The 43442-nt window shown below is 38.6% G+C and carries 40 protein-coding genes and 4 pseudogenes; 13 read left to right on the top strand and 31 right to left on the bottom strand.

What is annotated here, in order from left to right; all coding sequences use genetic code 11:
* The 6 genes and pseudogenes from B4237_RS07085 to ispH form a co-directional block, all read right to left on the bottom strand.
* Positions 1 to 663, bottom strand: a pseudogene (locus tag B4237_RS07085) (hypothetical protein); the annotation flags it as partial.
* 9 nt (positions 664 to 672) lie between these two features.
* On the bottom strand, positions 673 to 1428 hold the full coding sequence (locus B4237_RS07080; RefSeq protein ID WP_286942442.1) for a pilus assembly PilX family protein: 756 nt from the start codon (positions 1426 to 1428) through the stop codon (positions 673 to 675).
* 10 nt (positions 1429 to 1438) lie between these two features.
* Positions 1439 to 2437: a PilW family protein gene (locus B4237_RS07075; RefSeq protein WP_286942440.1), complete on the bottom strand. Its 999-nt coding sequence runs from the start codon at positions 2435 to 2437 to the stop codon at positions 1439 to 1441.
* Between the two features lies 1 nt (position 2438).
* Complete coding sequence (pilV, locus tag B4237_RS07070; RefSeq protein WP_104473457.1) at positions 2439 to 2942, bottom strand: type IV pilus modification protein PilV; 504 nt, start codon at positions 2940 to 2942, stop codon at positions 2439 to 2441.
* Positions 2939 to 3475: a pilus assembly FimT family protein gene (locus B4237_RS07065; RefSeq protein ID WP_286942437.1), complete on the bottom strand. Its 537-nt coding sequence runs from the start codon at positions 3473 to 3475 to the stop codon at positions 2939 to 2941. The genes pilV and B4237_RS07065 overlap by 4 nt, the downstream gene beginning before the upstream one ends.
* Positions 3476 to 3615: 140 nt before the next feature.
* Positions 3616 to 4566, bottom strand: coding sequence for a 4-hydroxy-3-methylbut-2-enyl diphosphate reductase (ispH, locus tag B4237_RS07060; protein ID WP_286942435.1), 951 nt, complete (start codon positions 4564 to 4566; stop codon positions 3616 to 3618).
* A gap of 102 nt (positions 4567 to 4668) precedes the next feature.
* Here ispH and gmk point away from each other — a divergent pair, with 102 nt between their 5' ends.
* From gmk to bfr, 6 genes are all read left to right on the top strand, one after another.
* Positions 4669 to 5292, top strand: coding sequence for a guanylate kinase (gene gmk, locus B4237_RS07055; RefSeq protein ID WP_004877791.1), 624 nt, complete (start codon positions 4669 to 4671; stop codon positions 5290 to 5292).
* 69 nt (positions 5293 to 5361) lie between these two features.
* Positions 5362 to 5640, top strand: a complete 279-nt coding sequence (rpoZ, locus tag B4237_RS07050) for a DNA-directed RNA polymerase subunit omega (RefSeq protein ID WP_004877793.1) — start codon at positions 5362 to 5364, stop codon at positions 5638 to 5640.
* 209 nt (positions 5641 to 5849) lie between these two features.
* Positions 5850 to 7955, top strand: a complete 2106-nt coding sequence (locus tag B4237_RS07045) for a RelA/SpoT family protein (RefSeq protein WP_286942433.1) — start codon at positions 5850 to 5852, stop codon at positions 7953 to 7955.
* Positions 7956 to 8119: 164 nt separating this feature from the next.
* On the top strand, positions 8120 to 8500 hold the full coding sequence (locus B4237_RS07040; protein WP_004641286.1) for a RidA family protein: 381 nt from the start codon (positions 8120 to 8122) through the stop codon (positions 8498 to 8500).
* A gap of 220 nt (positions 8501 to 8720) precedes the next feature.
* The gene (locus tag B4237_RS07035) at positions 8721 to 8915 is read left to right on the top strand and encodes a bacterioferritin-associated ferredoxin (RefSeq protein ID WP_286942428.1); all 195 of its coding nucleotides are present in this window, start codon (positions 8721 to 8723) and stop codon (positions 8913 to 8915) included.
* Positions 8916 to 9157: 242 nt separating this feature from the next.
* Positions 9158 to 9622: a heteropolymeric bacterioferritin subunit Bfr gene (bfr, locus tag B4237_RS07030; RefSeq protein ID WP_004877797.1), complete on the top strand. Its 465-nt coding sequence runs from the start codon at positions 9158 to 9160 to the stop codon at positions 9620 to 9622.
* A 34-nt stretch (positions 9623 to 9656) separates the two neighbouring features.
* Here bfr and B4237_RS07025 read toward each other — a convergent pair whose 3' ends face one another.
* The 3 genes from B4237_RS07025 to B4237_RS07015 all read right to left on the bottom strand — a co-directional run bounded on the left by B4237_RS07025 (position 9657) and on the right by B4237_RS07015 (position 12763).
* Positions 9657 to 11291 carry a PglL family O-oligosaccharyltransferase gene (locus B4237_RS07025; RefSeq protein ID WP_286942424.1) on the bottom strand — a complete coding sequence of 545 codons (1635 nt, stop codon included), beginning with the start codon at positions 11289 to 11291 and terminating at the stop codon, positions 9657 to 9659.
* A gap of 77 nt (positions 11292 to 11368) precedes the next feature.
* The gene (gene tfpZ, locus B4237_RS07020) at positions 11369 to 12103 is read right to left on the bottom strand and encodes a TfpX/TfpZ family type IV pilin accessory protein (RefSeq protein WP_136456927.1); all 735 of its coding nucleotides are present in this window, start codon (positions 12101 to 12103) and stop codon (positions 11369 to 11371) included.
* Between the two features lie 147 nt (positions 12104 to 12250).
* The gene (locus tag B4237_RS07015) at positions 12251 to 12763 is read right to left on the bottom strand and encodes a pilin (protein WP_286942422.1); all 513 of its coding nucleotides are present in this window, start codon (positions 12761 to 12763) and stop codon (positions 12251 to 12253) included.
* Positions 12764 to 13222: 459 nt separating this feature from the next.
* Here B4237_RS07015 and B4237_RS07010 point away from each other — a divergent pair, with 459 nt between their 5' ends.
* From B4237_RS07010 to tfpZ (B4237_RS07000), 3 genes are all read left to right on the top strand, one after another.
* Entirely contained in the window at positions 13223 to 13750 is a 528-nt protein-coding gene (locus B4237_RS07010; protein ID WP_286942419.1) for a pilin, read from the top strand.
* 80 nt (positions 13751 to 13830) lie between these two features.
* Positions 13831 to 14214 carry a hypothetical protein gene (locus B4237_RS07005; RefSeq protein WP_042891213.1) on the top strand — a complete coding sequence of 128 codons (384 nt, stop codon included), beginning with the start codon at positions 13831 to 13833 and terminating at the stop codon, positions 14212 to 14214.
* A gap of 4 nt (positions 14215 to 14218) precedes the next feature.
* On the top strand, positions 14219 to 14953 hold the full coding sequence (gene tfpZ, locus B4237_RS07000) for a TfpX/TfpZ family type IV pilin accessory protein (protein WP_178895789.1): 735 nt from the start codon (positions 14219 to 14221) through the stop codon (positions 14951 to 14953).
* Between the two features lie 71 nt (positions 14954 to 15024).
* On the opposite strand, the gene B4237_RS06995 is transcribed toward tfpZ (B4237_RS07000), so the two are convergent.
* The 5 genes from B4237_RS06995 to B4237_RS06975 all read right to left on the bottom strand — a co-directional run bounded on the left by B4237_RS06995 (position 15025) and on the right by B4237_RS06975 (position 21184).
* Complete coding sequence (locus tag B4237_RS06995) at positions 15025 to 15384, bottom strand: hypothetical protein (protein ID WP_241287609.1); 360 nt, start codon at positions 15382 to 15384, stop codon at positions 15025 to 15027.
* Positions 15385 to 15387: 3 nt separating this feature from the next.
* On the bottom strand, positions 15388 to 17445 hold the full coding sequence (locus B4237_RS06990; RefSeq protein WP_241287611.1) for a hypothetical protein: 2058 nt from the start codon (positions 17443 to 17445) through the stop codon (positions 15388 to 15390).
* Entirely contained in the window at positions 17442 to 19379 is a 1938-nt protein-coding gene (locus tag B4237_RS06985; RefSeq protein WP_286942412.1) for a hypothetical protein, read from the bottom strand. Before B4237_RS06985 ends, B4237_RS06990 begins: the two co-directional genes overlap by 4 nt.
* Positions 19376 to 20803, bottom strand: a complete 1428-nt coding sequence (locus tag B4237_RS06980; RefSeq protein WP_286942410.1) for a tyrosine-type recombinase/integrase — start codon at positions 20801 to 20803, stop codon at positions 19376 to 19378. Before B4237_RS06980 ends, B4237_RS06985 begins: the two co-directional genes overlap by 4 nt.
* A 192-nt stretch (positions 20804 to 20995) precedes the next feature.
* Positions 20996 to 21184, bottom strand: a complete 189-nt coding sequence (locus tag B4237_RS06975) for a hypothetical protein (protein ID WP_286942408.1) — start codon at positions 21182 to 21184, stop codon at positions 20996 to 20998.
* A gap of 116 nt (positions 21185 to 21300) precedes the next feature.
* On the opposite strand from B4237_RS06975, the gene B4237_RS06970 reads away from it, so the two are divergent.
* Complete coding sequence (locus B4237_RS06970) at positions 21301 to 21684, top strand: helix-turn-helix domain-containing protein (RefSeq protein ID WP_286942406.1); 384 nt, start codon at positions 21301 to 21303, stop codon at positions 21682 to 21684.
* 15 nt (positions 21685 to 21699) lie between these two features.
* A complete protein-coding gene (locus B4237_RS06965; RefSeq protein WP_286942404.1) occupies positions 21700 to 22125 on the top strand; it encodes a hypothetical protein in 426 nt (141 codons plus the stop codon).
* 70 nt (positions 22126 to 22195) lie between these two features.
* On the opposite strand, the gene B4237_RS06960 is transcribed toward B4237_RS06965, so the two are convergent.
* Positions 22196 to 22405, bottom strand: coding sequence for a helix-turn-helix domain-containing protein (locus B4237_RS06960; RefSeq protein WP_286942402.1), 210 nt, complete (start codon positions 22403 to 22405; stop codon positions 22196 to 22198).
* A gap of 160 nt (positions 22406 to 22565) precedes the next feature.
* On the opposite strand from B4237_RS06960, the gene B4237_RS06955 reads away from it, so the two are divergent.
* Positions 22566 to 22832, top strand: a complete 267-nt coding sequence (locus tag B4237_RS06955; protein WP_286942399.1) for a hypothetical protein — start codon at positions 22566 to 22568, stop codon at positions 22830 to 22832.
* Between the two features lie 97 nt (positions 22833 to 22929).
* Here the strand turns inward: B4237_RS06955 and B4237_RS06950 are convergent.
* From B4237_RS06950 to B4237_RS06875, 16 genes and pseudogenes are all read right to left on the bottom strand, one after another.
* Positions 22930 to 24004: pseudogene (locus B4237_RS06950) on the bottom strand (IS3 family transposase).
* A gap of 67 nt (positions 24005 to 24071) precedes the next feature.
* Positions 24072 to 24344 (bottom strand): annotated as a pseudogene (locus B4237_RS06945) (hypothetical protein); the annotation flags it as partial.
* Positions 24345 to 24876: 532 nt separating this feature from the next.
* Complete coding sequence (locus B4237_RS06940; protein ID WP_286942396.1) at positions 24877 to 25437, bottom strand: TPM domain-containing protein; 561 nt, start codon at positions 25435 to 25437, stop codon at positions 24877 to 24879.
* Positions 25431 to 26435, bottom strand: coding sequence for a TPM domain-containing protein (locus B4237_RS06935; protein WP_414632342.1), 1005 nt, complete (start codon positions 26433 to 26435; stop codon positions 25431 to 25433). The genes B4237_RS06940 and B4237_RS06935 overlap by 7 nt, the downstream gene beginning before the upstream one ends.
* Before the next feature lie 88 nt (positions 26436 to 26523).
* Positions 26524 to 27114 carry a LemA family protein gene (locus B4237_RS06930; RefSeq protein ID WP_004877820.1) on the bottom strand — a complete coding sequence of 197 codons (591 nt, stop codon included), beginning with the start codon at positions 27112 to 27114 and terminating at the stop codon, positions 26524 to 26526.
* Between the two features lie 175 nt (positions 27115 to 27289).
* Entirely contained in the window at positions 27290 to 28180 is an 891-nt protein-coding gene (locus B4237_RS06925; protein WP_061393195.1) for a metal-dependent hydrolase, read from the bottom strand.
* Between the two features lie 173 nt (positions 28181 to 28353).
* Positions 28354 to 29775 (bottom strand): FAD-dependent oxidoreductase, encoded by a 1422-nt coding sequence (locus tag B4237_RS06920; RefSeq protein WP_007480728.1) that lies wholly within the window; start codon positions 29773 to 29775, stop codon positions 28354 to 28356.
* A gap of 71 nt (positions 29776 to 29846) precedes the next feature.
* Positions 29847 to 34325: a glutamate synthase large subunit gene (gltB, locus tag B4237_RS06915; RefSeq protein WP_286942444.1), complete on the bottom strand. Its 4479-nt coding sequence runs from the start codon at positions 34323 to 34325 to the stop codon at positions 29847 to 29849.
* A gap of 462 nt (positions 34326 to 34787) precedes the next feature.
* A complete protein-coding gene (locus B4237_RS06910) occupies positions 34788 to 35666 on the bottom strand; it encodes a hypothetical protein (protein WP_286942390.1) in 879 nt (292 codons plus the stop codon).
* Between the two features lie 16 nt (positions 35667 to 35682).
* Positions 35683 to 36765, bottom strand: a complete 1083-nt coding sequence (gene aroB, locus B4237_RS06905) for a 3-dehydroquinate synthase (RefSeq protein ID WP_286942387.1) — start codon at positions 36763 to 36765, stop codon at positions 35683 to 35685.
* A gap of 21 nt (positions 36766 to 36786) precedes the next feature.
* Positions 36787 to 37347, bottom strand: coding sequence for a shikimate kinase AroK (aroK, locus tag B4237_RS06900; RefSeq protein WP_061519892.1), 561 nt, complete (start codon positions 37345 to 37347; stop codon positions 36787 to 36789).
* Positions 37348 to 37367: 20 nt separating this feature from the next.
* Complete coding sequence (gene pilQ / locus B4237_RS06895; RefSeq protein WP_286942382.1) at positions 37368 to 39545, bottom strand: type IV pilus secretin PilQ family protein; 2178 nt, start codon at positions 39543 to 39545, stop codon at positions 37368 to 37370.
* Between the two features lie 16 nt (positions 39546 to 39561).
* Entirely contained in the window at positions 39562 to 40089 is a 528-nt protein-coding gene (locus B4237_RS06890; protein ID WP_004877829.1) for a pilus assembly protein PilP, read from the bottom strand.
* A gap of 2 nt (positions 40090 to 40091) precedes the next feature.
* On the bottom strand, positions 40092 to 40826 hold the full coding sequence (locus B4237_RS06885; RefSeq protein ID WP_061517676.1) for a type 4a pilus biogenesis protein PilO: 735 nt from the start codon (positions 40824 to 40826) through the stop codon (positions 40092 to 40094).
* The gene (locus tag B4237_RS06880) at positions 40823 to 41467 is read right to left on the bottom strand and encodes a PilN domain-containing protein (protein WP_023013847.1); all 645 of its coding nucleotides are present in this window, start codon (positions 41465 to 41467) and stop codon (positions 40823 to 40825) included. Before B4237_RS06880 ends, B4237_RS06885 begins: the two co-directional genes overlap by 4 nt.
* Positions 41467 to 42525 (bottom strand): pilus assembly protein PilM, encoded by a 1059-nt coding sequence (locus B4237_RS06875; protein ID WP_019385519.1) that lies wholly within the window; start codon positions 42523 to 42525, stop codon positions 41467 to 41469. The genes B4237_RS06880 and B4237_RS06875 overlap by 1 nt, the downstream gene beginning before the upstream one ends.
* 162 nt (positions 42526 to 42687) lie before the next feature.
* Between B4237_RS06875 and ponA the strand changes: the two are divergent.
* Positions 42688 to 43442 (top strand): annotated as a pseudogene (gene ponA / locus B4237_RS06870) (penicillin-binding protein PBP1a); the annotation flags it as partial.

Below are 43442 nucleotides of genomic sequence, written 5' to 3'. Positions count from 1 at the left end.
ATAAGGGAAAGTTCCAATTCCGATTTTTACATCAGACTTAATCCCTTCTCCCGTGTCTTTATTATAAACAGGCATAGTTGCTAAAGTATACAAAGCATCTTTTAAGCGGCTCATTCGATCATAAAACTTATCATTACGAGTTAAGGTTTTATAAAAGTACTGAGACCCTCCTTGCCATCCACCCGTAAAACCAGTTATATCTGGTAAACCATCAATTTTAACAAAACAACTATCTGACACTGAAACTGTACCAATAGGACATTTATACCATTGTGAACCAGTTTTTTTATAATAATAAGCTTCTATAGAGCTATTCGAATTGAAGTAACAGTATTCACGAGTATATCCTCCAGATGTATTTTCTGTATTTCTATACATAGTTCTATAATCTGTTAACCCTTTAGGCAAATCACAAGCTGAGGCACCTGCTGCTGTTACAGACATACTCCCCGACGTATCCAGCATCATTACCACCACACCAGAACCTGCATTCGAGTTTGGTTTAGTATAAATTTCAATATCACTGGCGTAACTGGTACTGCTTTGAGCAATAAGCAAGGTCATTGCACCTGCCAAAGTACTTAACTTGAACTTATGCCCAAATTCTTTAGCTCGTGCCTTCACATCTAGCACATTAGCCTGATGATTTTTTAAAGTTTTCATATTCATCTCCTAAGAGGCTTTCAGTGAACGCAAACTGTATTCCATATCTTGAGTACTATATGGAACATTATTTCTTGCCAAACAATCGGTCACGGTATCGTTTTCAACCAAAGGATCAACAAAACTGGTGTGATTTTTCAAACAATTATTGACTTGTTGAACACTGGCTGAACTTAAATTTGGAAGTAAAGAGGTTGCAGTAATCACCACACGCTGAATTCCCGTACCCTTTGAGCTTTCTTTGTCATCGCCTTCCATCATGTGTTCCCAATCTCGATCCGTATCTGCCGCACGCACAGTAACCTGAGTCATTACAGCTTGGCGACCACTGATAAAATCACCACGAGTTGTTTGACAAAAACCATTTTGTCCTAACTCGGTATTTACAATTTTCTTATTCTGCCAATACACAGAACTTGCAATACGACTCCCAGAAAAGTTATCTGCCACACTGCCCCGCACACAAAATACTAACTCTTTACCTTTATTTTCGGGACGTAGCGCATAAGCCAACATGCCATCACCAATACGCATTTGAGCAAATTGCAAAGCATTACTGGTTTTATTTTCTAAAGTAAAAAATACCGAATCACTGTTTTGAACTAACAATGAGCTTGCTTGAGCATTGGTCGAAATATTCAAAGAGGTAATACTGGAGCGAATTGCCCATGTACCCGCAATTGCAATCACAATCAGCATCACCAATACAACAATAAGTACTGAACCATTTTGGGAGTGTCTATGATTTACTTTTGGTAGATTCATTCTCAACTCCTTACTTCTCGATACCGAAACCATTACGTATCGCAATGGTTTGTGTAACTACATTTCGCATATACAACTTATTTTTGTCATGTGGAATTAATTTCGCCCCTGTATCCCCAGTATTTAAAACTTGATATTCTTTATCAGCATTAAATAAGTCATTATTTCCCACGGTATTATTAGAACGAACTAACAGCCCTACTTTGACTGCGACAATCTGCGGTTTCACGGCACCCGTAAGCTTTTTATAATCATCAATTGAAATTTGACCAAAACAATCTAACTGCCCATCTGCATCTGCAGCTGCCGAACAAGTGCTGTTCATTCCATCTCTGGCAACAACCAATTGCACACTTAAATGATCGACTCTAGGAATCATAATTTGGCCATCACCAGATAAATCAATTTCTGCAGGCTCATCCCCCATATAGCTAAAAGCTTTACACGCTAAAGCCAATGGTTTATTTGGGTCATTTCTATTGGTATCACTTCTTAAAAAATAACGCTGTACCACATACGCATCTCTCACAATTTCGCGACCCTCACAGTCAAACCGATTACCCATAGAGTTTTTATATTGAATCACCAATTGGTCACTTGCTTGCCCCACTAAGTTAGATGAATCACTTACCGCACCCTCAGACAAAGCATTTTTAAGTGTAATGTCTAAAGTTGTAGTAGGTTTTCCATCCTCATCAGTCTTAAATTTTTGGGTGTAGTTGCGTGCGTCCAACACGATTCCCCCATGAAGAACCGTATCGTTAATTATCGGTTCAACCGCATTTAAATTAGCCAAGCGTATTTCACGAACAAATGTTTCCAAGCCAAACAATGAATCATTATGCAAATCAGAAAGTGCCTGTTGAGTAGATACACCTTTTTGCCCTGTTAAAGCCAACTGAATCGCAATTGCACTAACAATCAGCCCTAGGCTAAGCGCAATCATAAGTTCTAAAAGAGTGAAGCCGCTTTGTTTGGAAAATGAAAAAAGCTTTTTATTCAAACTCATTTTAAAAAGCCTCCATAACCAAGCATTTAGAATTCGCTACATATGCTCCAGTCGAAGCATCAATACAAGCATCTAAGTTACTGTCTATATTGGTATCGCCCCAAGCGACATAAATACAGTTCAAACTACTACCAACACAATTATTGATTTTTACAGTATGGCCAACTTCAGCTGCTTTCTCAGTAATCTGACTAGAATCAACCTCTGCCATTTCTTCACTAGAACAATTCGGCAAATAACCTTGCTCACTTCCTACACAGCCACTTTTTTCAGTTTTGGCATTGATTGCTACTTTATACTCAGGTAAGGCCAACCTATTTACCCTCATACGTTCAGCTAAATCACGCGCTATATTAATTGCAATGGTCCGATCTGTTGCCTCATTTGCTGCATCCATAGCTCTCAACTGCAAACCAACAAAGCCTAAAATACCAATAGCTAACAAAAGCAAGGCAACCAAGACCTCTATTAAACCAACCCCTTTTTGCGTATTCATGTTATTCATGAGCACACCCCTGATTCGATTTTTTCTACAGTGCCATTCATTGAAAGTGTAATCGTTCGACTTTGATTTATTTTTGAATTACATAACTCAAATTTAAGCGGTAATAAAACTTCCACTGTTGGAGGATTAGTAGGCGGTGTAGTGGTTAGATCTGTGGTTTGATGTTCATCATAATTTTCATTATCAATTGTTTTTGTTCTCTGCCGCGGAATACCTACTGAACTATAAGTAACATCAGAAAAGTCAACATCATTGGCATTCGAGTTCAGAGCCACATCGTCATATTTGGGTATCCAGTAACGAACTTCTGCTGTGTTTGTTCCACTTTCAAATTTTACCGTCACATTTTTTCTTAAAGTTGTAGCTTGCGCTCGTGCATCACTTAGCACCAAAGACAGCTCACGAATTGAGGTATCTAAATGTCGTTTTGCAATCAAATCCCCAAACGAAGGAGCCGCCATCATCGCGATAATCGCCAACACCGCAATTGTCACCAACAACTCAATTAAGGTGAATCCCCGATTTTCCCCCATCGCTTACACCCAACTCTTTTAAAATTCCTTACTCTATATTAAATTGTATTTTTACAGAACCAATACAAAGCAGATAAGCACCCAAAAAAAACGGATGGAGTGTTATCCATCCGTTTTGAGTTCACATTTTTCTATACAAATTAGGCCTGTATCACCTGTATACGCAACTCTTTTGGTAGACTAAACGTAATATTTTCCTCGCGACCTTGTAACTCTTTTGGAGGAGTTGCCCCCCAATCTTGTAAACGCTGAATTACTTGTTTAATTAGTATTTCAGGCGCTGATGCTCCAGCAGTCACACCAATCTTACTATCCTGCTGAAACCACACTTTTTCAAGCTGATCAGCATTGTCTACTAAATATGCAGATTTCCCCATCCGCTCAGCAAGTTCGCGCAAACGATTTGAATTAGATGAGTTTGGAGAGCCTACGACAAGCACTACATCACATTGTTCAGCCAAATCACGCACGGCATCTTGGCGATTCTGAGTGGCATAGCAAATATCATCTTTGCGTGGCCCTTGAATCTTGGGAAACTTAGCTCTTAACGCATCAATAACTTTTGCAGTATCATCGATTGAAAGCGTTGTTTGAGTAACAAAAGCCACCTTTTCGGGGTGTCTAATCACCAACTCATCAACATCTTGCTCATCTTCAACCAAATAAATCTGACCACCTTGAGACTTATCATACTGCCCCATCGTACCTTCAACTTCTGGATGGCCTTCATGTCCAATCAAAATCGCCTCAGTCCCTTCACGTGCATATTTAGTCACTTCGATATGAACTTTGGTGACCAAAGGACAGGTTGCATCAAATACTTTTAAGCCACGACGCTCAGCTTCTTGCTGTACTGCTTTAGAAACACCATGTGCGCTAAAAATCACAATAGAGTCATCTGGTACTTGATCTAATTCATCAACGAAAACTGCACCACGCTGACGTAAGTCATCAACTACAAACTTATTATGAACCACCTCATGCCGAACATAAATCGGTGGATTAAAACATTCCAATGCCCGATTGACGATCGCTATAGCACGGTCAACACCAGCACAAAAACCTCGTGGATTGGCCAACACGATTTCCATAACATCCTCTCTCATGATCTGAATATTTACACCAAACTATTTCGTTTAATGGTGCGCTACACTACAATAGCCAAGATATTTTATCATATCAGGAAAAATATCATGTCGGGTCTATTGTTTGTCGTTTCTGCTGCCTCAGGAACAGGCAAAACATCTTTGGTTAAAGCCCTACTCGATCGAGTCAGCAATTTACACGTTTCTGTCTCACACACAACACGCGATCAACGTCCTGGTGAACTCGATGGTGTTCATTATCATTTTACCAGCAAAGAAACATTTTTAGCTCAAGTTGAACAAGGTGGTTTTATCGAATACGCAGAAGTATTTGGAAATTACTACGGCACATCACAAGCTAAAGTTAAAGAACAGCTGCAACAAGGTCATGATGTTTTATTAGAGATTGACTGGCAAGGTGCAGAACAGGTTCGCAGACTTTTTCCTGAATCAAAACAAATCTTTATCCTTCCACCAACACAATATGACTTAAGACAACGTCTGTCTAATCGTGGCACAGATTCAGTGGATGTAATTGAACACCGTCTTAGTTGCGCAGTGGAAGATATGCGTCATTTTTCCAATTTTGATTATGTCATCATCAATGATGATTTCAACAAAGCAGTACATGATCTAGAAGCAATCATCACCGCAAACCGTTTAGTTACCTTGCAACAAAGCACTCGCCATCAACAGTTGATCGAAAACTTAATTACCCTCAATCGCGAATAACTTGAGTCTTGGATAAAAGCCTTTTATACTATTTAGTCTTTCAAATGTGATGTTCAAACGAGACAACTTATGGCACGTGTAACCGTTGAAGATTGTTTAGACCATGTAGATAACCGCTTCGAGTTAGTACTGGTAGCGAGTAAACGTGCACGTCAATTAGCACGTCAAGGTATGGAACCAACTGTTGAGTGGGATAATGACAAACCAACCGTGGTTGCATTACGTGAAATCGCAGTGGGTCATGTCACTAAAGATATTTTGAAACAACGTGATCAAGACTACCAAACTTCAAATCTTGATATGGTACTGTCTACAAACTCATTAAATTTAGAAGGTTTTACTTTTTAAGTAAAACAACCTTTGCTTAGAAGCCCATTGTGAAGACACTGGGCTTTTTTGTTTATTGAAAAATTCGGGCTTATATTGGTAAAAACAATATACTTCATTGAAAAAATTTACGATTTTTCATAACGAACAAATTGACAAGTTTATCAATATGCTTTTCATTAGAAGCTAAGCTACTCATTACTGAATTCATGTTATAAAAGGTGTTTTTTATGCCAGGCGAAGAGGTCAGCCAAGCCAAGCAACAACTTAAAGTTATCGTTGATGCCTATCTACAAGATAGTGACGTTCAACAAGTGCTTGCTGCCTGCGATTTCGCTGATTTGGCACATAGCGGCATTACCCGTAAGAGTGGGGAACCCTATGTATTACACCCTATTGCTGTCAGTTGTATATTAGCTCATATGCGTCTCGACGCAGATACACTTATGGCAGCTTTATTACATGATGTGATCGAAGATACCGAATTTACCAAAGATGAAATTGGGCAAAAATTTGGAATTGTCGTTGCTGAACTTGTTGATGGTGTAACTAAACTTAGCCATTCAAGTGATAAGGAATATAACAAAGCAGCTTCATTTCGAAAAATTCTTCAAGCGACCTTACAAGATCCGCGTGTCATTATTATTAAATTAGCAGATCGCTATCACAACATGACGACGCTTGATGCATTGCGCCCAGACAAACGTGCACGTATCGCCCAAGAAACCTTTGATATTTTTGTGCCAATGGCTCGTCTCGTTGGTATGAATGAGATGGCCGACAATTTAGAACATCTTTGCTATCAGAATCTTGATTTAGATATGTTTAATGATGTTCAGTCAGCATTGTTAGAAACTAAACCTAAACGCTGTGAGTACCAAGCTGTTTGGGAGCAGAAACTCTCAGACTTACTCGATACTTACGACATTAAAGGCCGCATTAAAAAGAAAAATAACAATATTGAATTGCTGCGCCACTTTGTGAAAAATGAAATTGATTTAAACGAACTCAGCCATAGTCATGCTTTCGAAATTATTCTGCAAAGCATTGCTGACTGTGACCGTTTAGTTGAAGCACTTAAAGCTAATTTTCAAGTATTACAATATAAAGATTATATTCGCCGCCCTCTACCCGGTGGTAATCAATCATTAATGATCAAATTAAAAGGTGAGAAAACCACACTTTCTCTCACTATCCAAACAGAGCTGATGCGTAAAGCTGCCCGTTTTGGCGTGGTACTTGGTGAAAATGCACCTCAAGCTTGTCGATCAGCGATTCAAGCCTCTATGCAGAATTTAAACACTTTAATTGATAGTGATTGTGCAAAAACCACCTTTAGTGATCTATTAGATTATTTACACCAAGAGAAGATTTGGGTGTATACGCCACACGGTCAACTTCATGAGTTACCCCAAGGTGCAACCGTTGTAGATTTCGCATATTCGGCAAGCTTATTTTTAGGCAACCACGCTGTCGGTGCTAAAATTGATGGTGAAATTCGCCCTCTCTCAACGCCATTGCATAGTGGACAAGTAGTTGAGATTATTACAGATGTTCTGGCCACACCAAATCCAGACTGGCTGAGCTTTATCAATACGCAAAAAGCACGACGTGCATTACAAAATATGCTGCGAGATCAAGATATTGAAGAGCAACGTTTAGTCGGCCAACAAGCATTGAATCGAGCTTTAAAATTATTTAATCGCTCCATTAATGATCTCTCACCAAATGACTGGATCAATGTCCTTGAATGGCGTCATTTAAGTAGTAAAGATACTTTATTCGAGCAAATTGCAGTGGGTGATTTATTACCTCAACTCGTTGCTAACCATCTGTTTGCACAAGATTATCATTCAAATCATCACGAGACATCTGAGCGTTTGATTTTAGGTACAGATGGTGTAGATGTAAAATATGCACATTGTTGTAATCCAGTCTTAGGTGATCCAATCCAAGGACATCTTTCTCGTCGTGGATTAATTGTACATCGCTCACGTTGCCGCAACTTATTGCATGAACAACACCTTCACCCTGAAAATATAATGCCACTACACTGGCAAGCAGAAGAAATAGATGATGTCCGTTTCAGCGCTTATCTCTGTATCCATATGGCAATGAATGATGAACAAATATCAGATTTGATTTATCAGTGCCGTAAAGCAAAAACTGGGGTCGAAATGGTCGAATCCCAAGATCAAAAAACCTATGTCAACATCGTTGTAAGTAATCGAAATCAAATCGCCCAAATCATTCGTGATTTACGTATGCATTTTGGTTTTCCACGAATCGAACGTCTCAATATGCCCATTGTGCAAGCAGATGTCGCTAAAGTCTGATCACACTTTCCTTAGTTAAAATATTTATCACTTTTATATCAAAAGTATAATTTTTCAAACTGAACCTGAATCAAAAGCGACTAAACAGTATTCGACAGTTTCGTGATGGCACTTTTGTGTTAAAGTCTCTTTGTTTCGAGATAAAAAGGACATAGGAGAGCTTAATGTCACGTCAAGTCATTCATACTGAACACGCCCCTGCTGCTATTGGAACTTATTCACAAGCAATTTTAGTTGGCAACACGCTCTACCTTTCTGGCCAAATTGGCTTAGATCCTTATAGTATGGAACTTGTAGATGGGATTGAAGCACAGATTCGTCGCGTATTTGACAACCTCAAAGCCGTATGTACTGCCGCAGGTGGAAGCCTAGCGGACATTGCTAAGCTCAATATTTTTCTTACAGATTTATCTCATTTCCAACTTGTTAACCAAATTATGGGCGAATACTTTGCACAGCCTTACCCTGCTCGAGCTGCTCTTGGTGTTGCAAGCTTGCCTAAAGGCGCTTTGGTAGAAATGGATGGTATCGTCATCATTCCATAATTTATCATTTAAAACCAAATATATAAATTTAAAATCCATTTATAAAAGACTAGTGCCTCCTGAACAAAAATCCAACGATAACTCGGATTTCCACTCAAGAGGTATTTTTTTATCCAAATTCTCAATAAGAATAAATCAGCTATTGGAATGAAATTCATTGACAAACGATAACAATTATCAATAATATCAATTATCGCATTTATATTTGTAGATCACTCCCATGTACGTGTGTTTATTGTGTGGAATTACAGATCAAGATATCAAAGACGCTGTTGCAAATGGCGCTGAGAGCTATCGTGAAATTCGCGACTTACTCGACTTAGGAACATGCTGTGGTCGTTGCGCTCCAGAAGCACGCGCAATTATTAGCGATGAATTAGCTGAAATTGCTGCTCGCATATCAATCGCAGCTTAAGCGAATATTTCTCTACACTGTTACGACTCCACCGCTTTCAATAGATCTTAGGTTCTACAGTGAAGCGGTTTTTTTATGATCATTAAAACTAATCCATCAATTACCGTCCAGTCTTCATCTTTCTGATTGTGATTTTCATTTGCCGTTCTATAAATTACTCGCAAGATTATAATTTGTTGATTAAGATAATATAAATTGTCTTAGTCAATAAGGCATCATTTGGTGGATATGGAGTAAGTGTAATGAAAGGCAATCGTGAAGTTATTAATCAACTGAATCAGGTGCTTTATCACCATTTAACTGCAATTAACCAATACTTCTTACACTCACGCATGTTTAATGACTGGGGAATTGAACAATTAGGTTCAGCTGAATACAAAGAGTCTATTCGCCAAATGAAACACGCGGATAAAATTATTGAACGTATTCTCTTCTTAGAAGGACTACCAAACCTACAGCATTTAGGTAAGCTCTATATCGGACAACACACCGAAGAAGTTTTAAATTGTGATATTCGCAAAGTAAAAGAGAATATCGAGGCATTAAAGCAAGCTGTTGAACTATCAGAAACACAACAAGACTATGTAACTCGCGATTTAGTTCAAGAAATTCTAGAGAAAGAAGAAGAATACTGGGATTGGTTAGACACTCAATTAGATCTTATTGAGAATGTTGGTATTGAAAACTACATCCAAAGCCAAATCTAATAAAAAGCCCTTTTTTTAAAGGGCTTTTTTATTTCTAGCGATTATTTAATTCAACAATTTCCGCTAAACTAATTTTCTGCTTATATAACCGCTGCAAGACCAATAAATATCGCTCAGCCTCTTTAGATTTTTGATTATATACAAGGAGTTGAGTATACTTTTTCAAATTGTATGGAGTCGCTTTATTTTTTACCATTTCACCCAATAGACTCAAGTCATGTTCCGACATTTTAGTTTTAGGATTTAAAGCAATCCAATCTAATCGTTTTTGAAACTGTGTCAGAATCAAGATTTTTGAACTACCCAAAATTTCTTCTGTTGGTTGCTTACCTTTAAAGACCAGTCGACTGTTGTCTTGGAAAAGCTTGTAGTCCCTCCAAATCAAAAGAAAAACAATCAGCGCCATCAACCCAATACAACGGATCACATTTTTATTGAGTACAATACTTTTTAGATTTGGTGTTTGAGCTTGCACCAAACCTAATAGAAAACCTAAAGGTAATAAAAAATAAGCATAACGCTGAGGAAACTCGAGTAGGGCATGAATTAAGATTGCACTTACCATGAGTAATGCAATCATAGACGTCATATCTTTTGCATTTTTACTCAGCCAAAACAACCACAATGCCACATATGTAATGATCAAAAGACCAAGCGGCACTCCATTCCAAACCAGTAGATCTAATAAAACATTATGTGCACTATTGAACCAAACTTGAACAGTATTGAATTGAATACTTTCGACGACCGCTATACTTGTTTGGTTCCAACCATAGCCCAACAAAGGCCTCTCAGCAATCGCATGCAGAATTTGCATCCACATCCCTAAACGTTCATGCCCAGAACCAGCGCGTTGAGCAATTGATGCTGTTTGTGTAACACCTGTATCAATACTTGAAGTCAAAATCTGTGTGAATAAAGGCAATACATATGCAGCCAACACAAAGTAAAAAGCTGTCCATAGCAATAATTTAGGAAAATTAAATCGTGGTGAATTTCGATATTGTTTATAAATCCAATAGAAGAAGAAGAAAATACATACGATCCAAGATGTTCTAGATTGAGTAAGAACAGTTGCAAAAAGAATAGTGCTACTTATTGGAATGAGTAACCATAATGTCAGTTTTCTCTTTTCATATAAGTACAAGGCCCCCATTAAGCCTACAATTAAAAAAGTAGCCAAATTATTAGGCTGGCCAAAATTTGCATAAGGGCGACTTCCCCTCAACCCCATTACGACATCGAAATGATTTTCAAGGTTTAGCCATTGTAAGATTGCCATAATGGAACTTATCAAAGATATGCTAAACAATAAATAGCTTGCACCTAGCATAATTCTTTCACGCTGTTCTGATTGCAAAGATAAGTTATATCCAATAACAATCATCAGCCAAAACATAAACAGATATGAAAAGCTTAAGAATGCAACACTAAAATCAGTAATTAACCCGAAGCCACATTGAACTAAAGGAATAAAAGTAAGTACCAGCATCAGAATTTGAGGGCGAGCAATTTTTATATTTTTATTAAGAAAAATAGCAATCAGTATCAAACTAGCACCGAAACTCGTTAACTCACTCGAGAACGTCACCCAAGGATAAGTGTGGAATGGCGAGAGCCAAGCAAAACTAAGCAGCAGCGCTGCGAGTAATAGACACAAAATTTGCATAACTAAACATAAAAAAGAGCTTCGCTGCATTATACATTGAAGCTCAATAAAACTGGTTTTATAGCTTGGTGTTTCTGTTAATTCCAAGGTCTCAAATCAACAATTTTAACCACCTCACCTTTTTCTTTATTTATGAGAACGGTCATGTCAACGGCATTTGCTTTTAGAGGTACAAAAGCAGTCGCTTGTGGGTATTGAGTAAGTGTATTTTCTACAAGTTTGGGATCATTATATTGGTTTAATTTATCTAATGGTTCAGCACGTTTTTGCATTTGTGGCTTAACTTTTGATAAATCAACATAACGTTCTGGTTTTTGAGCGATGGAAATCCCGCCCATCACTTCTACAAACATATCATCATTGCGAGTTTGAGCATTTTTAGCAAATTTTACACCAACATACTGAGGTTTAAGCCAAGAAGCTTGCTGATATTGCGGCAAAGCCTTATCAATACCCTCATCAATAACTTCATTTTTGCGCACCAATTGGAAACGATCTACGTAATAAGCCAACCATGCTGGACGTCCTTGAGCAATGCTATAAATGCCATATCCTAAAGCAAGAACCTGAATCAGGATAATAATACTCAAATCTATTTTTAAGGTCTTTTTTCCTTCTTTATAGACCAACAATCCTAATAAAGGCCCAACAATGACATCAATGGCTAACATCATTAAAAAGATATGTGTCACTCCTACGGCCTTTGCTAAAGGGTATGGATACCAAACGAAAAATACAACCCCGACTATAATTAAAGCAATAAAGAAAGAAATTGCTAAATGACCAAGAAAAAATTTAAGGCGTTTAGACATTATTAAAATCCAGACAAACATCTCAGTATTATTAGCGAGTATTATCATTAATCTATATTATGAGTATTGATATAACACTCCACTAAATTTTCATTCCTTTATATAAATAAAAAGACTGGCGAACCAGTCTTTTTTTATTTTATTTAATTAGTTACCACGACAAGAACCTGGTAAGAATTTAGGGCTAATAGCTTCACTTCCACCAGGACCACATCTCCATGAGTTTACAGTCGTTCCTAGATCATTTGCTTCCGTCATTGGATTACCACCTGCATTAAGAGGCACTAATTGGAATGTTTTTTCTTTCGCATCACCCAAATCTGCGGCATCAGTAGTCGTAACGGTAATTACACCAGCATCAGAAGTTTCAACCAACGCTGTATATTTAGTTGATGGTACCGCAGGTAAAGTAGTCGGGTTACCTGAAGCATCAGGTTCTCCTGCTCGTTCAGGTAAGCCAACTTCACATCCCCACTGATTCGCCCCAGGTAAACCTGAAGATGATTGGTACACTTCAGTTACTGTTGTACGGCACACAGAACCTGCTAAAACTGGTTCAGCCATTTTTGCACGCACTGTATAGTCTTGATAAGCAGGTAAAGCTACTGCCGCCAAAATACCGATAATCGCGACTACGATCATTAATGTTATACATTCCATAAGTCACTTTATATAGACATGCATCAAACCATTGAATTATCTTGTTTTACTTCATTATTTATTTTGTCCATATGGACATACTTTTCAATGGACAAAAATTTAAGTTTTGTCCATTGAAAAGTATAAATCTCTACTTTAAACAAATATTCTCATAGCATCCGACGAACGGTCAATAAAAATCCAATCATTTTTTCTGTGATCAATATCGCTTAATTTTTAGACTTTTTGGGAGGAATCAAATTTAAGGGCAATGAAATGTAGCAAAAACTCACAGATAGTGTCATTAATTGTCATTTTTTAACCTAAACAGTATTTATTTGATTAATTTCATGCAGAAAAATATTCATTTAAATCATTGTTTTTTTAAGTTAAAATTATCGAGGCTAAGGATTGGCATAGAATATGCTAAATACAAATTAGCTGTAAAAGCTTATAATAATTTATACATTGGAGAATGTTATGAATACAATACAGAAGGGCTTTACGCTCATCGAACTCATGATTGTAGTCGCTATTATTGGTGTACTAGCAGCAGTCGCTTTACCTGCATATCAGGATTATACAGTTAAGGCAAAAGTTTCAGAAGTACTGTTAGCTGCATCTGCTTGTCGTACTAATGTGTCTGAAGTATATCAAAGTGCTAGTTCTTTACCTGCAGCAGGTAAATGGGGCTGTGAAACTACTAATCCGACTAAATATGTAAAATCGGTTGCAACAAATGGTAAAGGAACGATTGTAGTGACTTCATCGTCTGCTTTGCCTGCTGCAGCAGCTGAGAAAACAATTGCAATGGTACCTTTACAAGCAGATTCGTCATCAGGTGCAGCAGCAGGTGCACAAGCTACAGCTACAGGACCTGGGACTGTAACTGGTTGGAAATGCGGCCCTGGTTCTGTAGCTGGAACAGCTATGCCTAAAAAATATTTACCAGGTACATGTCAGGAAGTTATTGACACTGCTGACGATGCAACTCCTGCAACTTCATAATTGAAGGAATTCTAAAAGACTGGTTCGCCAGTCTTTTTTATGGATGAAAGTTAGCAACTATTGGATAAATAAAAAAGATCATGATTAAAGAGTATGAGTTTCAAGCATTGGGTGAAGAAAATAATTATCAACAATTTCCAGATGAAATTGAAACTAATAATCATATTCTCTTTCACGGAACTGCAGAAGTAAACTTTGAAAATATTAAAAAGCAAGGTTTTCAACCAAAAGCTGATGGTAAATTAAGTAGTATCTCCTTCGCTAAAAAAAGCTCATTGGCATTGAGTTACGCTTGTGCAGCTAGAAATAATCTTTCTCCAAAAGGTATAATTATTATGGTAGATATTTCAAATATAAAACAAGAATGTATAGTGGATCAAAACTTCGGTATTCATTTATCACCTAAATTTCAACCTAAAATTATTGGCTACTGTTTAGTTCCTGAAAATTATAAGTTTAAGTAAAAATATGTCAAAACGCCTAAAGTTTTTTCTAAGCCATTTATCTATTTCATTTCTGATTGCTCTACTTGTTGTCGGGCTTGTATTTTTCATTTGGTATCCATCCCCTTTAGCGCAAGCTGTTGGAGTGACTCATATCTTTTTAATGATGTTAGCGATTGATGTGATTGTGGGACCAGTCTTGGGTTTATTGGTCTATAAAGAAGGCAAAAAAACACTTAAATTTGACCTTAGTGTGATTATTCTCATTCAAATCGCGGCTTTATGTTATGGGGTATTTAGCATTGAACAAGGTCGCCCAGCATGGTTAGTATTCCATGTGGATCGTTTTGAGTTAGTGCGAAAAAATGACCTTATTCTAGAAAATATTGACCAAGTACAACCTCAATTTCAACAGGTATCATGGACTGGTCCACAATTTGTTGCAGTGAAATCAGCCGTTAGTACTCAGCAACGCCAAAATGATATGTTTACCGAGGTATTAGGCGGCATTTCCCTTGCTCAACAGCCTGATCGTTATATTGAACTCACTCAAGCTAAAAACCAAATTCAAAAACCTGCATTGCCGCTTGTAGAACTGCAACAGTACAACCAAAAAACAAAAGTTGAAAAAACTTTAGCCAAATATCCAAAAGCAGATGCGTGGCTACCGTTAAAAGCCAATGCAGTCGATATGGTGGTTTTAGTCAATAAAGAATCTGCGAGCATCATCAAAATAGTAGACTTAAGACCGTGGGAATAATTTTAACGGCATATTTTTTAACTCCGTTTATTAAAAAGCCACTAAGTTCATAAACTGAGTGACTATATCAATCAAATAGTCCGAGTACTTTGCCTCAACTCAAAATTTTCTAGCAACAGCGAATTGCACTTTTCCAGCAGTATTTCATAATCTTCTTTCAGCTGCTCATAATCACTTTTCACCGCTTTGGTCTTAGTTTTCGCTTGCTCAATTTGCTGGGCAGGCGAAAGAATATTTTGCCCTGCTGCCTGTGCAGCTTGCTCAATTGCCTCAATTAATGCTGCATGACGGCTTTTTTTAATCGAGCCTCGTTTACGTCCAGCCTCCATTGCAACCGTATCGTTATTAATGGCAGAGCCTTTCGGTAGAACAATCGGTTTGTTGGCTTTTAATCGCTCTAAAGCAGCGTAATAATCATTAAGTGCACTCATATTTTACACCTCAATATTAATCGTTTTAATTTTTTGAATCATTTTGTTTAAAGCCAAAATCTCACTGTCCATTTGCCCGTATAGCAGACTGTTCTGTACTTGCATATCTCGCTGCCGTTGTAGTCGATGAACCGCTTTTTGCATTTTTTCAGCACTTGTTGCATCAAACACAGCATGGGCACAACTCAAACAACTGGTAATCGCAGTAAATGAAATTTTTTCGCAAGAATCAGGATTAGTACAAGCACCAAACAGGCTAGTCTTGCAAGCAATTTCCCCTTTTTTCATGCGATTAATCGTTTCATCACGGTTTGGAAATACTGTGAGTAATTGCTCACGATCTTTTTGTAGCTGCAAATAGGTTCCTGCCCCACCGAGTAAACGGCTAGCACTATTAATTACACCATCTTCAAATTGTGCATAAGAATGCACCAAACGTTGATATTCAAGCTCTTGAAGAAACTCTTTTTGACTATCACTCACTAAAATATTCGGCGCAAATACCGCATTGTTTCGGTAATATAAAGTCATCGCTTCGGTTAAATGCTTATATTGAACGGATAAAGCTCCTAATCCAATAATCCCTGAACGCGCACCATACACAGCTAATGAGCGCCTAAATTGATGCGTACAGATATTCCAGTATTTACCCAGTTGACAGTCCTTTTCTTCACGCCAATTGCGAAAACCATCAAAGGCTTCCAGTTCAGCCAAGTCACTTTCACAGATGCGCAACTCATCACCAAGTAATGCCGAAATATGGTTCAAATACTCGTTAAAATTGGACTGTGTTCTAGTCGGAGCACCTGAGAAATTGGAAATAAAATCCGTTTCACTTTCAATATTTCGATTATTTTTATGCCGATGTTTTTGTGAATATCGTGTTGGAAATAAGGGATATTCACGAGGGTTAGCAAAATCGTAGTGCGGATTAAATAACGCATAGATTTCACCAATACTTTGTGCTGCGTGTACGCCTATTTGAATGTCTTTAAACGTGATCCAATACGTCGATTTATTTCCACCACCATGCAACTTGGAGGTATAACCCATAATGACATGCACAAGATGCTCGTTACTTTGAACCGTTTGATAGCAATCAGAAGACAGCTGATTCACTTCATTGTCCCTCATTCCTGTAAATAGATGAATCCAAAGTTTGGCCATTCCTTGTATCAACGTCATGTAGCGAGTCAAATTCGCATGTTTGCTAATCTGATTATTTTCAAACAGTGCCGTTAAACCAAATAAATCACGAGCATCGACAAAACTCACTGCATTTTTATAATCTTTAAACTCGCGGGGCATACGCGCAAAAGATGGCTCTTGTTGAATGCGCTGAAACCACTGATGTAAAGCAGGCGCATACTGATTAAACTCATTAAGCTTCTCCGATAAACCATTAATTAGAATCATATAAATACGTGATGGGATCAACTTAGTTTGCGGACCTACTTTGCCCGACTGCAAGCGTATTCGTGCAGCGAGCCTTGCTAAATGCTCTATTGGCTTATATGTACTAAACGCAGGAATGAGCAATGGGTATTGCTGTTGTAAGACAAAACAATCAACTAAAAATGCTTTGATATGGATTGCTTTTTGATAGCTCACACCAGCATAAGCATCTCGAACTTTTGACATATAAGCAACATCGCCAAATAACTGCTGCAATGTACAGCCATTGCGGTATGCGATAGCAGCAAACTGGCGCAAAATAGTATGCCGCTTCTCAATACTTTTAATAATCGATTTACCAGATTTTATATAAAGCAAAGCAAAACTGATTTTTTTCATTTCTGCCCGAATTTGGCAGAAGAGAAAGTCATCTTCACGGGAATTCTCAAGCCAGCTATCAAAATTCAGGCGGCAGTTACACTTCGGTGAATATGGAGAAAGATCCCAAATATTGTCTGAATAAACTGACAATATCTCACCACTCTTCATTCGCGATAATACAAAAGTACTTGGGACAGTCAGCTGATTATTCTGTAGATTGTACTCATCAGGTAAAAACTGCTCAGCAATACCCAATGAATATAGATATGAATTAAATGAACTCATGATATCCACCCCAAATCAATTAGCAATTCAAAATGATTGAGCCAATAGGCATCTAAATCACCGCTTTCCACTTCTTCTTGAATTGAAAAAATTCGATCACGTAAATTTTCATAAGTATCTAATAGTTCGTTGATTACTTCGTCAATTCGATGTAGCACAACTCCAAACTGCTGTTCCCACTTGATTAAGTCCGTGGCTTTTTGTTTAACGTAGCCGAGTAGGCTTTTCAGTGATAAAAGCTTACGTACATCTTCGTCATCAGCATGAACTGCATAGTGTTGGCAGAATAAGCAATGCTCAAATTGTTGGCAGTTAGGCGATGGAGCTTGTGCAGCAAAACCCGTTGCTTTTTCAGGCTGTAGATTTGTTGTCATACAAGCCCCGACTGGCAAGGTCTTAACATCAACAGGCTCATCTAGCGTTTGCACAGGAATACGCTCAACGGTTCGAGTTTGTGACACTGCAACTTCTCGCAGTTCATAAAAGAATTGTGAAATCTGTTGGCTTGCATCTTTAAATGAAGTTCGACTGTAGTTTTTCTTCGCAGTATCGAGTGAGTGTCCCATTTTTTCGACTTCAAGCAATAAATCACCATCGCTTAGTTCGACATACTGACTACTGACGTGCTTACGCCACTGTTGTGGCGTAATCCAAACCATTTTCGGGAAAATCCGTTGTAAAAATTTTTTTATTAATTGTAATCTGCCGTTGCTTACAGGTCCCAATTGCAGAATTTCGTTGCGCAATGGAAAGACAAAATCACATTCTTCACCTTGTACATACCATTCTCGAAGTTCCAGAATCTTCCTAAAAACTGGCTCAAATTTTACTCCAAATTCTGGTCGTACTGTCTTGTTTCCTGCACGGCTTTTCGTTCCTGAAAAGCGTCGGCCTTGTGTTGATGGCAGGACTTCCATGCTGTCTAGTTGTAATTGTTGAGCAGTGTCTAGATTTGCTCCAGTTTGTGCAATAAATAACAGCATGCCGATGGCAAGACCGTAGGAGGTAAGTCTTTCACGCTCTAAATGTCGCTTGTCTTTATTACGTTCTTCAAGTTTACGAATCGCTTGATTGCGATTTTCACGTACACGTTTTCGATGCTCACTATCTTCTTCTAACTCAAAATCAGCCAGCATTTTGGAAAGGGCCGGAATAATTGGATATTTGGCTAAATAATTCTGCATATCAAACTGGATATGCTGTTTTTCAGTTTGATGATGAAAGCCCGAGTAAAAATAAAAATCTTCCTGATCCACGGATTGAAAATGTGCTGGAAAATCTGCGCCTTGCATCACAATACGATAAATTTCAAGAAAGACATTCAACAAAGTTGCATACGTCTTCTGATGATCTTCTTTAGCGATTGGAAAAACAGGAAGATCGTAACGCTGAGACTGTACTTGCATCGCTTGACTAACAATATCAATTTCATGGCAGTCAAATACATATGCTATCAACTTCGCCGCATTACGCTGATATTGCTTTGCTGTATGTGCAGCTAGGTTTTCTTCATCAGTATCTGCAAGCAAAGTGCGATCAACTAAATATTTGCTGTAACGACGATACGCATCTATCACACTGTCTTGATTTGATAAATCAAAATTTTTCTTTTGGCTATCCACCCAATCTAAAAAAATTTTACTAGTGTAATAAAATAGTGCTTTTGACAAATCTGATTTGCTCATTTGCAACAAATAGTCCGTTAAACACTGCAAAAAATAACGTCTTTTTTCATCAAAAGATGCAGATAACTGCTGTTCTGACAAAACCCCGCCAGATACTCTTTTACGATAAAACAGAGTTCCAATGTCAAATGTCTTAAAAGCAAAAGAAGCTGTCTTATCTTTGCAGACGAGAACAAGTCGCTCATGCTCATTAATTTGTTTGTTGATATCTGAGATATGCACAAAAATCGGAGAGCGTCTAAAATTCATGACAATTCTCCCGCTAAATTGACAGAAGACATCACGTATTTCATTAAGCTTGATTCATACTCATGCTGAATTTTACTGCGCCATTGCAATCGTGATTTATAATTCAAATACTGTAAAGTCGTGCTGATGTTACGATGTCCCATACGAGCTTGCACATACTCAACAGCGGCCATATGATTATGCCCATCTGGCAAATGCTTTAACTGACTTTCGAGCAAATTCATACCAAAACTAGCACGTAAATCATGAAATTTAAAATTTTGAAATTGAGGATCAATCAAGCGGATTTCAGGCAATAATACACCTTTTAAATAGCTGCGTACCGCTTCGCCTACATACAGTTTCAGCCTAGACCCAAATAAGTCAGAAGCTTTAATCCTCTCGGTCAGCTCTTGTTGCTCTACTTTACTTGTATAAAATGGAGTCCCCAGTTTGGTGAGAAATACATAGTTTTCATCCGAATTACCGTAATCAGACTTCTGTCTACGCTGACGTGCTTGCTCACTATTGATATAAATTTTAAGATCATGCGCTAACCAATGCGGAATTAGCAGCGTCATTGGCTTTTGAAATTTAGTATCAATGCCTGTCCCTGCCCCAACAGGCAGACGAATAAAGCCATGACTATCAGGCTCACAACCAATTAAGTTTTTGATTCGTAAAGTACAAATCGTTTGTAAACGCGCACCTGTGAATAATGCTAGATAGAACATCAACTGATATTCTCGTGATGATTTTTGCAATGCTTTTAATATGACAGTTTGCGATTCAACGCTGAGAGGGCTTAATTCACCACCATCCACAATCGCTTCAGAATTTGGCACTTTGGCTGGAACATGAATCGCAAGATCATGCGACTTAATTGCCATTTTTCTACGTGCGCCAAACTCATTATCCACGGCAATATATTTGTAGACATCTTTAAACGGTATGCCATAGTGCTGATGATCAACCAAGTCTTCTGTAACGAGAAATCGATAAAAATTCACTACCGCATTAATTCGATTACTTGCAGAGCGAGCTGAAATTAGACCTGCATTCGCTTGCTCAATAAGACGAGTGCGATATTTAAAAATCGCATTTGACTGTTTTAGTTTGTGGAACTTTAAACAGTCTAGTTGCTCATCTTCTAAAAAACGCTGAAAATCAACCAACTGATTGGCAATAGATGCAAATGTTTTAAAATCATACTGTATTGTTTGCTCGAGTTTTTTCAGCAAATACAGATTAAAAATTTCAGAAGGGTTGCCATCTCCCTGAATAATCACAGGGAATTCAAGGTAAGCATCACCATGTTTTTCAAACGCTGCATCATTTAAACGATCAGTTGCCTTAACCAACGTCAATAACTGAAATTTTTTAATGGTCACGACTTTGGCTTTTGATTGGTAGCGTGACTGACCATTTTTAAGTTTAGTGCTCATTTTGAGCCTCCTGTTTATTAAAAAACAGGCAAAAAGTGATCTTGAGATAGGATTGACAAAAATGCCCCTATTCATCAAAATAAAAATGTCTGATCAGCAATGAAGACATTCATAAGAGCTCATGTTCCCGCATGGGCTTTTATACTTTTTGCCGAATGAAAATTATTACTTTTAAAATTTAGCCCACAGCATCTATCTCTTTTGTAGCGTTTTTTGATTTATACTTGACAAATTATTCAAATAGCCTTGGATTTTAAGTTCTCTCATAATCAGTACTGAAGACTGTGCATCAAGACTTCTTAAATGATCTGAACAATATCGTTGATAAGCCTCACGAATTTCAGGATTCGGTAGTCGAACCAAGAATGGCTTTCCTTTCATATCGTTTATCCTTGCGTGTTAGTTCATGATTTTCTCGAGCGTGTTACACTATGTTAGTATCGCTAACAAATTAATATTAATCGTTTGATTAACTAAAATAAATAGGATTTATTCAAGTGAATAAGATTTTTTTAACAGAAGAACGTAATAGGTTGAATTTAAAAGCAAAAGATGTAGCTGAATTTGTTGGTGTAGCAATTCCTACACAGTCTAATTATGAAAATGGCAAACGCTCTCCAGATGCAGAGTATCTTGCTAAACTTACGGAATTAGGCTTTGATATTAATTACGTTTTAACAGGAAAAAGAGAGTCTTTAAGTCTGGCAACACAAGAAAAAATGCTGATTGAATTATTTCGGCAAGCACCAGAAACTGTACAAAGACATATCTTGGCTGGGTTATTAACTCAAAATACTCCAGAACCACCTAAGGGTAATATTGTTACGGTCGGTGACTCAAATACTGGGAATGTTGCAGGAACAGATATAACTCTTAAATAAATAGCTAGGATTCTTATGACAAATAATTCTGTTTCTGTCGGTCATTCAAATACAGGCAATGTATGTGGCGGCAATTTAACAATTAATCACTCATTACCATGTAAAAATGGTGATGGGATGCTTTCTTATGAAGACTATCAGAGGTTTCCTTATTGTAATCAATGTATCTCATCATTCCGTAATCAGACATTTTTTCGCTATCAAAAAAATGCTATCGCGATTTGTTGGGTAATCTTTGCCTTAGTCATTGGTGGATTCTATTTCATTATGGGACGTTTACCAAATTTTGCGGGTATTATGTTTCAGAAACATAATTTAATGGAGCCTTTGATCCCATTAATTTCAACATTAATTTTATGTCTTGTAATTTTTTGTCTAGGTAGAGTTTATGCTATATTTTTAGCAAAAAAATATATCAATCAAAATTTAAGCTATCACTAACATAAAACTTTACTGACTCTATATTATTTTTAAATTTATCAATAAATTGTGAACCACTTAGTTCCCTGCTTTACGAGTCTTGACTGTATTCAAATAAATCTTGCATATTACAATTAAAATATTCACATAAGGTATTTGCGACTGAAAGTTCAATTCGTACTGCACGATCATAGTAAAGACTTGTTAGCGTATTACGATTAATACCAGTCGCTTGAGCTACCTCACTTAACTTTAAAATTTTTCGCTCACCCATTAAATTTGACAACCTACATCTAATCATAACAACCTTCAAATTGAAAAATTAACCTACTACAGGTTAATTTAACTTGATAAATAACTTTCATCGTGCTAATTTAACCTGCAGTAGGTTATATTGTTTTGTTAAAAACCAAATTAGCCGTTCTAAATTTCATTATATAGTTTTTTAAGGAAGTTCAGCTATGAATAACTACTTTTCTCCAAAATTCTCTGTTTCAGAGGAAGTTCGTTCAACTGCTGTTGCACTAATCAAAGAGTTTAATATTGACCGTACGTTTGATTTAGCTTTGTTTCTGAATATTAACCCTAATTTAAATGACCAAGATGCCACTTTAGCCTGGGTGAATTATTTTGAAAAAAATCAACATGATCTCAGTGACTTCAATCATGTTAGACGCCACTTTATGAAAAATTTTCCTAAAATTATGTTTGCAAATTTCAGTGAATAAAATAATCAAAGGGAGATATCAAATATCTCCCTTAATTTTTATAGCAATGCTCTTATGGGGTAATCCTCCCATAAATAACTGAAGTTAAAAGTAGAGGTTAAGCAGCCATTAGAGGTGGCTTTCCTTTGTTAGCTTGATGTGGTCTTTCATGGTTGTAATACCACAACCAGTTTGTTGCATAATCTTGTACTTCATCCAAAGTATCAAATAAATGCTTGCTCAGCCAACTATAACGTATGGTCCGATTATAACGTTCAATATACGCATTCTGCTGTGGCTTACCTGGTTGAATATATTCAATACGAATACCTTGTTCAGTTGCCCAGCGTACAAATTCATGACTGATAAACTCCGGGCCATTGTCACACCGAATAACTAACGGCTTTTCTCGCCACTCCAGCAACTGATTCAACGTACGAATAACCCTGATTGTCGGTAATGAGAATCCTGCTTCAATGGCTAAACCTTCTCGACGGTAATCATCAATTACATTCAATAATCGAAACTTGCGACCATCGGAAAGTTGATCATGCATAAAATCTAATGACCAAACCTGATTTTCTCGGATTGGTTCTTTCAATGGTTCAGGCGCGTGCCGTTTTAGTCTTCTTCTCGGTTTAATACGCAGATTTAGTGCCAACTCACAGTAAATGCGGTAAACCCGCTTGTGATTCCAGCAGTGATTCTCAACATGTCGTAAATATGAGAAGCACAGACCAAATCCCCAATCGGAATTTTCCTCAGTGAGTTCAATGAGCTGTTCAGCAATTAATGCATTGTCATCGCTAAGTTTAGCCTGATAACGGTAGCAGGTTTCACTAATGCCAAATGCAGAGCAAGCTAAACGGATACTAACCGCATGCAGGGCAACGGCTTGTTGAGCCATCTGACGTCGGCAAGATGGCTTCACCACTTTTTTGACATTGCTTCCTGAATAATCTCTGCCTTTAATCGCTCTTCAGCATACATTTTTTTAGTCTGGTATTTTCTACTTCCAACTCTCTGAGTCGAACCATTAATGAGGTATCCATACCGCCATATTTAGCACGCCATTTATAGAATGTAGCATTGCTCATGCCATGTTCACGGCAAAGAGTAGCTACAGGTGTACCAGATTCCGCCTGTTTCAAAATGGACATGATCTGACTGTCAGTAAATTTAGATGTTTTCATGCAGAATCTCCTGCTTGTATCTTAAGAGAAAATTCTATTTTTAGATCCTTTTATTTTTAGGGGGGATTACCGAAGCAAACAATCGCCCATCTTTAAACACAATCGCGGATGAAGCATCTAAACTGTTTCCAGACCGACCTTCATAATACAGAGCCTCATCTGTTTTCAGTAAATAGGGCGCTGAGCAATTGTCGAAATTAGATTGAAATTTTAGATAATCATGCTTTAACAATGTTTGAAGTTCTGTTTGGATTTTTGGATTCAAAACAATTTGAGGAATAGATGAAATATCTGAATATTGAATGAAGTCTAGTTCTTGAGCATGAGTAAAAACGGAGATTGAAAAAAGTAGAAAAAGTTAATAGTGATTCTTCATATCAATTTTATTATTTTTATGTCCATATTGACTTACTTATGGATTGTTCATTTTATATGGACACTTATGGAGTATCGATAAGAGTAAAACCCTTTTGCATTGTGTTCATAACATTTCTCCAATGTATAAATTTTTATAAGCTTTTATTAGCTACTTGTATTCAGCACGTTTCATGCCAGTCCTTAGCTTAGCTAATTTTAACTCAAAAAAACAGGGACTTAAAAAAAATTCATCTTGAGTAAAATGAGAGCATTTTAGACGTTTTATGAAAAAAAATGACAATTAATGTCATATTTACCACTTTATTATTCAAAACTCATAACTTTGAACTTGATGATGCTCTAATAGTATTAAATTTGAGCGACATAAATCACAGAAAATATTTTTTAATTTTTTTTGCCATCCATCGGAAGATAAATAAATGCAATACAGACTTTTCTATACATTAAGTTTTCTTTTTAATTAAAGCAAGCATTTAATCTATGCTCTCTAACACTCAATTCAGAATAATAGGTGCATTTGGCAGCTCATTTTGATCAGCAGAATCATTCTTAATGTAATATTGGTCTAGAACTCGCCCGATCTCTTCTACGCCACTTTTAACTGCAAACAGGTATTGCTCTTTAGCCAACAGGCTCACGATACTTTGACAGATTTCGCACCACATCTCTGGCTGAGTTGCATTTTTGAGGCCTCTATCAATCACAATTTCAACCTTACGCTCGCACAGATTTAAGTAGAGTAAAACACCACTATTCAGCTCAGTGTCCCATACACCCAGCTCAGCAAATAGCTGTTGCGCACGTAGACGCGTATTTTGATAGTACGCTTGCGAGCAAGGAATATGCCCTTCAATCACCACCTGAATTTCCCCCACATGACCTTTTTCAGCTTGCTGTACAGCATTTGCAATTTCTATTTGGTCTTGTTTATTGAAATATCGATGTGCAGAAGAGACATAGAGAAAATGCTTAAACCAACGTTTTAAGCTATGTTGTACCTGATCACCCAACTTAGGTTGAGTAATGATTTGAGTTGTATCTGTCTTTGTTACCATGAGCCTGATGCTCCTCCGCCACCAAAACTGCCTCCGCCGCCACTATAACCACCGCCGCTACCTCCACCAAAACCACCTCCACTGCCACCACGCCCACCTCCAGAGAGAAATGCTTGAAAAATCAATTGTGCAATAGAAGTAATTAATAGAAAGAAAATACCAATGCCCAGCAACAGACTCATCACTAAACCTGCACCATTGACCAATCCAGCAACGGTCGCAGCCACTGCAGCAGTAGAAGCGCTCAGCCGCTTACCCACAATAAACGATCCAACAACGCCAGCAATTAAGATAAACAATGCCATCGTTAAAGTATTATCTTTTGCTTGCTGTGCTTGCAATGCTTGATCGTGACGTTCTTTGAGTTCTTGAGCTGCCTGCTGAGCAATCTCAGGATCTAAATTCACAATGCGGGTAATCTCATCTAAGCCAGCTGAAATACCCTGTGCATATTGTCCTTGTTTGAAATACGGCGTAATTTGATTTCTGATAATACGACTTAAAACCACATCAGGCAGCACACCCTCTAAGCCATAGCCAGTGAGTATTTGGATTTTCCGATCATTAATCGCAACTGCCATCAATAAGCCATTATCTCGCCTCGCTGAACCTAACTGCCATTTTTCGCCTGTACGCAAAGCAAAATCAAAAATGGCTTCTTGTCCTGTGGTTGGGACAATAATCACACCGATCTGTGCTTTACCTTGTTGATATAGGTTAAGTATTTTCTGATCTAACTGCTGAATTTCAGCATCACTTAATACCTTAGCTTGATCAATGACAGGTTGGTTTAATGTCGGTAATCCACGTATAGATTCACCATCTGCCATATCATCGGCGACTTTCGGTAATACAGGTGTCTCAGTATTGGGTGTACTCGATGATGCTGCTTTATTTTCCTGTTGTTCCTGAATAATTTTGCCCGCAACCACTAAATCACTTTGATCAGTGGCTGTGGCAACCTCAGCCAAAGCTGTATGTTGAAAGCAAAGCATCATAAAAATGATGATTAAAATAGATTTCCATTTTTGCTTTAACACATTCAACATCAGCTTTCTCCTCCGCATTTAACTCAACAATCAGTAATTAGTTAAATGAAACTGTTGGAGCTTGCTGAGCAGATTGTTCAGCCTTAAAGTTTTCCTTAGTTTTCATGCCAATTACTTTAGCGGTCATTGCTTGTGGGAATTGACGTACATAAGAATTGTAATCTTGTACTGTCGTAATATAACGATTACGTGCAACAGCAATTCTATTTTCTGTACCTTCGAGCTGTGCTTGAAGATCACGGAATTGTTCATTGGCTTTTAAATCTGGATAGTTTTCAGAGACGGCAATTAAGCGCGATAATGCTCCTGTGAGCTGACTTTGCGCTTGCTGGTATTTTTCGAATAGTGCTGGATCTTCTAATACTTCTTTATCCACTTTCAAGCCAGCTACGTTTGAACGTGCTTGAGTCACTTCAGTGAGCACTTGCTCCTCATGTTTTGCATAACCTTTTACGACATTGACTAAATTCGGAACGAGGTCTGCTCGACGCTGGTATTGGTTTTGTACTTCTGACCACGATGCATTGACTGCTTCATCTTTCACTTGCAAAGTATTATAGCCACACCCTGTAAATAAGAGTGTACTCGCTAATACTGTAGCAATTGCGGTTTGTTTAATTACTTTCATCAAAATTTATCCTCAGGTTTTTCTTTATATTTTTGCGATAATTCATTGTAATGTGATTTTTTACTTGCTGTGTAACATTTATTAAAGTTGATTTAGTCTGTTCAAATAAAAATGGCATTACTCGAAATCTCAAAGTAATGCCACGCTAAGCAAATATTTATTGTTTTTATAATTGTTAACTATAAATTTTTGATGCTGTTTCTTCTTGAAAGCTAATCATGCCATATTCATCGGCCATCCTTGCTTTCCAATACTCAACCAATTTGCTGTAATCATGTTTAGCTGGATGGAAGTCTGCATGGTAATAAGAAAGATATTCTGGAATGAGTTGAATTAGCATTTTTCCAAGTAAATACATTCCAAATACGTTACCACCGACTTTGGGTAAGCTTTTCCATTTGTCTTGCCAAATTAAACGCGTTGTTGCATAGAACGTGAGGCTTGCAAAGCCTGTAGTCACACTTCGCATCAATAAACGACGAATTCGATCATCACCATAAACCTCTTGATACACATCAAAAGCGACCGATCGATGCTCGATTTCCTCAATTGCATGCCAAACCCAAAGTTTCATCGCATCATCATCTAATGTGCTTAAAATTTCTGGATGCTTCAAAATATAACCACCTAACATCGCAGTAAAATGCTCAAAAGCACAGGTCAATGCGAGTTGTAATTTAGGATGAATTTTGCGAAGGACATCATCTCGCTTTGCTAACCAAGCTTGAAAGCGGTCAAGATTATAATCATCGCTACGCCAAGCATCATTAAACTCTGTATGTGCTTTAGAATGCATTGCCTCCTGACCAATAAAAGCTGCAATTTGAGCTTGTAATTGCGGGTCTTGTACTTTCTCACGGACATTACGAACACTATTTACAAAATATTGCTCGCCTATCGGAAAGGTTGAGGAGAGTGCAGTCAGTAAATGCGACATTAATGGAGAATTAGCAAAATAATGCCGTTTAATTTTTTCAGGATTAAATTGCAAACGTCGCACAGTAATGCCAAGTGCTTTAGGGCGATTTAAATAGTTTTTTTCTGCATTCGCATGTGCAAGCGCCATCTTGATTGCCTTTACAATTTCCCAACTGGTCTTCGAGTATTGCGCTAGCAAATAAGCAAAGACAGGGCAAAAAAGCTTATAAAGTTTGCTAAAACTACCAAACTGACAAGATGAAAATCATAAAGCCTGCATGATGCAGGCTTTATTTCAATGTGATTTACAGGATTGGAAGATTAAACCCCAAGGTAATCTAAAATACCTTCAGCAGCTTGACGACCTTCCCAAATTGCAGTCACAACTAGATCAGAACCACGGACCATATCTCCGCCAGCGAAGATTTTTGGATTCGAGGTTTGGAATTTAAATTCTTGTTGTTCAGCAGCAATCACTCGACCTGAACCATCTAAACCTACTTTAGCATTGGCAAACCAATCAGCAGGGCTTGGACGGAAACCAAAAGCTAGCAACACTGCATCAGCTGCTAATACTTCTTCAGAACCCGGAATTGGCTCAGGGCTACGACGACCACGACTATCTGGCTCACCCATTTGCGTTGTCACAACTTTAACACCTGTGACTTTGCCATTCTCACCCACGATTTCAATTGGCTGACGGTTGAATAGGAATTTTACACCCTCTTCATACGCATTCTTCACTTCACGCGCAGAACCCGGCATGTTGCTTTCGTCACGACGATAAGCACAAGTTACTTCGTGCGCGCCTTGACGCAATGAAGTACGGTTACAGTCCATTGCAGTGTCGCCACCACCTAGAACAATCACTTTCTTGCCGTCTACACTGATGTATTCGCTAGGATCTTTTTCCCAACCTTGGCAACGATTGACGTTGGCAATGAGGAAATCTAAAGCATCATAAACACCATTTAGGTCTTCGCCAGGGAAACCACCTTTCATGTAGGTGTAAGTTCCCATTCCCATAAACACAGCATCATATTCAGCAAGTAATTGCTCAATGGTAACATCAACACCAATTTCGGTATTTAAACGGAATTCGATTCCCATGCCTGTGAAGATTTCACGGCGACGTTTCATCACATCTTTTTCCATCTTAAATTCTGGAATACCGAATGTGAGTAGACCGCCAATTTCAGGACGTTTATCAAATACAACTGGTTTTACACCACCACGCGCTAGAATATCTGCACAGCCTAAACCTGCTGGGCCAGCACCAATAATCGCAACTTTTTTGTTGGTCCACTTAACGCCAGACATATCTGGACGCCAACCTAAAGCAAAGGCCGTATCGTTGATATATTTCTCAGCATTACCGATAGTTACAGCACCAAAGCCATCATTGAGTGTACATGCACCTTCACACAAGCGGTCTTGCGGACATACACGACCACATACTTCTGGCAAAGTATTGGTTTGATGACAAAGTTCCGCTGCTTGGAAAATTTGACCTTCAGCAATCAACTTTAACCAGTTTGGAATGTAGTTATGTACTGGACATTTCCATTCACAATAAGGGTTACCACAACCTAAACAACGATGGGTCTGGTTTGCAGCCACATCCGCAGTAAAAGGTTTATAAATTTCCACAAACTCTGCCTTGCGGACAGTAATATCTTTTTTCTCTGGATCTTGGCGTGCTACATCCAGAAATTGAAAGTCATTATTAAGGCGTTCTGCCATGTCTCTCTCCGTGGGTAGGCGCAAGGATATCTTTCATCTTTGCACCTGCCTATGTCTTTGCAGTCGTGGAATTATTGTGGGTCAGCTTGAGTTGTTTTCAAAAGCGTTTGCAAATTAGCAGCTTTTGGTTTTACAAGCCAGAACTTACGACTATAGAAGTCGAACTCATTACGGATTTTGTATGCCCAAGCACTTCCTGTCTCTTGGATGTGCTCATCTAAAATTCGTAGTAAGTATTCTTTGTGATCTTCCATAGACTCAGTTGAGATACGGTTAAGATCAATTAGTTCATGGTTGTAGTAATCAACAAAGTCATTATCAAGGTCAAGTACATAAGCAAAGCCACCTGTCATACCCGCACCGAAATTATGACCGACTTTACCCAATACGGTTACCACGCCACCTGTCATGTATTCACAGCAGTGATCGCCAGCACCTTCAATAACCGCAAATGCGCCTGAGTTACGAACCGCAAAACGCTCGCCCGCAGTACCTGCAGCAAACAACTTACCGCCTGTTGCACCATATAAACAAGTGTTACCAATAATCGCGGTATTTTGTGTTTGGAATGGTGAACCTTTTGGTGGGAAAATCGATACACGACCACCCGCCATACCTTTACCGACATAGTCGTTGGCATCACCTTCTAGTTTGATATGCAAACCACCTGCATTCCAAACACCAAGCGATTGACCAGCAGTACCCTCAAGATTCATAACAACTGGGCTGCTTTCCATACCCAAGTTACCATAGCGACGCGCGATTTCACCTGAGATACGAGCACCAATCGAACGGTCACAGTTACCTACTGTGAAGTTGAATGAACCGCCTACACCTGATTCAATTGCTGGTAGCATTTCAGCAACCATTTTCTCAGCCAATACACCTTTATCAAATGGCGCATTACCTTGAACTTGGCAATACTGAGCTTTACCTTCAGCTGATGGATGTGAAGTCAATAAAGCACTAAGATCTAGATGAGCATGTTTTTCAGTTTCACCTGGTAAAACTTCAAGTAAATCAACGCGACCAATCAAATCTTTCAATGACGCAACACCAAGTGCTGCTAACCATTCACGTGTTTCTTCAGCAATAAACTTGAAGAAATTAATGAGCATTTGTGGCTCACCAATATAATGTTCTTGACGTAAATGATCTTGTTGAGTTGCAACACCCGTTGCACAGTTATTTAAATGGCAAATACGGAGATATTTACAACCTAACGCGATCATTGGTGTAGAACCGAAGCCAAAACTTTCCGCACCCAAGATTGCTGCTTTAATCACATCTAAACCAGTTTTCAAACCACCATCTGTTTGAACACGCACTTTGCCACGTAAGTCATTTACACGTAATGCTTGATGCGCTTCACTCAAACCAAGTTCCCATGGAGAACCCGCGTGGTGAATTGAAGAAAGTGGCGATGCAGCCGTACCACCGTCATAACCAGAAATCGTAATAAAGTCAGCATATGCCTTCGCAACACCTGCCGCGATCGTACCTACACCTGGCTCAGATACCAATTTTACTGAAACCATCGCTTGTGGGTTGACTTGTTTCAAGTCAAAAATCAACTGCGATAAATCTTCAATCGAATAAATATCGTGATGCGGTGGCGGAGAAATGAGTGTGACACCCGGTACTGAATATCGTAAACGCGCAATTAAGCCATTCACTTTACCACCTGGTAACTGACCACCCTCACCCGGTTTCGCACCTTGTGCTACTTTAATCTGAAGAACTTCAGCAGAAGTTAAATATGCTGGCGTAACACCGAAACGACCTGATGCAATTTGCTTGATTTTCGAGTTACGAATCGTGCCATAACGCGCTGGATCTTCGCCGCCCTCACCTGAGTTCGAACGACCACCAATCGTGTTCATCGCAATTGCAATCGCTTCATGTGCTTCTGGCGATAATGCACCTAGAGACATACCCGCAGAGTCAAAGCGTGGCAGAATCTCTTCAATACTTTCAACTTGATCAATGCCAATTGAATCCGTTGTTTTTAACTTAAATAAATCACGGATTGTCGCGATTGGACGGTTATTTACAAGCTCAGCATACTCTTTAAAATCTTGATATTGACCAGATCGTACTGACTTATGTAAAGCATTGATCACATCAGGATTGAACGCATGGTACTCTTTGCCAAATACGAATTTGAGCAAACCACCTTGATCAATCGGCTTACGATTTTGCCAAGCAGTTGTTGCCAATTTTTTCTGATCATTTTCCAAATCAGCAAACGTTGCACCTTGGATACGACTCGGTACACCAAGGAAACATTGATCAACGACCTCAGAAGATAAACCAACTGCTTCAAACAACTGACCGCCACGATATGATGCAACGGTAGAGATACCCATTTTAGAAAGAACTTTTAATAGACCTTTCTCAATCCCTTTGCGGAAGTTTGCTTGAGCATGAATTGGATCACCCAATAACTCGCCTTTAGCAACCAAATCATTGATCACATCATAAGCCAAGTATGGATAAATCGCTGTTGCACCGAAACCAAGTAACACTGCAAATTGATGTGGATCACGTGCAAAACCCGTTTCCACTAGAATGTTTGCATCGGTACGTAAACCCGTTTTAATCAAGTGATGATGTACAGCACCTGTTGCCAAAACAGCATTTGCAGGTAAGAAGCCTTCACGGAAGTTTTTATCCGTGAGTACGATCAACGTTTTTCCATCACGAACCGCTTGAGCAGCTTCTTCATAGATACGTGTAATTGCAGCCTGTAAACCTTCTGTTTCAGCGTAGTTCAATTCAATATCAGCTACGCCATAGCCTTGGCGATCTTTTTCAACATCACGAAGCTGCTGCATTTTCGAATTCGACAATACAGGGCTTGCAATAATGATACGATCCGCATGTTCTGGGCCTTGCTCAAATACGTTTTGCTCACGTCCGATACAAGTTTCAAGTGACATCACGATTGATTCACGTAATGGATCAATTGGTGGGTTTGTCACCTGCGCAAACTGTTGGCGGAAATAATCTGAGATGTGACGTACTTGACGAGACAATACAGCCATTGGCGTATCATCACCCATCGAGCCAACCGCTTCTTGACCACTTTCTGCAATAGGACGAAGAATCTGATCACGCTCTTCAAATGTCACCATAAACATTTTTTGAGCTGATTTAAGTGCATCACCTGTGAGACCTTGATCAACAAGCTGCTCTTCAAGTTGCGGATTTGCTTTTAAACGGATCGCATGGTCACGTAACCACTCACGGTATGGACGCATGTTTTTAAGATGGTTACTGACATCTTTGGTATCTAATACCTTACCAGTCAAAGTGTCTACAACTAAGATTTGACCTGGACCAACACGGCCTTTAGACACAACGTCTTCAGGTTCATAACCCCACACCCCAATTTCAGAAGCAAGTGTGATGTAATCGTTTTTAGTAATTACCCAACGTGCTGGACGCAAGCCATTACGATCAAGCATACAAATCGCATGACGACCATCTTGAATTACAAGACCCGCTGGGCCATCCCAAGCTTCCATATGTTTAGAGTTAAATTCGTAGAACGCACGTAAGTCGGCATCTAGAGTTTCAACGTTTTGCCATGCTGGCGGAACAAGCATACGCAAGGCACGGAATAAATCCATACCACCACCCACAAGAATCTCGAGCATATTATCTAAGCTTGAAGAGTCCGAACCAGTACGGTTTACGATTGGATTTAACTCAGTTAATCCTGGTAGTAATGGGTTTGCAAATTTTGGTGTACGTGCCAATGCCCAGTTGCGGTTCGCAGTAATGGTATTAATTTCACCATTATGTGCAAGATAACGGAACGGCTGAGCCAATGGCCAACGCGGTAAAGTATTTGTAGAAAAACGCTGATGGAATACAACGATGTGAGATTTTAAACGCTCATCAGCTAAGTCCGTATAGAAGTCAGCAATTGCTGCTGGCATCATCAAACCTTTATAACTAATCACAGTCGTTGCTAATGTCGTTACATAAAATAATGAATCATTGTGTAACGATTGTTCAGCACGACGACGCGCTAAGAATAACTTACGATTAAACTCAACTTCAGTTAAGCCCATCGGACAGTTCACAAGAATTTGTTCGAACACAGGTAGAGATTGTATTGCAATTTCACCCAATGCATCATTATTTGTTGGTACAACACGCCATGCTGCAACCGTTAAACCTTCAGCTTCAATTTCTTTATTCAGAATATTTTTTGCATTATGCGCTAAAGCAGGATCAGTATTTAAAAATACGGTACCAGCAGCGAAGATTTCAGTTAAATTCGCACCAAGTTTTTGAGCTTCGTCACGGAAAAATTGCTTAGGCATAGCCAATAACAATCCGCATCCATCTCCAGTTTTACCATCTGCGGCAATACCACCACGGTGCGTCATGCAACTTAGACTGTGAATCGCTGTTTCGACCAGATGATGACTTGATTCACCCTTCATATGGGCAATCAAACCGAAACCACAGTTATCCTTAAACTCATCAGGCTGATATAAACCTTGAGCGGGAGCTACAGTATTTGGCGATGGCATGTGCATAGCGTACCCTTCTTTCAACATGGCTCTTTCGAGCAACAAACAATCAATTTATTTTCTGCGATATTGCCGATCAACTCATATAAAGTTCAATGCTTCGCGAAAACATTTTTACTGGCGAATTTGCAAATATACGCCTTTCTTGTTTCAGAAACAGCGCATTTCACCATATAAAGTGTTTTTAGTTATTACACCTTAACTAGCCTTTGTAAAGCACAAAAACTTTCCATTTCACCAAAATAATGAATCATTTAGCACTAAAAAGAGCAATGAGCAGATAAATTAGCACCACAAGAAAGCAAAAAATATGCCATATAGTTATAAATTTACTAAATCATTAAAAAAGTTAAAATAACGTGTAGTTATAATTATAGAAGAATTATAATTTACGATTAAAATTGCACCAAAATATATCCAAATGCCACATAATAGCCCATAAATGCACTATTAATGTGCATTTTAATTAAATGGATCAGTTACTTCTTTCCGAGAAGAATCTGAATTTTCCTTTAATTTTTCAGTATTTATTGTTTGCTTAGGTGCTGATTGAGTTTGTTTAACATTAACCACATTCCCATCCGCATCACGTTGAGTCACGATAGTCTTCACAGTCGTCGATGTCTCCACAGACTTTTTAACATCAGAGCCCATCCCACTTTGTGATGAACTACCATTCATTAATAAGGTTTCATCAACACGTGGCAGTGCAGCTGGCCTTAAATTAATTGCATACAGCTGACTCGTTGATGATTTAAGCTCATCAGAACCTAAATCATTTACATATGTCGCATAGCTTGATATGGACTGAGGTTGAGGCTGAATAGATTGAGGTAGAGTCAAATTTAGTTGCGCAAATTTCTGCTTAGCTTCTTCAGCATTTGCAAATAACCCATACGCCAAAACATATTGCTCAACTTGGTCATCACTATTCAAACGAAAATAAACGAAGTTTTTTCTATCTGGCCGATTTAATAAAAAGTTTTTAATAATTGTTTCATCTGAACTACGAAAAATCTCCATCACCCATTGACGTTGATTTTCCTTAATATATTTAGTCCCTCTAAATTCAGGCGCATGCTCATTAGATACAACCACGCGAGTTGTTAAATCTAATGGTCGCACCTCATCAGACAATGCCCCCAAATGAGATGTAGCTGCGACTTTTTCTGGTTGAATCTGAACTTGCACTTCATCTTTAGTTTGATGCTCAACAGCAACCACTTCCTGCTTATCACCTGTGATTCCCCAAAAAATCAATGCCGCAATTAAACAAGCCAATGCGAGAACAAGCCAACTATATTGTTGTATGTTTTGCCAAATTGATCGGGACACAGTCATGTTTTCCTAGAATTAACTACACAGATTGATTTGCAAGAATAGATTGCTTCATAAGCTCAACATCAAAGTCTTTGGTAATTACAGCCTGACCTAATTTTTTCAACAATACCAAGCGCAGTTGACCATTTAACACTTTTTTATCATGTGACATATAAGCTAAAAATTCATCTAAAGGAATTTTTGGACATGATATCGGTAAATTTGCACGTTGAATGATTTTTTTTGTACGCTGTACATCATCCTCAGAAATCCACCCTAACCGATGAGATAAATCAGCAGCCATGACCATGCCTGTTGCAACCGCCTCACCATGTAACCAAACGCCATATCCTAAATAAGATTCAATAGCATGACCGAAGGTATGACCAAGATTTAACAATGCTCGCTCGCCCTGCTCTTTTTCATCATTTGCCACAATACGCGCTTTATGTGCACATGAACGATATACTGCTTCTGCGAGTAAATTTGCATCCCGCGCAACTAAAGCATCTATGTTTTGTTCCAACCAGACCAAAAAATCAACATCAGCAAGTAAAGCGTATTTAATCACTTCTGCTAAACCTGCTGACAACTCTCGATCTGGCAAGGTATCTATTTGAGCCATATCAGCCAATACAACTTGCGGTTGCTGAAAAGCACCCAACATATTCTTGCCTAAAGGATGATTAATACCTGTCTTTCCACCGACACTCGAATCAACTTGCGACAATAATGTTGTAGGAACCTGTACGAAATTAACTCCACGCTGAAAACATGCCGATGCAAACCCAGCCATATCTCCAATTACACCACCACCTAAAGCTAAAACTGTACAATCGCGGTTAAATCCCGATTCTAAAAGTGCATCAAAAATTAAGTTCAGATGCTGTATATCTTTAAATTGCTCACCATCAGGCAATATACATTGCGCAACTTGCTTATCTAATTCAGTTAAAGCTTGCACATAATGTTGTAAATATAAGGGTGCCACAGTGGTGTTTGAAACCACCATAACTTGCCGACCATGTAAATATGAATCTAGCAATTCTTTTGGATTTAAACGACTCCCAATAAAAATTGGGTAACGACGATCACCTAACTCAACATGTAACGTTTGCATAACATTAAAACCAAAAATGAATTACTTAACTTGTTTCGATAATATTAACTGAAGAATACGCTGCGCTAAATCCCTAGCCGCTCCTTGATTTGTCTCAATAACATGGTGTGCTATTTCCCGATATAAGGGATCTCTGGTTGCTAACAAATCTCGTAGCTTTTGTTCTGGGTTTTCAACTTGTAATAAAGGGCGATTTTTATCGCGATAGGTTCGCTGTAATTGAAGCTCTACAGGAGTATAAAGATAAACTACTATGCCGCGCTGTTTTAAGAATTCTCGATTTGCTAATTGTGTTACTGCACCACCACCAGTGGCCAAAACAAGAGAAGTTCGATGCGTTAGATCATTTAATACATTGGTCTCACGCAAACGAAAACCAACTTCTCCCTCTTTTTCAAAGATCCATGGAATTGTAGCGCCAGTCTTACGTTCGATTTCATGATCACTATCAATAAAATCTCGACCCAACAATTCCGCTAGATGTCGCCCAACTGTTGTTTTTCCTGCCCCCATTGGCCCTACCAAATATATATTTGGTAGGGTTTCAAACGCTTTGCTTGGCAACGCGCCACCTATATTCATTTGCAATTATTGAAAATATATTAATGATTTCTTGTCAAAGTGTCATTAACAATTCTCGGTGTCACAAAAATTAGCAGTTCACGCTTATTATCCGTTTTAAGATCACGACGGAATAATCGACCAATGTAAGGAATATCGCCTAAGAAAGGTACTTTTGTTTGAGAGCTAATATTTTCCTGCTCAAAAATCCCACCTAAAACAACGGTTTCGCCATTATCCACTAATACATTGGTATCAATAGAGTTTTTGCTAATCGTTAATTGACCAGTAGGTGTTGGCGTACTAGGTGCATCCTTAGTGATATTCAACTTCATCATTACTTTACCATCAGGTGTAATGCTAGGAGTTACATCCAAACTTAAGGTTGCGTCAATAAATTCAGTTTTAGGAACTGCATTTGCTCCGCCGCCAGACGAAGAGGTATATGGGATTTTTGTACCTGACTCAATTTTTGCCGCTTGTTTATCAGCAGTCATCACTTTCGGTGTAGAAATTACCTCACCATAACCATCAGCCTGTACTGCTGAAAGCTCTAAATCCAACATAAAGTCAGATAAACTGATTAGACCAAAGGCAATTCTACTGGCACCTGGTGTAACAGCCCCCAAATCAACATTCAGATTATCTGGCCGTTCAATTTCATACGTCCAACCACCAGTATCTGAATTCTTTGTTGGTTCTCGCAAATTCCATAAAGTTGTATCACTACCACCAACCAATAAATCATTATTACTCGTAATGCCTTGTGATAAAATACCCCACTTCACACCCATCTCTTTTGTGAAATCGGTACTTGCTCGTACAATGCGCGCTTCAATCATCACTTGCTTAACCGAAACATCCAGTAAATCAATCATTTTACGTATTTTATCAATATTAACTGCCGTATCATTGACAATTAAAGTATTCGTTCGTGTATCAGCTACAACACTCCCCCTTGAACTCAACAAACTTTCTAAAGCAAGAGAATCAGAATTCGCTGTACGATTTGCAACAGCGCCCTTCCCATCTCTTGAGTCTTCTATTAACTTTAAAATATCTGCAGCTTTTGCATAACTTAATTTAATATATTCAGACTGAATAGGCGCTAATTTAATGCTTTGAGCAATCGCTTTCGCCTCATCTTCCTCAGATTTAATCAACTCAGGAATAGGCGCAATCCAAATCACATTACCATTGCGACGCTTATCTAAATTTTTAGTTTTCAGTACAATATCTAGCGCCTGATCCCATGGAACATCCTTTAAACGCAAAGTAATGTTTCCTTGCACCGTATCCGCAGCAACCATATTGATTCCAGTAAAGTCTGCCAACAGCTGTAATACTCGACGGACCTCAATATCTTGGAAGTCCAAAGAAATTTTATTACCCGTATAGGTCTGAGCTTTGGCTTTTTGCGGTGTGTTATCTTGAGGGCGCTTAAGACTAATCGTCAGCTTATTTTCTGCTTGATATGCCATATACTCATAGCTACCTGCAGACTGGATATTAATAATTCCATTACCTTTATCATTATATGCGTCAATACTGGCAACTGGTGTCGCAAAATCATTGGTATTTAAGCGGCGCGCTAAATGAGTCGGGATTTTACTTCCCATTGTCCGAACAACGATCTTACTTCCTTGTTGTTGAACATCAACTGGCGTATTACTTCCCAGCAGATCAATAACAACTAAACCTTCACCATCTTTACCACGCTGAAAACCAATATTTGATACACCTTGCTGTACCTGATTCACTGAAGATTTCATTACAGCACTAGTCTGAGGTTGTACAGAATTAATTTTCAGTACAAAAGTATTACCTTCAACACGAGTCGTAAATGCACCAGCATCTTTTAGATTTACAATTACACGAGAACGCTGATCATCAGAAGCTACATCAATCGAATTTGCTTCATTCGTAGACACTGGAATAGAGGTTCTTTTCAATGTTTGTTGAGCTTTATCGAAATCTAGAATTAATCGACCTGGCTGCTCAAGTTGATATGCTTGTGGCTGAGGTGGTAAACCATTAAACATGATTCGAATCTCAGTACCTTGCTCAGCCAAACTCATCGGTACAATGTTCGTCATCGCTACCTGAGCTGAAGCAGCCTGCATTACCGCTATAGTAATAGCAGCCATAGAAAATTGTCGGAATGCACGATTCATGGTCTTCGCTTCCCCAAATAAAGAATCTTTAAACTGTTTTTTCATTTTTATTCCCTTAATCTTACGGTGCTAGCCCAATTAAAACGAGAGTTCTAGGTCTTTCAACATACCCTTCTCGCCCATCAGGTACAATTTCCACCAAATCAATCTGTGTCGGGCTGATTTTAACAATTCGTCCTTGATTTACACCCAAGTAACTTCCAACTTGCACACGCTCTACCTGCCCATCTGGTGTTTGAATCAAAGCAATCGTCTCATTACTTTTCCCACGCATACTACCTTTCATATTCAGAGACTCTAGTGCATAGCTCTCTAAAGGTTGTGGTTGACGATTAAAGTTTGGATAAACACGTTTACCCGCCATGATTCTTAATTCCGCAGCCAAAGAACTTGGCATAAATGGACTTTTTAATTGGTGTGCTGAATAATTAAATAAAGGTACTGGTGTAAAAATAGGTGCTGGTTCAATCGGTAGTGGAGCTTCATTACGAATAGCAGCCATCTGTTGATTTACAGCGTCAATACGAGAATCACAACCAGACAAACCAAGCAGCGATAATACGCCGAGTAATAATGTTGTTTTATTCATTATTACTTCCCTCCTTGAGCATTAGCAGCTGGTTGAGTTGCTGGAGAAACCGTGTCCGTACCAGCTTGATCATCTGCCCCAATATAACGATATGTTTTTGCTTTAACTGAGTAATTAATCACAGGAATATCTGATTTCTTTTGTGTATCAGGTTTAGCTTCTACAACAAAATCATGTAGCGTTACGATTCGAGGTAACGCAGCAATCCCCGTAACGAACGCGCCAAATGCATGATAATCACCCGTTGCCTCAATGCTTATTGGTTGCTCAATAAAGAATTCTTGCTTAACTTCACTCTCTAAACGGATATTTTTAAATTTCAGACCAGAATTCACGCCTGTTAAGTTAATATCTTCAACCAAACTTGGAATTTCTGTTTCTTTTGGAAGCTGTTCAAGCTGTTGATTAAAATTCGCTTCCATTTCTTGTAATTGTGCTTGGTATTGCTGCAAGTTTCTTAACTTCGAGTCCTTCTCTCTAAACTCGTTTAATAAGCTTTGCTCTTTAGCTTGCGCATTTGCAATCGATTCAAGCTGAGATTTAATGACGACGAAATAACCAAGCGCCACCACCGCCAAGAAAACAAAAATCCAGCATGTAATTTTAACTGACAGAGGCCAACTGCCGTAGTTGTTCATATCCAACGTGTTAAATTGTTGGAAGAACTGCTCTACTGTCATTTTCTTTTTCTTGACTACAACATCTTGATTGAGGTCATTTAGTTCTTCTTGACTCATTGTGCACCTCCAGCCGTTGCAGAAGCAGCTGTTTCCGCTGATGGGTCAACTTCAGTCACCGCCCCAATCTCCCCTAAATCAACTGTTACAACAAAGCTTCCATAGTTTTCCTCGACTCGAGGAACTAAAGAACTAGCAGCTTTATCTTTTTTCTCTTCGGCCGCTAAGAACGAATTCATAAATGCATTTCGATACCAAGGGGATGCTTCCAAATTACGCAGCAATTCAGCAACTGTATTTGGACTTTCCGCTTTTCCTTCAATCGTGAATTTATCACCCGTTCTTGTGAACTTGGTTAAATACATCGTAGGTGGCGTAACCCGAACCAGTTCATCTACCAATCGCACAGTTACAGGACGCTGACCTTGCAATCCTTGAATCAGCTTCATACGTTCAATAATTGCATTACGTCGTTCTTGCAAACCTTCTAATGATTTTAACTGAGTATCTAGATTTTGATTGGTACTTACAATTAATTGATTCGCTTGCTCTTGATCATCCAGTTTTTGATCAAAGTAAACCCAACCTGAAAATATTGATGCCACACCTAAAGCAGCAACACCAACACACAAAGCGACAAACTGTTTCTTTCTTTGTTCTCTTAGCTCATCACGCCAAGGGAGTAAGTTAATCTTTGCCATTAATCAAAACTCCTCAATGCTAGACCACATGCCACCATCAAAGAGGAAGCATCATTTTCTATTTTTTTAATGTCAATTTGGGGAGAAAAGCCCATTTGTAGGAATGGGTTAGCAATCGTAACGCGATAACCTAGTTTTTGTTGCAATAGCTTCGCTAAGCCAGGAATATTGGCATTACCGCCAGCCAATAAAATATGATCAATTTCATTAAATTGCGATGATGAGAAGAAAAATTGCAGTGAGCGTGCAGCTTGCTGCACAACCGCATCAAGGAAAGGTTCCAAAACTTCAGTGTCATAATCATCTGGGAGCGATCTTTCTTTTTTTGCCCGACCTGCTTCTTCAAATGATAAACCGTAGCGGTTTTGCACATCTTGGGTAAGCTGGCGACCACCAAATACTTGCTCACGCGTATAAATGATTTTACCTTTTTGCATCACAGATAAAGTTGTCATGGTATGACCAATATCTAGAATGCCGACAGTATTCGCGCCCATTGGAAGCGTATCAGAAAACACACTAAAAGCTCGTTCCATTGCATAACTTTCAACTTCAGCAATTTTTGCTGTTAAGTTCGCAAGTTCAAGAACTTCGACACGCGTGTCAACATTTTCTGTTCGGGTAGCAACTAATAGGACGTTAACGCGATTGGGATTTGGCAATTTATCAGGCAGAACCTCAAAATCAAGGCTCACCTCATCTAATGGAAACGGAATGTACTGTTCAGCATCCATACGAATTTGCACTTCACGCTCTTCATCTGACATATCAGCATCCATCTCAATGATCTTATTAATCACCATTGATGTTGGAACTGCGATTGCCACATTGGTAGTGTGAGGGTTCGCTAAATTGACAACACGCTCAAGGGCATCACCAACTGCTTCAGGATTAAGAATGCTTTTTTCGACGACACTGTTTTCTGGCAGCGGCATCAACGCATAACTTTCAACCCAATATCTACCGTTCTTTACAGAGAGCTCCAATAACTTAACAGTTGTCGAACTAATATCGACCCCTACTAACCCCTTATTTGGTTTACGATATAACCTGAGCACAGTACTTTCCTATTTATTTTTTTATCCCCAAAAATACAACATACTAATTTGTTTTGGTCTTTAATTTATACGGATACAATAACTCATCTAACAATCCGCATGTCTAAAGGATATACTGACCACAATTAGTTTGCCATTCGCTCTTATTAAAACTTACTTATTATGAAAAAGCTATCCAGTTCTGGCATTGTTCGCCCATTTTTTTTGATGCTTATTATTATCTTAGTCTCACTTCCAATGGGATTTTATGGCATGTATCTCTATCTTGCACCATCTTTGCCAGATATGAGTTCTCTAAAAAAAGCGCCATTACTAAAACCATTGCAAGTCTATACAGCTGATAATAAGTTAATCGCGGAATATGGTGGCAAACTATCAATACCAGTAAAGTATGAGCAAATTCCCCCAACATTTATCCATGCATTTCTAGCAGCGGAAGACTCTTCCTTTTTTGAGCATAATGGCATTAGCTTCAAAGGTCTTGGTCGCGCAGTCACTGAATCAATTACTGGATCCGATGTCCAAACTGGTGGCTCAACGATCACCATGCAAGTTGCGAAGAACTATTATTTAAGCCCAGACCGTACATTAAGACGCAAACTAACAGAGGTTTTCCTTGCACGAAAAATTGAACAAAACCTAACAAAACAAGAAATTCTAACAGCTTATGTCAATAAAATTTTCTTAGGAAAAAATGCTTACGGTATCGCAGCAGCAGCTCGAATCTACTACAACAAAAATATAAATGAACTAACAACAGCACAAATGGCAATGATCGCTGGATTGCCTAAAGCACCATCAAAGTATAATCCTGTTGTAAATCCTGAACGAGCACTTGAACGTCGTAATTGGATTTTAGGTCGTATGTTGCAGCTTGGTTATATTAATCAAACCCAATATCAAAAAGCAGTTGCTGA

Source organism: Acinetobacter sp. UBA6526, from assembly GCF_002434875.1.
Lineage (GTDB): Bacteria > Pseudomonadota > Gammaproteobacteria > Pseudomonadales > Moraxellaceae > Acinetobacter > Acinetobacter venetianus.
This window is presented reverse-complemented; position numbering and strand designations above follow the sequence as displayed.

Coding starts and splice junctions, on each gene's coding strand:
- B4237_RS06940 (WP_286942396.1), bottom strand. CDS start 25,437: ATGGTAACAAAGACAGATACAACTCAAATCATTACTCAACCTAAGTTG.
- B4237_RS06995 (WP_241287609.1), bottom strand. CDS start 15,384: ATGAGTGCACTTAATGATTATTACGCTGCTTTAGAGCGATTAAAAGCC.
- B4237_RS06935 (WP_414632342.1), bottom strand. CDS start 26,435: ATGATGCTTTGCTTTCAACATACAGCTTTGGCTGAGGTTGCCACAGCC.
- pilQ (WP_286942382.1), bottom strand. CDS start 39,545: ATGAAAAAACAGTTTAAAGATTCTTTATTTGGGGAAGCGAAGACCATG.
- aroB (WP_286942387.1), bottom strand. CDS start 36,765: ATGCAAACGTTACATGTTGAGTTAGGTGATCGTCGTTACCCAATTTTT.
- B4237_RS07080 (WP_286942442.1), bottom strand. CDS start 1,428: ATGAATCTACCAAAAGTAAATCATAGACACTCCCAAAATGGTTCAGTA.
- B4237_RS07065 (WP_286942437.1), bottom strand. CDS start 3,475: ATGGGGGAAAATCGGGGATTCACCTTAATTGAGTTGTTGGTGACAATT.
- B4237_RS06955 (WP_286942399.1), top strand. CDS start 22,566: ATGAATAACTACTTTTCTCCAAAATTCTCTGTTTCAGAGGAAGTTCGT.
- B4237_RS06975 (WP_286942408.1), bottom strand. CDS start 21,184: ATGAAAGGAAAGCCATTCTTGGTTCGACTACCGAATCCTGAAATTCGT.
- B4237_RS06880 (WP_023013847.1), bottom strand. CDS start 41,467: ATGGCAAAGATTAACTTACTCCCTTGGCGTGATGAGCTAAGAGAACAA.
- B4237_RS07035 (WP_286942428.1), top strand. CDS start 8,721: ATGTACGTGTGTTTATTGTGTGGAATTACAGATCAAGATATCAAAGAC.
- B4237_RS07010 (WP_286942419.1), top strand. CDS start 13,223: ATGAATACAATACAGAAGGGCTTTACGCTCATCGAACTCATGATTGTA.
- tfpZ (WP_178895789.1), top strand. CDS start 14,219: ATGTCAAAACGCCTAAAGTTTTTTCTAAGCCATTTATCTATTTCATTT.
- B4237_RS07045 (WP_286942433.1), top strand. CDS start 5,850: ATGCCAGGCGAAGAGGTCAGCCAAGCCAAGCAACAACTTAAAGTTATC.
- B4237_RS07040 (WP_004641286.1), top strand. CDS start 8,120: ATGTCACGTCAAGTCATTCATACTGAACACGCCCCTGCTGCTATTGGA.
- B4237_RS06960 (WP_286942402.1), bottom strand. CDS start 22,405: ATGATTAGATGTAGGTTGTCAAATTTAATGGGTGAGCGAAAAATTTTA.
- gltB (WP_286942444.1), bottom strand. CDS start 34,325: ATGCCATCGCCAAATACTGTAGCTCCCGCTCAAGGTTTATATCAGCCT.
- B4237_RS06985 (WP_286942412.1), bottom strand. CDS start 19,379: ATGAATTTTAGACGCTCTCCGATTTTTGTGCATATCTCAGATATCAAC.
- aroK (WP_061519892.1), bottom strand. CDS start 37,347: ATGAATATAGGTGGCGCGTTGCCAAGCAAAGCGTTTGAAACCCTACCA.
- tfpZ (WP_136456927.1), bottom strand. CDS start 12,103: ATGTCTAAACGCCTTAAATTTTTTCTTGGTCATTTAGCAATTTCTTTC.
- rpoZ (WP_004877793.1), top strand. CDS start 5,362: ATGGCACGTGTAACCGTTGAAGATTGTTTAGACCATGTAGATAACCGC.
- B4237_RS07075 (WP_286942440.1), bottom strand. CDS start 2,437: ATGAGTTTGAATAAAAAGCTTTTTTCATTTTCCAAACAAAGCGGCTTC.
- pilV (WP_104473457.1), bottom strand. CDS start 2,942: ATGAATAACATGAATACGCAAAAAGGGGTTGGTTTAATAGAGGTCTTG.
- B4237_RS07025 (WP_286942424.1), bottom strand. CDS start 11,291: ATGCAAATTTTGTGTCTATTACTCGCAGCGCTGCTGCTTAGTTTTGCT.
- B4237_RS06980 (WP_286942410.1), bottom strand. CDS start 20,803: ATGAGCACTAAACTTAAAAATGGTCAGTCACGCTACCAATCAAAAGCC.
- bfr (WP_004877797.1), top strand. CDS start 9,158: ATGAAAGGCAATCGTGAAGTTATTAATCAACTGAATCAGGTGCTTTAT.
- B4237_RS07005 (WP_042891213.1), top strand. CDS start 13,831: ATGATTAAAGAGTATGAGTTTCAAGCATTGGGTGAAGAAAATAATTAT.
- ispH (WP_286942435.1), bottom strand. CDS start 4,566: ATGGAAATCGTGTTGGCCAATCCACGAGGTTTTTGTGCTGGTGTTGAC.
- B4237_RS06930 (WP_004877820.1), bottom strand. CDS start 27,114: ATGAAAGTAATTAAACAAACCGCAATTGCTACAGTATTAGCGAGTACA.
- B4237_RS06920 (WP_007480728.1), bottom strand. CDS start 29,775: ATGGCAGAACGCCTTAATAATGACTTTCAATTTCTGGATGTAGCACGC.
- B4237_RS06990 (WP_241287611.1), bottom strand. CDS start 17,445: ATGAGTTCATTTAATTCATATCTATATTCATTGGGTATTGCTGAGCAG.
- gmk (WP_004877791.1), top strand. CDS start 4,669: ATGTCGGGTCTATTGTTTGTCGTTTCTGCTGCCTCAGGAACAGGCAAA.
- B4237_RS06965 (WP_286942404.1), top strand. CDS start 21,700: ATGACAAATAATTCTGTTTCTGTCGGTCATTCAAATACAGGCAATGTA.
- B4237_RS06890 (WP_004877829.1), bottom strand. CDS start 40,089: ATGAATAAAACAACATTATTACTCGGCGTATTATCGCTGCTTGGTTTG.
- B4237_RS06925 (WP_061393195.1), bottom strand. CDS start 28,180: ATGGCGCTTGCACATGCGAATGCAGAAAAAAACTATTTAAATCGCCCT.
- B4237_RS06885 (WP_061517676.1), bottom strand. CDS start 40,826: ATGAGTCAAGAAGAACTAAATGACCTCAATCAAGATGTTGTAGTCAAG.
- B4237_RS06910 (WP_286942390.1), bottom strand. CDS start 35,666: ATGACTGTGTCCCGATCAATTTGGCAAAACATACAACAATATAGTTGG.
- B4237_RS07015 (WP_286942422.1), bottom strand. CDS start 12,763: ATGGAATGTATAACATTAATGATCGTAGTCGCGATTATCGGTATTTTG.